55 protein-coding genes and 1 tRNA gene (1 of these 56 running past the window's edge) are annotated in these 56,617 nt (G+C 56.9%); 19 read left to right on the top strand and 37 right to left on the bottom strand.

Annotated elements, in window-relative coordinates:
- The 9 genes from ACI7MX_RS12785 to ACI7MX_RS12825 all read right to left on the bottom strand — a co-directional run.
- Positions 1-1,337: the 5' portion of a DUF4118 domain-containing protein gene (locus ACI7MX_RS12785; protein ID WP_405587843.1), read on the bottom strand. Its footprint begins 1,330 nt before the window's first position; the window shows 1,337 of its 2,667 coding nt (coding positions 1-1,337); the start codon lies at positions 1,335-1,337; its stop codon lies off the left edge, out of view.
- Positions 1,338-1,399: 62 nt separating this feature from the next.
- A complete protein-coding gene (gene kdpC, locus ACI7MX_RS12790; protein WP_405587846.1) occupies positions 1,400-1,957 on the bottom strand; it encodes a potassium-transporting ATPase subunit KdpC in 558 nt (185 codons plus the stop codon).
- 17 nt (positions 1,958-1,974) lie between these two features.
- Positions 1,975-4,020, bottom strand: coding sequence for a potassium-transporting ATPase subunit KdpB (gene kdpB / locus ACI7MX_RS12795; RefSeq protein ID WP_405587966.1), 2,046 nt, complete (start codon positions 4,018-4,020; stop codon positions 1,975-1,977).
- Between the two features lie 37 nt (positions 4,021-4,057).
- Complete coding sequence (kdpA, locus tag ACI7MX_RS12800) at positions 4,058-5,752, bottom strand: potassium-transporting ATPase subunit KdpA (RefSeq protein ID WP_405587849.1); 1,695 nt, start codon at positions 5,750-5,752, stop codon at positions 4,058-4,060.
- 8 nt (positions 5,753-5,760) lie between these two features.
- The gene (gene kdpF, locus ACI7MX_RS12805; protein WP_146383808.1) at positions 5,761-5,850 is read right to left on the bottom strand and encodes a K(+)-transporting ATPase subunit F; all 90 of its coding nucleotides are present in this window, start codon (positions 5,848-5,850) and stop codon (positions 5,761-5,763) included.
- Between the two features lie 156 nt (positions 5,851-6,006).
- Entirely contained in the window at positions 6,007-7,053 is a 1,047-nt protein-coding gene (locus tag ACI7MX_RS12810; RefSeq protein WP_405587854.1) for an RHS repeat-associated core domain-containing protein, read from the bottom strand.
- A 161-nt stretch (positions 7,054-7,214) separates the two neighbouring features.
- Complete coding sequence (locus tag ACI7MX_RS12815; RefSeq protein ID WP_405587857.1) at positions 7,215-8,219, bottom strand: RHS repeat-associated core domain-containing protein; 1,005 nt, start codon at positions 8,217-8,219, stop codon at positions 7,215-7,217.
- Between the two features lie 106 nt (positions 8,220-8,325).
- Positions 8,326-9,558: a hypothetical protein gene (locus tag ACI7MX_RS12820; RefSeq protein ID WP_405587859.1), complete on the bottom strand. Its 1,233-nt coding sequence runs from the start codon at positions 9,556-9,558 to the stop codon at positions 8,326-8,328.
- Between the two features lie 29 nt (positions 9,559-9,587).
- Complete coding sequence (locus ACI7MX_RS12825) at positions 9,588-10,037, bottom strand: YcgN family cysteine cluster protein (protein WP_314482169.1); 450 nt, start codon at positions 10,035-10,037, stop codon at positions 9,588-9,590.
- A 153-nt stretch (positions 10,038-10,190) separates the two neighbouring features.
- Between ACI7MX_RS12825 and ACI7MX_RS12830 the strand changes: the two genes are divergently transcribed.
- Positions 10,191-10,784 carry a nitroreductase family protein gene (locus ACI7MX_RS12830; protein WP_314482165.1) on the top strand — a complete coding sequence of 198 codons (594 nt, stop codon included), beginning with the start codon at positions 10,191-10,193 and terminating at the stop codon, positions 10,782-10,784.
- A 147-nt stretch (positions 10,785-10,931) separates the two neighbouring features.
- On the opposite strand, the gene ACI7MX_RS12835 is transcribed toward ACI7MX_RS12830, so the two are convergent.
- The 3 genes from ACI7MX_RS12835 to rnd form a co-directional block, all read right to left on the bottom strand.
- Positions 10,932-11,864, bottom strand: coding sequence for a D-2-hydroxyacid dehydrogenase (locus ACI7MX_RS12835; protein ID WP_314482161.1), 933 nt, complete (start codon positions 11,862-11,864; stop codon positions 10,932-10,934).
- Positions 11,865-11,990: 126 nt separating this feature from the next.
- Positions 11,991-12,284, bottom strand: a complete 294-nt coding sequence (locus ACI7MX_RS12840) for a YcgL domain-containing protein (protein ID WP_122784453.1) — start codon at positions 12,282-12,284, stop codon at positions 11,991-11,993.
- Entirely contained in the window at positions 12,281-13,414 is a 1,134-nt protein-coding gene (rnd, locus tag ACI7MX_RS12845; protein WP_314482154.1) for a ribonuclease D, read from the bottom strand. Before rnd ends, ACI7MX_RS12840 begins: the two co-directional genes overlap by 4 nt.
- 290 nt (positions 13,415-13,704) lie before the next feature.
- Here rnd and ampC point away from each other — a divergent pair, with 290 nt between their 5' ends.
- A complete protein-coding gene (gene ampC / locus ACI7MX_RS12850; RefSeq protein WP_405587864.1) occupies positions 13,705-14,859 on the top strand; it encodes a class C beta-lactamase in 1,155 nt (384 codons plus the stop codon).
- A 263-nt stretch (positions 14,860-15,122) separates the two neighbouring features.
- Here the strand turns inward: ampC and ACI7MX_RS12855 are convergent, their stop codons facing one another.
- The 5 genes from ACI7MX_RS12855 to ACI7MX_RS12875 form a co-directional block, all read right to left on the bottom strand.
- Positions 15,123-15,770, bottom strand: a complete 648-nt coding sequence (locus tag ACI7MX_RS12855) for a class I SAM-dependent methyltransferase (RefSeq protein WP_314482151.1) — start codon at positions 15,768-15,770, stop codon at positions 15,123-15,125.
- Positions 15,771-15,933: 163 nt separating this feature from the next.
- The gene (locus ACI7MX_RS12860; protein ID WP_405587868.1) at positions 15,934-17,313 is read right to left on the bottom strand and encodes a glutamine synthetase family protein; all 1,380 of its coding nucleotides are present in this window, start codon (positions 17,311-17,313) and stop codon (positions 15,934-15,936) included.
- A gap of 410 nt (positions 17,314-17,723) precedes the next feature.
- Positions 17,724-18,032, bottom strand: coding sequence for a hypothetical protein (locus ACI7MX_RS12865; protein ID WP_405587871.1), 309 nt, complete (start codon positions 18,030-18,032; stop codon positions 17,724-17,726).
- Positions 18,033-18,034: 2 nt separating this feature from the next.
- Positions 18,035-18,751 carry a DUF4225 domain-containing protein gene (locus tag ACI7MX_RS12870; RefSeq protein WP_405587874.1) on the bottom strand — a complete coding sequence of 239 codons (717 nt, stop codon included), beginning with the start codon at positions 18,749-18,751 and terminating at the stop codon, positions 18,035-18,037.
- On the bottom strand, positions 18,748-19,233 hold the full coding sequence (locus ACI7MX_RS12875; protein ID WP_314482140.1) for an Hcp family type VI secretion system effector: 486 nt from the start codon (positions 19,231-19,233) through the stop codon (positions 18,748-18,750). Before ACI7MX_RS12875 ends, ACI7MX_RS12870 begins: the two co-directional genes overlap by 4 nt.
- 284 nt (positions 19,234-19,517) lie before the next feature.
- Between ACI7MX_RS12875 and poxB the strand changes: the two genes are divergently transcribed.
- The 3 genes from poxB to map all read left to right on the top strand — a co-directional run bounded on the left by poxB (position 19,518) and on the right by map (position 22,383).
- Positions 19,518-21,239, top strand: coding sequence for a ubiquinone-dependent pyruvate dehydrogenase (poxB, locus tag ACI7MX_RS12880; RefSeq protein WP_314482138.1), 1,722 nt, complete (start codon positions 19,518-19,520; stop codon positions 21,237-21,239).
- Between the two features lie 113 nt (positions 21,240-21,352).
- Positions 21,353-21,595 carry a ParD-like family protein gene (locus ACI7MX_RS12885; protein WP_314482136.1) on the top strand — a complete coding sequence of 81 codons (243 nt, stop codon included), beginning with the start codon at positions 21,353-21,355 and terminating at the stop codon, positions 21,593-21,595.
- Complete coding sequence (gene map / locus ACI7MX_RS12890; protein ID WP_314482133.1) at positions 21,592-22,383, top strand: type I methionyl aminopeptidase; 792 nt, start codon at positions 21,592-21,594, stop codon at positions 22,381-22,383. Before ACI7MX_RS12885 ends, map begins: the two co-directional genes overlap by 4 nt.
- Before the next feature lie 53 nt (positions 22,384-22,436).
- On the opposite strand, the gene ACI7MX_RS12895 is transcribed toward map, so the two are convergent.
- The 3 genes from ACI7MX_RS12895 to ACI7MX_RS12905 all read right to left on the bottom strand — a co-directional run bounded on the left by ACI7MX_RS12895 (position 22,437) and on the right by ACI7MX_RS12905 (position 26,144).
- Entirely contained in the window at positions 22,437-23,615 is a 1,179-nt protein-coding gene (locus tag ACI7MX_RS12895; RefSeq protein WP_405587879.1) for a cystathionine gamma-synthase, read from the bottom strand.
- A complete protein-coding gene (locus ACI7MX_RS12900; RefSeq protein WP_405587882.1) occupies positions 23,612-24,988 on the bottom strand; it encodes a pyridoxal-phosphate dependent enzyme in 1,377 nt (458 codons plus the stop codon). The genes ACI7MX_RS12895 and ACI7MX_RS12900 overlap by 4 nt, the downstream gene beginning before the upstream one ends.
- A 259-nt stretch (positions 24,989-25,247) precedes the next feature.
- Entirely contained in the window at positions 25,248-26,144 is an 897-nt protein-coding gene (locus ACI7MX_RS12905; protein ID WP_314482128.1) for a LysR family transcriptional regulator, read from the bottom strand.
- 118 nt (positions 26,145-26,262) lie between these two features.
- On the opposite strand from ACI7MX_RS12905, the gene ACI7MX_RS12910 reads away from it, so the two are divergent.
- Positions 26,263-27,690 (top strand): mechanosensitive ion channel domain-containing protein, encoded by a 1,428-nt coding sequence (locus ACI7MX_RS12910; RefSeq protein ID WP_405587886.1) that lies wholly within the window; start codon positions 26,263-26,265, stop codon positions 27,688-27,690.
- Positions 27,691-28,036: 346 nt separating this feature from the next.
- On the opposite strand, the gene ycaC is transcribed toward ACI7MX_RS12910, so the two are convergent.
- From ycaC to ACI7MX_RS12930, 4 genes are all read right to left on the bottom strand, one after another.
- The gene (ycaC, locus tag ACI7MX_RS12915) at positions 28,037-28,663 is read right to left on the bottom strand and encodes an isochorismate family cysteine hydrolase YcaC (protein ID WP_314482124.1); all 627 of its coding nucleotides are present in this window, start codon (positions 28,661-28,663) and stop codon (positions 28,037-28,039) included.
- Positions 28,664-28,700: 37 nt separating this feature from the next.
- The gene (locus tag ACI7MX_RS12920) at positions 28,701-30,539 is read right to left on the bottom strand and encodes an amidohydrolase (RefSeq protein WP_405587889.1); all 1,839 of its coding nucleotides are present in this window, start codon (positions 30,537-30,539) and stop codon (positions 28,701-28,703) included.
- Positions 30,536-31,123, bottom strand: a complete 588-nt coding sequence (locus ACI7MX_RS12925) for an antibiotic biosynthesis monooxygenase (protein WP_405587892.1) — start codon at positions 31,121-31,123, stop codon at positions 30,536-30,538. The genes ACI7MX_RS12920 and ACI7MX_RS12925 overlap by 4 nt, the downstream gene beginning before the upstream one ends.
- A 195-nt stretch (positions 31,124-31,318) precedes the next feature.
- Positions 31,319-32,143, bottom strand: coding sequence for an alpha/beta fold hydrolase (locus ACI7MX_RS12930; protein WP_405587895.1), 825 nt, complete (start codon positions 32,141-32,143; stop codon positions 31,319-31,321).
- A gap of 324 nt (positions 32,144-32,467) precedes the next feature.
- Here ACI7MX_RS12930 and ACI7MX_RS12935 point away from each other — a divergent pair, with 324 nt between their 5' ends.
- The gene (locus ACI7MX_RS12935; protein WP_405587898.1) at positions 32,468-33,190 is read left to right on the top strand and encodes a pirin family protein; all 723 of its coding nucleotides are present in this window, start codon (positions 32,468-32,470) and stop codon (positions 33,188-33,190) included.
- Positions 33,191-33,365: 175 nt separating this feature from the next.
- Here ACI7MX_RS12935 and ACI7MX_RS12940 read toward each other — a convergent pair whose 3' ends face one another.
- Together ACI7MX_RS12940 and ACI7MX_RS12945 are read right to left on the bottom strand one after the other, a co-directional pair.
- Positions 33,366-34,187, bottom strand: coding sequence for an alpha/beta fold hydrolase (locus ACI7MX_RS12940; protein ID WP_405587901.1), 822 nt, complete (start codon positions 34,185-34,187; stop codon positions 33,366-33,368).
- A 230-nt stretch (positions 34,188-34,417) separates the two neighbouring features.
- Positions 34,418-35,311 (bottom strand): LysR family transcriptional regulator, encoded by an 894-nt coding sequence (locus ACI7MX_RS12945; protein WP_405587904.1) that lies wholly within the window; start codon positions 35,309-35,311, stop codon positions 34,418-34,420.
- Positions 35,312-35,439: 128 nt separating this feature from the next.
- On the opposite strand from ACI7MX_RS12945, the gene ACI7MX_RS12950 reads away from it, so the two are divergent.
- From ACI7MX_RS12950 to ACI7MX_RS12960, 3 genes are read left to right on the top strand one after another with little or no spacing between them, the layout of a single operon-like run.
- Complete coding sequence (locus ACI7MX_RS12950) at positions 35,440-36,615, top strand: MFS transporter (protein WP_405587907.1); 1,176 nt, start codon at positions 35,440-35,442, stop codon at positions 36,613-36,615.
- Positions 36,616-36,651: 36 nt separating this feature from the next.
- Positions 36,652-37,155 (top strand): cyclophilin-like fold protein, encoded by a 504-nt coding sequence (locus ACI7MX_RS12955; protein ID WP_405587910.1) that lies wholly within the window; start codon positions 36,652-36,654, stop codon positions 37,153-37,155.
- 25 nt (positions 37,156-37,180) lie between these two features.
- Entirely contained in the window at positions 37,181-38,209 is a 1,029-nt protein-coding gene (locus ACI7MX_RS12960) for an alpha/beta hydrolase (RefSeq protein ID WP_405587913.1), read from the top strand.
- Positions 38,210-38,714: 505 nt separating this feature from the next.
- Here the strand turns inward: ACI7MX_RS12960 and ACI7MX_RS12965 are convergent.
- The 5 genes from ACI7MX_RS12965 to dapA form a co-directional block, all read right to left on the bottom strand.
- Positions 38,715-38,804: transfer RNA gene (locus tag ACI7MX_RS12965), tRNA-Ser, on the bottom strand.
- Between the two features lie 92 nt (positions 38,805-38,896).
- A complete protein-coding gene (gene purC / locus ACI7MX_RS12970) occupies positions 38,897-39,610 on the bottom strand; it encodes a phosphoribosylaminoimidazolesuccinocarboxamide synthase (RefSeq protein WP_122781968.1) in 714 nt (237 codons plus the stop codon).
- Between the two features lie 28 nt (positions 39,611-39,638).
- The gene (locus ACI7MX_RS12975; protein WP_314482014.1) at positions 39,639-40,397 is read right to left on the bottom strand and encodes an MBL fold metallo-hydrolase; all 759 of its coding nucleotides are present in this window, start codon (positions 40,395-40,397) and stop codon (positions 39,639-39,641) included.
- 6 nt (positions 40,398-40,403) lie between these two features.
- Positions 40,404-41,519 carry an outer membrane protein assembly factor BamC gene (gene bamC, locus ACI7MX_RS12980; RefSeq protein ID WP_405587917.1) on the bottom strand — a complete coding sequence of 372 codons (1,116 nt, stop codon included), beginning with the start codon at positions 41,517-41,519 and terminating at the stop codon, positions 40,404-40,406.
- A 17-nt stretch (positions 41,520-41,536) separates the two neighbouring features.
- Positions 41,537-42,415, bottom strand: coding sequence for a 4-hydroxy-tetrahydrodipicolinate synthase (gene dapA, locus ACI7MX_RS12985; protein ID WP_405587920.1), 879 nt, complete (start codon positions 42,413-42,415; stop codon positions 41,537-41,539).
- Positions 42,416-42,733: 318 nt separating this feature from the next.
- Here dapA and ACI7MX_RS12990 point away from each other — a divergent pair, with 318 nt between their 5' ends.
- Positions 42,734-43,294: a glycine cleavage system protein R gene (locus ACI7MX_RS12990; RefSeq protein WP_016780071.1), complete on the top strand. Its 561-nt coding sequence runs from the start codon at positions 42,734-42,736 to the stop codon at positions 43,292-43,294.
- Between the two features lie 12 nt (positions 43,295-43,306).
- On the top strand, positions 43,307-43,780 hold the full coding sequence (locus ACI7MX_RS12995) for a peroxiredoxin (protein WP_405587923.1): 474 nt from the start codon (positions 43,307-43,309) through the stop codon (positions 43,778-43,780).
- Positions 43,781-43,969: 189 nt separating this feature from the next.
- Here ACI7MX_RS12995 and queF read toward each other — a convergent pair whose 3' ends face one another.
- Together queF and ACI7MX_RS13005 are read right to left on the bottom strand one after the other, a co-directional pair.
- Positions 43,970-44,800 carry an NADPH-dependent 7-cyano-7-deazaguanine reductase QueF gene (gene queF / locus ACI7MX_RS13000; protein ID WP_405587927.1) on the bottom strand — a complete coding sequence of 277 codons (831 nt, stop codon included), beginning with the start codon at positions 44,798-44,800 and terminating at the stop codon, positions 43,970-43,972.
- An 82-nt stretch (positions 44,801-44,882) separates the two neighbouring features.
- Positions 44,883-45,404: a plastocyanin/azurin family copper-binding protein gene (locus ACI7MX_RS13005; RefSeq protein WP_405587929.1), complete on the bottom strand. Its 522-nt coding sequence runs from the start codon at positions 45,402-45,404 to the stop codon at positions 44,883-44,885.
- Positions 45,405-45,551: 147 nt separating this feature from the next.
- On the opposite strand from ACI7MX_RS13005, the gene ACI7MX_RS13010 reads away from it, so the two are divergent.
- Both ACI7MX_RS13010 and ACI7MX_RS13015 read left to right on the top strand, forming a co-directional pair.
- Positions 45,552-46,232 (top strand): heavy metal response regulator transcription factor, encoded by a 681-nt coding sequence (locus ACI7MX_RS13010; RefSeq protein WP_314482002.1) that lies wholly within the window; start codon positions 45,552-45,554, stop codon positions 46,230-46,232.
- On the top strand, positions 46,232-47,596 hold the full coding sequence (locus ACI7MX_RS13015) for a heavy metal sensor histidine kinase (RefSeq protein WP_405587933.1): 1,365 nt from the start codon (positions 46,232-46,234) through the stop codon (positions 47,594-47,596). The genes ACI7MX_RS13010 and ACI7MX_RS13015 overlap by 1 nt, the downstream gene beginning before the upstream one ends.
- A gap of 106 nt (positions 47,597-47,702) precedes the next feature.
- On the opposite strand, the gene ACI7MX_RS13020 is transcribed toward ACI7MX_RS13015, so the two are convergent.
- The 3 genes from ACI7MX_RS13020 to ACI7MX_RS13030 form a co-directional block, all read right to left on the bottom strand.
- Positions 47,703-48,947, bottom strand: a complete 1,245-nt coding sequence (locus ACI7MX_RS13020; protein WP_405587936.1) for a lipoprotein-releasing ABC transporter permease subunit — start codon at positions 48,945-48,947, stop codon at positions 47,703-47,705.
- A gap of 61 nt (positions 48,948-49,008) precedes the next feature.
- Positions 49,009-49,692, bottom strand: a complete 684-nt coding sequence (gene lolD / locus ACI7MX_RS13025) for a lipoprotein-releasing ABC transporter ATP-binding protein LolD (RefSeq protein WP_194286158.1) — start codon at positions 49,690-49,692, stop codon at positions 49,009-49,011.
- Positions 49,693-49,699: 7 nt separating this feature from the next.
- Positions 49,700-50,950: a lipoprotein-releasing ABC transporter permease subunit gene (locus tag ACI7MX_RS13030; RefSeq protein WP_405587940.1), complete on the bottom strand. Its 1,251-nt coding sequence runs from the start codon at positions 50,948-50,950 to the stop codon at positions 49,700-49,702.
- Positions 50,951-51,044: 94 nt separating this feature from the next.
- On the opposite strand from ACI7MX_RS13030, the gene ACI7MX_RS13035 reads away from it, so the two are divergent.
- Both ACI7MX_RS13035 and ACI7MX_RS13040 read left to right on the top strand, forming a co-directional pair.
- Positions 51,045-51,629, top strand: a complete 585-nt coding sequence (locus ACI7MX_RS13035; protein WP_405587943.1) for a PilZ domain-containing protein — start codon at positions 51,045-51,047, stop codon at positions 51,627-51,629.
- Between the two features lie 36 nt (positions 51,630-51,665).
- Complete coding sequence (locus ACI7MX_RS13040; RefSeq protein WP_405587946.1) at positions 51,666-52,388, top strand: glycerophosphodiester phosphodiesterase; 723 nt, start codon at positions 51,666-51,668, stop codon at positions 52,386-52,388.
- A 42-nt stretch (positions 52,389-52,430) separates the two neighbouring features.
- On the opposite strand, the gene sthA is transcribed toward ACI7MX_RS13040, so the two are convergent.
- Positions 52,431-53,825 carry a Si-specific NAD(P)(+) transhydrogenase gene (gene sthA, locus ACI7MX_RS13045; RefSeq protein ID WP_405587949.1) on the bottom strand — a complete coding sequence of 465 codons (1,395 nt, stop codon included), beginning with the start codon at positions 53,823-53,825 and terminating at the stop codon, positions 52,431-52,433.
- 275 nt (positions 53,826-54,100) lie between these two features.
- Here sthA and ACI7MX_RS13050 point away from each other — a divergent pair, with 275 nt between their 5' ends.
- The 3 genes from ACI7MX_RS13050 to ACI7MX_RS13060 all read left to right on the top strand — a co-directional run.
- Positions 54,101-54,664, top strand: a complete 564-nt coding sequence (locus tag ACI7MX_RS13050; protein WP_314491094.1) for a chalcone isomerase family protein — start codon at positions 54,101-54,103, stop codon at positions 54,662-54,664.
- A gap of 154 nt (positions 54,665-54,818) precedes the next feature.
- Positions 54,819-56,105 carry an MFS transporter gene (locus ACI7MX_RS13055; protein ID WP_314491097.1) on the top strand — a complete coding sequence of 429 codons (1,287 nt, stop codon included), beginning with the start codon at positions 54,819-54,821 and terminating at the stop codon, positions 56,103-56,105.
- Positions 56,106-56,295: 190 nt separating this feature from the next.
- On the top strand, positions 56,296-56,617 hold a 322-nt coding region (locus ACI7MX_RS13060; RefSeq protein ID WP_405634579.1), incomplete at its 3' end, for a hypothetical protein.

A 56,617-nucleotide genomic window follows, 5' to 3' on the forward strand; every position in this document is an offset into this window, starting at 1 on the left:
GCCAGAAATGACAGCGCTGCGCAGACCAGCGCAGGCCCCAGGCTGCTGCGTACCGCCACCAGTAACACAGCCGCGAGAAACACCAACGAGATATTGGGCAGCGCCAATACGCTGGACACGCCCCAGGCCAGCGCGCTGGCCAATCCTGTGGCGAATACAGCCAAGGTGTAATCAAACCAACCCGCCGAATGACTGGCACGGCGGGCGACTGGGGCGCTCGATTGCTCATGGTCGAGCACGTTGATTTCCAACCCATGGGCGTCGCGCAACAATCGCGCCGCCAGCCCTCCTCCCAGCAGGCGACGGTGCCAGCGCAAACGCGACTGGCCAACCAACAACAAACTGGCGCGCCGTTCACGGGCGTGCTGAATCAAGGTTTTGGCCACTTCGTCGGCGCGTAGCAACACCACTTCGCCGCCCAGACGCTCAGCCAATAGCTGAGCACTTTGCAGGCGCAACCGCGAGTGTTCGTCGCGGGGGCGACCGCTATCAACGTGCACCAGACTCCAAGGCAGGTGCCGACGTTCAGCAACACGACTGGCGTGGCGTACCAGGCGCTCGGCCTGCTCGTCACCGTCAATGCCGACCACTAACCGGCCACGCAACGCCGGCGCACTCTGACCGAGCTGGCGATAGCCTTTGTCCAGCTCATCGTCGACGTACACGGCGGCTGTCTGCATGGCCAGTTCGCGCAGGGCATTGAGATTGGTCTGGGAAAAAAAGGCATCAATAGCGGCCCGCGCCTGCTCCGGCACATACACCTTGCCTTCGCGCAAACGTTCAAGCAGCTCACGCGGTGGCAGGTCGATCAACAGCAACTCGTAAGCTTCTTGAACAATCCAGTCCGGTACGGTTTCGCGCACCTGTACGCCGGTGATGCCCCGCACCTGATCGTTCAGGCTTTCTAGGTGCTGAACATTGACCGTGGTGTAGACGTCGATACCCGCCGCCAACAACTCCTGAACATCTTGCCAGCGCTTGGCGTGCCGACTGCCCGGGGCATTGCTGTGGGCCAGTTCGTCCACCAGCACTAACTGCACATTGGCGCTGAGCAAACCATCGAGGTCCATCTCTTCGAGCTGAACCCCTCGGTATTCCGAGCGCAACAAAGGCTGCTGAAGCAAGCCGTTGAGCAGCGCCTCGGTTTCGGCCCGACCGTGGGTTTCGACTACCCCTGCGAGCAGCTTTACCCCTTGGCGCAACTGCGTGTGCGCGGCTTGCAGCATGGCGTAGGTTTTACCCACTCCGGGGGCCGCGCCCAGAAACACCTTGAGTCGGCCACGGCCCGCGCGGGGTAAATCGGCTAACAGTGCATCGGCGCGCGAGGCGTTCGACATGAGATTTAACCCGTTATTAGAAAAGCGTTACGCCGCTGATACCCTGCGAGATGTGCGTTGCCCTATTCACCCGCATTCATCAGTGCCAGCGCCCGATTAAGCAGCAATACGTTGACCACTGGCGGGCCTATCAGCGGCTGTTCGATATGTTGTTTCACCAGTTGTTCGACGGTCTGTTCTGGCAAACCGCGTGATGCCGCAACGCGTGCCAGTTGATAGCGAATTGCCGCGGGTGGCAAGTGCGGGTCTAGCCCGCTGCCCGAGGTGGTCAACAGCGCCAATGGCACCGGCCCCTGATCCGCAACCGTCTGCTGCGCGGCACTGGCCTTGATCCGCAGAGCCAGCGCCGGATTGCTTGGCGCCAAGTTACTGGCCGCACTCGCGACGGTGGCAAAGGCTCCCGCAGAGGGCCGAGGATGAAACCAGGTATCGCCACTGAAATCTTGCGCAATCAGGGCCGAACCTTGCACTTGGCCATCGCGGCCATGGATCAGGCTGCCATTGGCCTGCTCGGGGAAAGCCAACTGGGCAATTCCAGTCACAGCCAGCGGGTAAATCACCCCGGTAATGGCGGTCATCAACAGCATCAGGCTCAGGGCCGGGCGTAATAATGAGGTCATGATTTTTTCTCCAAAACCTAAACCAGATGCAGCGCAGTGAGCAGCATGTCGATCAGTTTGATGCCAATGAAAGGCACCACTAATCCGCCCACGCCATAGATCAGCAGGTTGCGTCGCAGCAGTTGCGCCGCATTGGCCGCCTGCACACGCACGCCCCGCAGTGCCAACGGGATCAGCACGACAATGATCAGCGCGTTAAACACAATGGCCGACAGGATCGCGCTCTGCGGACTGTGCAGGTGCATCACGTTAAGCACCCCCAGTTGCGGGTAGATCGAGGCGAACAGGGCCGGCAAAATCGCGAAATATTTGGCCACGTCATTGGCGATGGAGAACGTGGTCAGCGCGCCGCGTGTCACCAACAGCTCCTTACCGATTTGCACCACGTCCAGCAGTTTGGTCGGGTCGCTGTCGAGGTCGACCATGTTGGCGGCTTCGCGTGCCGCCTGCGTGCCATCGTTCATCGCCATGCCCACGTCCGCCTGAGCCAGGGCCGGTGCGTCGTTGGCGCCATCGCCACACATGGCCACCAGCCGCCCGTCATTTTGCTCGTGGCGGATACGCGCCAGCTTTTTCTCTGGAGTAGCCTCTGCCAATACGTCATCCACCCCCGCCTCGGCCGCAATGGCTGCTGCAGTCAGCGGGTTGTCGCCCGTTACCATCACCGTGCGAATGCCCAACGCGCGCAGTTCGGCAAAGCGCTCGCGTATTCCTGGCTTGACGACGTCCTTGAGGTGGATCGCCCCCAGCAACTTGCCTTGGGCACACACCAGCAAAGGCGTGCCGCCGCTTTGAGCGATTTTGTCTATTTCGCGCGACAGGGCGGGCAGTACTTCGTGGCGGGCCAGGCCAACGAATGCCAACACCGAGTCCACCGCTCCCTTGCGGTAGATCCGACCCTGACAGTCGATACCCGACAAGCGTGTTTCAGCGGTGAAAGGCACCGCACTGAAATCCGCAGTGCCAGGCTCCGGCAAGGTGTGCAGGCCGCGAACAAACTCGACGATAGACTTGCCTTCGGCAGTTTCGTCCGCCAACGACGCCAGTAAAGCCCCTTCTGCCAACTCTTTGGCAGTCACGCCGGGAGAGGCATACAGCGCCGTACAACGGCGGTTACCGAAGGTGATGGTGCCGGTTTTATCGAGCATCAGCACATGCACATCGCCTGCTGCCTCGACCGCACGGCCGGACTTGGCAATCACATTCAGTCGTACCAATCGGTCCATGCCCGCAATGCCGATGGCCGACAGCAAACCGCCAATGGTGGTCGGAATCAGTGTCACCAGCAGTGCCACTAGAAACACCAGCGGCAAGCTGCCACCGGCAAAGTAGGCAAAGGGCTGCAAGGTCACGACAACGATCAAAAAGATCAGGGTCAGACCGATCAGCAGAATATCCAGCGCCACTTCGTTCGGGGTTTTCTGCCGTTTGGCGCCTTCGACCAGTGCAATCATGCGATCCAGAGTCGACTCGCCCGGGTTGGCACTGATCCGCACCAGCAACCAGTCCGACACCAGCCGGGTGTTGCCGGTGACCGCCGAGCGGTCGCCCCCCGACTCTCGAATCACCGGCGCAGACTCACCCGTGATCGCAGCTTCGTTGACGGCCGCAATGCCTTCTATCACTTCACCATCGCCGGGGATCATTTCGCCCGCTTCGACGCGCACCACATCGCCTTTGCGCAGGCGCGTGGCGGGGACCACTTCAAAACTGCCCCCACTGGTCCTGCGCCTTGCGCTCAAGCCAACGCTGCCGGCTTTGAGACTATCAGCGCGGGCCTTGCCTCGGCCTTCCGCCAAGGCTTCGGCGAAGTTGGCGAACAGCACGGTAAACCACAGCCAAACGGCGATTTGCACCGCCACCGCGGTGGGCACTGCCGGGTCGGGCAACAGGCACAGGATCGTGGTGAAAATGGCGGTCAATTCCACCACCAACATTACCGGCGACCGCTTGAGCTGGCGCGGGTCGAGTTTGACGAACGCTTGCCCTAAAGCCGGTCGCCACAGGTCGGCAAACGCCGTCTTTGCTGACTGATGAGGATGGGTTTCAGGGACGGATAACATCTTTGAATCAGGCGCAGGCATATTCATCATCGTGTCCTTAGAAACCCGGAGTCAGTTGTTCAGCGATGGGGCCAAGGGCCAGAGTCGGCAAGAACGTCAGGCCGCCCACCAACAAAATGGTCATCGTTAACAGCGCCACAAACAGCGGGCCATGGGTCGGAAAACTGTTCTGGTCAATAGGGGCTGTTTTCTTCAGCGCCAGACTGCCTGCCAACGCCAGCACGGGGAGGATGTAGCCGAAGCGTCCGATCAACATGCCCAAACCCAGCATCAGGTTGTAAAAGGGCGTATTGGCATTGAGCCCGGCAAAGGCTGAACCGTTGTTGGCACTGGCCGAGGTAAAGGCGTAGAGAATCTGACTAAAGCCATGGGGGCCGGGGTTACTGACCGAAGCCACAGCGCTGGGCAAAACAGCCGCCACGGCGCCCAAGACCAATACACCCACCGGCATCACCAGCAACGTGATCACCAGCCACTGGACTTCCTTGGCCTGAAGCTTTTTGCCAAGGTATTGCGGGGTTCGGCCAATCATCAAACCGGCCAGAAAGACGGCGATAAGCACGTTCAGCAACATCCCGTAAAGCCCCGCACCCACCCCGCCGAAGATCACCTCGCCAACCATCATGTTGACCAGTGCAACCATCCCGCTCAGGGGGGTAAGGCTGTCGTGCATGCCGTTCACCGAACCATTGGAAGCCGCGGTGGTGGTTTCAGCCCATAACACCGTCCCGGTGGTGCCAAAGCGTACTTCCTTACCCTCCAGCGGTGCGCTTTGCTCCACCAGCGGGCTATTGAGTGCGGGGTTGGGTTGATATTCGGCATATAACGCGGTACCGCCACCGATCAGAAACAGCGCCAACATACAGGCGATAATGGCCCGGCTCTGACGCAGATCCTTGACGTAATGGCCGAAGGTAAACACCAGCGCAACCGGAATCAAAATGATTGACGCCAACTCGAACAGGTTGCTCCACGCGGTCGGGTTTTCAAACGGGTGGGCCGAGTTGACGCCAAAGAAACCGCCGCCATTGGTACCCAATTGCTTGATGGCAATTTGACTGGCCGCCGGCCCCAGCGGGATCACTTGATCGGCGCCCTGCATCGTCACGGCATTGACGTAATGGCTGAAGGTTTGCGGTACGCCCTGCCACACCAGAAACAGTGCCAGCAACAGACACAGCGGCAGCAGGCCATACAACGTAGCGCGAGTCATGTCAGCCCAGAAGTTGCCTAACGTGCTAGCCGAGCGACGGCTGATACCACGACACAGAGCGACCAGTACCGCCAGACCTGTGGCGGCACTCACAAAATTCTGCACAGTCAGGCCGGCCATCTGGCTGAGGTAGCTCAGCGAGGCTTCGCCGCTGTAACTTTGCCAGTTCGTGTTGGTGACAAAACTCACCGCCGTGTTGAAGGCCTGAGTCCATTCCTGCCCTGGCAATTGCTGAGGGTTGAGCGGCAGGTATTGCTGAAACACCAGCACCGAGAACAACAGCAAAAAACCCGCGAGATTGAACATCAGCAATGCCAGGGCATACTGACGCCAGCTTTGCTCACGGCTTGGGTCAACGCCCGCTACGCGATAACAGAGTTTCTCGACAGGCCCCACGACCGGCGTGAGCCATGTCCGTTGACCTTCCATAACCTTGTAGTAAAAACGGCCCAACGAGGGTGCGGGCAACAGCACCAGCGCAAAGAAGGCCAGCACCAACGCATAGTCATAACTGTGCATACCCGCTCCTAGTTCCGATCTGCGCGCAACAGCGCAACCAGCAGATAAACGAACAGCCCGAGGGCCAGCAGCAGTGACACTCCATCCAGTACACCCATGACAACTCTCCCCAGAACGGCATGCGCCGCGTGTAGGAAGATTGTGAGGAGTCAGGGTGTAAAGGATCGAGATCGAGGGGAATGCCGGGGCATAAAGAAAGTGTAAAAATGCTGACGCCCTTTGAGAAGGCTGCGCACCTTCAGTCAAGGCAGGTTTCATATATAGGAATCATCACTGTCATAGCTGGTATCACTGTGAACATCTTCACCATAGGTGGCCTTTTTATGCGCAACCTTTTCTTTGCGGATAGCTTTGATCAGGCGCTGTATGTGTTTGTCATTATTATCTCTGAGACCTTTCTTATATTGATTCAAAAGGTAACTTCGACCCGGCTCGGTATCACTGACTGCCATACCTGTGGCATCGCTCATCAAACGTGGATGGCGTAATACCTGAGAGGGTAAATGGCCATTCGAATTGCCCAGAGAGATGTTTCTCAGCCCGACAATATAGTCTGGCGTCGAGGCGGCTGAGGCAGCTAAAGGCTTCAAATAAGCGAGCGGCTGGACATTGTTCAGCACACGTTGATGCATCCACTTGGACGTTGATGCCAACGAAGTCATATCAGCCCCATTCAAATGGGCGATGATTTTATGAAAGGGCACATCAGGCAAGTTGGATATCTTTAACTTCAAGGGCGCTTTAAATCGTGTGACGGCTTTAAGCACTGTCGCCATTATGCGAAGCGACATATGACCATCCCGATCCTGTCTGTTGACCGGATCGCCCAAGCAATAGGAATAGGCATTGACACCGCCTTCGGCAAAAGGACTCAAGCTGTCCGGGCTGTTAAAGCGCATCAACACGGGGTTGTAGGCTCTGTACCCATTGCCTAAAAGATAATGCCCGGTAACCGGATCGGGCCGCTCACCATTAAACTTCAACAGGCTGCTAAAACCGTGCAGAGCAGAGCAATATCCATAGGGTGTAAAACGTTGATGAGAACGCCCGGTACTCGGGACACCTGAAACAGTGCGTTGCCTGTCAGTGATATACAACTGAGCCTGAGCGTCATCCTGCTGAGCCAGCAAGAGATCCTCGTGCTGAAAAAGTCGAGTGCTCTGATACCCTTGCAAACACGTGGTTAAATGTTTTTTTCGGTAAAACAGATGGCAATCCGATAAGGCAGTTTGTTGTGACCCGACCCAGCGATCAAACGGGTCGTATCGGTATTTGCATTTCAGTGCGGGTTTATCAGACATAAGAGGAACCTCCACTATTGGTCTCTCCAGTTTGGTACGGTTACAACAACACTACAGCTCATAGAACAAACGGGAGAGTGCAGATCGCCCTCAATGCACCTGACGTTAGTGTAAAAGCGGCGTATCACAGGCATACGCCCGAAGCTGAACCAGCAGGGCCATCAAAGTCCGCGTATGGCATTACCTGTCTTTAGCGCTTTGGCATCGTGGGCGCCCCCCATGACCCCGCCTATTGAATTGAAGGTGACACCGACGACCCTTTCAGGGCCAAAAGTGTTGGTCATCCAATGATGGGCCGCTTTGAAGTGGGCAGTCGAATTGTGAATTTCGCCTCGCTCGACTGACTTCACCAGAGAGCCGTAGTGCGCTCCCGCAGCTTTATCAAGAGGGATGCCATGAGTGGCCAGATTGTGATTCACCGTATTCAAGGCGCGCGAAAATGTCTGAGTTAAAGGCTTTTCTGAAGTTGCACTGTGAATTAGCTGACGTCCTGCCGAAGTGAAATCCGGAAGACTTTTACTCCCGACAAGCGCTTGAGACGCCAGAGTCACGGTCTCTTTCGCTTTGATGATTGCCTTTGGCACTTGGGCTGGATTGGCAGCAGTAAATAAGGCCAACACAGAAGCTAGCTGCACAGGCAAGCGAACATGCCCGCTGGGGTCTTGCCAATTGAGTGGGTCACCTGAGCAATAGGCGTAAGCATTAACCCCTCCCTTGTCGAACGGACTCAACGTGTCCGGGCTGCAAAAGCGCATCAAGACAGGGTGATAGACACGTGAGCCATTGCCCAACACGTAGCATCCGGTTAACTCATCTCGCCACTCGCCGTTAAAGCCCAGCAGAGTGCTCCCGACGCTTGAATCATGAAGATAACCGTACGGGGTATAACCTTGGGGGATGTATAAGTGGGTGCTCCAATCACTCATGACTGAGCCTTGCACGTCAGTGGCCAGTAACAACGTCGTGCGATCTGAGCACTGCTGGGCCAATAACAGGTGTTCGCTGCGCATAACAGTGGTTTGACCACGGTCATGCATTTCAGTGGTGATGCGATCGAGCTGATAAAAGCGCCGGGTAGACCCTCGACTTACCGAGGTAGAGCCGACCCAGCGATCCAGTGGATCAAATCGGTATTCATACAGCGCTGTATTTTTTGAGGCAGGCATAGAGGAAGCTCCGGGATAGAGCCTTCAGTCTGACCAAAGCTATGCCGCCATCCTAGTTGACAGAGTTGACGGGAGGCTTCGTCTGTTGCCGCCCGCTCTCACAGGATTAATGCAAAAGAGGCGTATCCAGTACTTCAGAATCTGCACCCAACACACTTTCGCTCAACTGCACAAAGGCCTCTGTGTTGACCTTGTCCATGCGCATCAGCGCTTGGCTGACGTCATCGAGCGAGCGTTTGTTGTGGGTTTGCAAACGAATTTCGCGGTCCAGGGCCTGCATTAATGTGACCGCCCGCGCCACCATTGCCGGGCTAACCTGCTGGCCGCGAAGTCGGGTCACACCCTTCCCGGCTGTATTGAGCCTGTGTTGCAACGCCTGATAACGCTCATCGCTCATGCCACCGGCACGGCGCATCAGCACTATGGCGTAATACTCGCTCAACCCTTCGCCAATCCATCCATGCCCCGGCTCATCGTTGATGGCGCTGAACACCTGAACCACTTCACGCAATAATGGGCTGCTGCCGCTCTCACTGACCAATGGCAGGCCGCTGTACAGATAGATTGAGTTGCGTGCCGCCGAACTGCCTTTCCACATCGGGCTCGCGGCCCCCACAATCAACAACTTGGCGGGATTGCGCGGGAACACGGCTTGAACGTGGGGCCAGACGAACGTCAATAAGGTCAACACATCCATGCGGTGCATGCCTTGACCTTTCGGGGCGGCGACAGTGACGTCGGTTTCACCCAACGTGGTGCGACGACTGCCCAGCGTGCCAGCCAGCATCCAGCCCGTGGGTCGATCGAATAATCGCGACACGTCATCAATGCGAAAGCGGTTTTTGCCGATGCGTGGCCACGCAGTTTCGACACTCTTCCAGCCGTCTGGCAACTCAAACTCCAGACGCGACACCAACTCAGTGCCGTCTTGCTGATCCAGCGCAGCCGGCGGTACCAGTTGTTCGCCCCGAAACAACGCCCACTGGGGCGTCATCAGCGTATCGAAGCTGCCGTTTTTACGTAACTGATTCAAGCGCACACGGTAAGAGAGGCTGGCTTTGCCCGGCGTCGGATGCCAGACGCCTCGGCTGTGGCCAGCGTCTGGACTCAGTTGCCATTGGCCGTCCGCCTTGAAGTCGCTGTAGCTGCCCGTTGCGCCCAAATCGAAATCCAGACTGCGCACCGCAGCGCCATCCGCCAGCGTCAAACGCACCAGTGCCTGATTGCTTTGCGGCAACAGGCGCACGTGGTAGTCCAGATCTACTTTTTGGGCGGCCCACAGCAGACTGCTGACCATCACCAGTGCCAAGCCCAGAGGTAATTGGTAACGCAGCGGCATACACACTCCTTCGGCTACCGCTTCGGCACTTAACCGGCGCGGAAAATCAGATGATCTTCCCAGTCGTCTTCCGCCACGCTGCCTTCGGCGAGCATGCGCCCTGATTGGGAAATACGCTCGTGATGCACAGCATCAGGGTCGCCGCACACCAAGTGATGCCACAACGGTAGATCTTTGCGCTCGCTGACCAATCGGTAACCACAGGTCGGCGGTAGCCACTTGAACGATTCGGCCTTGCCCGGCGACAACTGAATGCAATCGGGGACCGTGTCCCGACGCTTGGGGTAATCGGTGCACTGGCAGGTTTTCAGGTCGAGCAGTTTGCAGGCAATGCGCGTGTAGTAGACGCTGTTGTCTTCCTCGTCTTCGAGTTTTTGCAAGCAGCACAGGCCGCAGCCGTCGCACAGCGACTCCCATTCCTCTTGATCGAGTTGATCGAGGGTCTTGCGGATCCAGAACGGTTCAACTTTTGCGGCCATGGCTCAAACATCAACATCAGGGAGTGGAAAGGCCGCCAGTCTAGTGCCCATGGCTTCGCGGGCCAAGTGCTAGTGACTGACGGTGTAACAGGACTTGTCACAATGGGGGCCTAACAGTAGCTTTGTACCCTCACTTACACTCGGGAAACTCGAATGCCAGCGTCCAACCGCATTGCCGAACACCAGATTGATGAGCAATTTACTCAACGCTGGTCGCCTCGTGCCTTTACCGACGAATCCCTTGATAAAGCCACCCTGCTGAGCTTTTTCGAGGCCGCCCGCTGGGCACCTTCTGCCTACAACGCCCAGCCTTGGCGATTTTTGTATGCGTTGCGTGGCACACCCGAGTTCGAGCGTTACCTGAGCTTGCTGGTGGAGTTCAATCAGGGGTGGGCCAAACACGCTGCCGCGCTGGTGGTCATTGTTTCGAAAACCACCTTTGCAGCACCGGGTACGACCGAAGAGAAACCGGCGCCGACCCATGCCTTTGACACAGGCGCCGCCTGGGGTCATCTGGCGCTGCAAGCGCACCTCAGCGGCTGGCACACCCACGGCATGAGTGGCCTGGATTACGAGCGTGCCCGCCGGGAGCTGAAAATCCCTGAAGGTTATGCGGTTCAGGCCATGGTTGCCATTGGCAAACGAGGTGACAAGGCAACCCTGGTGGATTACCTGCAAGCCAAAGAAGTGCCAAGCCAGCGCGTACCGCTGAGCACATTGGTCGCTGAGGGTGATTTCAGCGTGTAAGACCCGTAGCAGATGCCGCAGGCAGCGTTCGATTGCACAACGATCGCAACGACTGAGCCTGCGGTTCACCGTGTGAACCGTTGTTTGTGAATTTACGACGGCTACGCCGCCGATCGCAGCCTCCGGCAGCTCCTACAAGTTTTAATCTCAATAACCGCGCTCAAAATCCACTTCGCCGTAGGTGGTTTCACCGGCTTGAAACGCCCGCAAATTGTCGACAAACAATTGCACCATCATCTGCGGTGATGTCGGCGCCGAGCTGTGCCCGGTCAACAGCAAACCCCAAGCGGTCCAAAAGGGGTGCTTGGCCGGTAACGGTTCCTGACGGCACACATCAATGATTGCACCGGCCAGATGGCCTTGACGTAATGCTTCAACCAGATCGGCGTCCACCACCGCTACACCCCGTCCAACGTTCATAAACACGCCGTTGGGGTTGAACAACGCAAAGAGTTCGGCATCGTACAAGTCATGGGTGTCAGGCGTGTTGGGCAACAGATTGATGACGTAGTCCATCTGCCCGACCAGTCGCGGCAACTCACTTAGGGTCGTCACCTCTTTGAACGGCGCCTGTTCACGAGTGCTGCTGGCGACGGCATACAACTCAACCCCGAACGGAAGCAGGAACTGCGCCACGGTCTGACCGATGTCTCCGGCACCGACAATCAGCACTTTGCGTCCGACCAGACTTTGCCCCGTTCGGCTGTCCCACTTGCGCTCGACTTGACTGACCAGCCGCGCCATCACTTCGCGTTCGTGACCCAACATGTAGGTCAACACGTACTCGGCCATGACCTGCCCGAAAATACCCACCGCCCGACTCAGGCGATAGTCACGCCCCAGTCCGGGTGCCAGCAAGGGCGTGATCCCGGCCCAAGTCGATTGCAGCCATTGTGGCGTATGCCCTTGGCGCAACAGGGTCGCCAATAAATCGGGTTGCCCCAGCCACACCGGGCAATCAGCGGCCATTTGAGCCAGCTGTGCAGAATCGCCACTGGTCTGTATGTCCAGCTGCGGTGCAGCGTGTTGGAGGAGCTTGGCGTAAAGCGGGTAATCGTGTTCGGCAATCAGGACGCGCATGCTTCTAACCTTCTTAAAACACTGTCAGCGCCCTTCGCCCAGGTTTGCCCCGTCGCGCTCGGCCACCGTCAATCAAATTCAGTCCATGTGAGACAGGCGCCCGGGCCCGGGCACCTGAGGCAGTCCTTACATGGGGTCGTTGCGACGCAAAAGCTCTTCGGGCAAGTGCTCAATGTATTCGTCTTCGGCGGGCGGCATTTGCAGGTGATAGCCCTGGGTTTCCAAGTTATCCAACACCTTGGTGATGTCTTCACGCGACAGTTTGCGTTCCGGCGTCAACACCAGATCAAACGCGTGGACCGGTTTGCCGAACGCCAGCATCAGGGTTTCGGGTACGCGTTCAAGGGCATCGGCCTTGAGCACGTACAAATACATTTCGTTGCGTTTGGTACTGCGATAGATCGAGCAAATACGTTTCAAGAAGGTTCTCCAGCGCAGGACAGGCAATCAAGCAACGCCTGCCCCATCAGCTCACGGCGCCATCCACGCAGTGAGTCCGGCAATTGATAAGGCCCATTGGGAAAGCCACTTTTGACCAGCGCTTCCAGGGTTTTTTTGCGCAGCATCAGCTCTGGCGCAATATTGAGACGCTCGGCCAATTCCTGGCCAACGGCGCGCAAGCGTTTGATCAGCAGTGCAGCCTCAACCGGCAATGGCTCAGGGACAGCGGGTGGCCATTGTTCGGGCGGTAGACTGCCAGCACGCTTGATCAGGTCCAGTAAAAATTCACCATCCTGACGCACGGTACGCGGGTGCATGTCTTCAATACGCGCCAGCGACACCAGATTATCGGGTTGGGTTTTGGCTAAAGGCCACAATGCATGTTCACGCACCACTCTATTTCGTGGCAGGTCGCGGGCACGGGCTTCTTTTTCGCGCCAGGCACAGAGCTCACGCAGCACCGCCAACTGATCCCGTGACAGTTTCCAGGCCAGCTTCGCCTCCCGGTAAACCTCATAAGGGTCTACTTCGCGGCGCAGATTGGCAACCAGCTCTGCACCGTCCTCAAGCACCCAGGCGTACTTTTCATCCGACAGACGCGGACGCAACAGTACATAGACTTCGGCCAGATGCAGGGCATCTTCAGCGGCATAGCTGATCTGAGTGTCCGACAATGGACGTTGCAGCCAGTCAGAACGGGTTTCGCCCTTGGGCAGGTCGAGATCAAGGACCTCTTTGACCAAACGCGAATAACCCATGGAAAAACCGAGGTTGAGGTAAGCCGCTGCCAACTGGGTGTCGAATAACGGCACAGGCAAACTGCCCGTAAGGCGCAACAACACTTCGAGGTCTTCGCTGCAAGCGTGCAGCACTTTGACCACGGACGTGTTCTCCAACAGGTCAGCCAGAGGCTGCCAATTGTCGATGGTCAGGGGGTCGATCAGATAAGCCCGCTCACCGTCACCGATCTGGATAAGACCGGCAATCGGATAAAAGGTATCGACCCGCATAAATTCGGTGTCGAGGGCTACAAATGGCAAATGTTGCCATTTGGCACAATGCTGGCCGAGGCTATCGTTGTCGCGAATCCAGTGAATATCGATGGCCACACGGCTCTCCCTTGAAGAATGGCGCGCAGTATATATCGCCGCCAGACCTTATCGGGTAATGACAGGCAATCTAAACGACGAAAATACCTACAGAAATAAAAGTAACGGACTTCGTGCTTTTTATATTTTTATAGGTAACTTTCTCAAGCCTGTGTCATCGCGAGTCGGAGCGAGTGGCAAGGGTAAAACGGAAATTCATACCTCACGCGCTGACTTGTAACAGGACAATGCCAATCAATTCGCCTGGGTGGGACCAGCGCGGCTGACCGACAAACAAGAGGATGAACTGAATGTTTTCACTTAAAAAAATGTCTCTTTGCGCCATCTCACTGGTTGGCCTCACGGTATTCACCAGTGCAGTCATGGCTAAGCCCGCAACGTTGGACAGCGTCGTACAACACGCCGCCGGCGAGATCATGAAGGCTCACGACATCAGCGGTCTTGCCATTGCGGTGAGCCATAACGGCACGCAGCAATTTTACAGTTTCGGTGTGGCCTCCAAAGCGACTCAAGCACCCGTTACGCCCGACACAGTGTTTGAAGTCGGCTCAATCAGCAAGCTCTTCACGGCCACCTTGGCCACCTATGCACAGGCCAACGGCCAGCTTTCCCTGACTGATCCCGTCGATAAATACCTGCCAGCACTGCAAGGCAGTGCCTTCGGCAAAGTCCCCCTCCTGCATTTGGCAACCCACACCGCGGGCGGATTCCCGTTGCAAGTTCCCGAGAGCGTGCAAAACGAGCAGCAATTGATGGCTTATCTGAAAGCCTGGAAGCCCATCTACCCATCCGGTACACAGCGTAGCTATGCCAACCCCAGCATTGGCGTGCTGGGCATGATTGCGGCCAAAAGCATGAACCAGCCTTTTGAATCGGCTATGCAGAAAACCCTGTTTCCGGCATTGGGCCTCAGCAGTAGTTACCTGCAAGTACCCGCCGACAAAATGTCGCTTTACGCCCAGGGCTACAACGCCGACAACCAGCCGGTAAGGGTCAATCCCGGCGTACTGGCCAATGAAGCGTATGGCGTGAAAACCAGCGTGCGCGACTTGATTCATTTTGCCGAGCTGAACACCGCGCTGGGCAAACCCCAGACCCAGATCCAGCGTGCCATTGAGCAGACCCATACCGGCTACTTCCAGGTCGGGCCAATGACTCAGGATTTGATCTGGGAGCAGTATCCTTACCCGGTCACACTGAAAAACCTGCTGAGGGGCAACTCAAACAAAATGGCCTACGAGAACAATGACGTCCTGGCCTTGAACCCGCCCATGGCGCCACGAAAGGCTGTATGGATGAATAAAACCGGTTCAACCTCTGGCTTTGGTGGCTATATCGCGTTGATCCCCATCAAAAAACAGGCCGTGGTAATCCTGGCCAACAAAAACTACCCCAACCGTGAACGCATCGAACTGGCGTACAAAATATTCAACGCCTTGAACTAGGGTCTGTTCCCGTTTCATTGCTAGCCGCGTCGCTGAGTCAAATTTAGCCAGGCAAGGCGCAGAGCGAAGGGAATGGTTGTTCCCTTCCCAAGCTCTGTAACGCAGCCTGGCTAAATTTGACACAGGGCCCGAAGGGACGATAGCCCACGTGGGGCAGGGCTGCGTTGCTCGAAGCTTAATGGGAATAACCAAACCACGCCTCTCGCGCCTTTCCCTAAACCCCGTGGGCTTTCGTCGCGGCTGCAATGAAACGGGAACAGACCCTAGGCTTTTTTAACTAAAACATAAATGCTGCCCAGCCTACGGCCGGGCAACATATCGTAATGCTTGAGGATGCTGAAGCCTGCCTGGGCAAATTGCACTTCCACATCCTCCTTGCGTACCACAATCCGTGTGAAGTTGTTGAGCAGGTGCGACGAACTTCTCATGCACAGCGACACGATGAGGCTATCGCGGCTCACGCGGTGTAATTCGCGCAGGATGGCAAGACGGTGCTCAGCGTTGTGCACGTGGTGAAACAGCTGCATGCAAAAAATGCTGTCTACCGCGTTAGCGGGCATATCGATAGAAAACACAGCGCTTTTGAACAATTTGATTCGAGCCAGCAAACTCGCGGGGTGATGCGTTTGTGCATGATCGAGCATGCTCTGGGAAGAGTCGGCCGCGAGAATCACCCGATTGCCGTGTTCGGCCAGAACGGGCCAGAAGCGCCCTGCGCCGCAAGCGATATCCAATACCAGCCCCGGCTCACCGGCGACCTTGAGCGCGCGACGTACCAATTGATTTTCGCGCCATGCAGTCCACCGTCGGGTTAACCCTTGCGGGCGCACTTCAAGGCAGACCTGTGCATGTTCGCGATCATAGCGTTCGGCGAATTCAAGCTCAAAGGTGGACGGTGGCTGAGTGGACATGCCCGCTGACTCGTAGGTTTATTAATGTTCTGCGAGTAGGTTAACTGGGGTCCAGTGAAAAAAATGTCAGGGTGTCTGGCTGCAAGCTAGAAGCTAGAAGCTGCAAGCCGATCCGCTCTTACTTACCGCTTGTAGCTTGTAGCTTGCCGCTAGCCCCAACCCCCTACGCTTGATGCAAATACCAACGCCAATCCTGTTCCCCCACTTGCCCCATAAACTGCCGATACTCGGCATTTTTGACCGCCAGATATACCTTCAAGAATTCAGGCCCAAAGGCTTCTTTCGCCCAATGCGAGGCTTCCAATGCCCGCAAGGTGGTCAACCAATCGGTCGGCAGCCTTTCGCTGGCCTGCGCATAGCCATTGCCTTCTACCGGCGCACCTGGATCTCGCTCTTCACGGATACCCCGATGGATGCCCGCCAAAATCGCAGCCGCCGCCAGATAGGGGTTAGCGTCAGCGCCACAAATTCGGTGTTCGATATGCCGCGAAAACGCCGGACCTCCCGGAACCCGCAAGCTCACGGTACGGTTATCGACCCCCCAGGTGGCGGCCAACGGCGCATAGCTGTTGCTCTGAAAACGGCGGTACGAGTTGGCATTCGGACAGAACATGAGCAATGAATCGAGCAAGGTGCTGAGCATCCCGCCCACGGCGTGGCGCAATAATGGCGTGCCGTCAGGCGCTTCACTGGCGAACAGGTTATTGCCGTCTTTATCGGCCAGACTCACGTGCATATGCATGCCTGTGCCCGCCAAGTCATCAAAGGGCTTGGCCATAAAGCAGGCAAGCATCCCGTGTTTATGTGCCACGCCTTTGACCAGGCGCTTGTAACGCACGGCTTCATCCATCGCTTGCAGGGCGTCGTTGCGGTGTTCCAAGGTGATTTCCACCTGCCCCGGCGCGTATTCAGAAATGGCCGTGCGGGCTGGAATCCCTTGCAGCTTGCAGGCGCTGTACAGATCCGCCAAAAACGGTTCGATTTGCTCCAGCTCTCGCAGTCCATACACCTGAGTGGCGCGCGGACGTTGACCATCTACATCACGTGCCGGTTGCGGGCGACCATTGCTGTCGCGCTGGCGATCCAGCAGATAAAACTCCAACTCGGCCGCCATTACCGGGTAATAGCCGTCGGCCTTTAATCCCTCGATAACCTTGGACAACAGATGCCGAGGATCGGCCACGGTGGCCGGCATGCCTTCTTGCGGGTGCATGCTGACTTGCACCGCCGCCGTCGGTATCAAGCGCCAAGGCATGCGCTGCAAGCTGCCACTGACGGGATAAGCGCGACAGTCAATATCGCCCACGTCCCAGACCAACCCGGTGTTTTCAACATCATCACCATTGATGTTCAGGCCCAGGATCGTACTCGGCAGGGGGCGCCCGCTTTTATAGATTTCCAGCAATTCATCGCGGTGCAACAACTTGCCCCGCGGCACACCGTTGTTGTCGAGGATAAACAGCTCGAACATTTCGATATCAGGGTTATCAGACAGAAAATTCTGGGCTTCTTGCAGTGTCGCAAATGCAGTCGTTGTACTCATGGCAATACTCGTAAATTCATATCTGAAGGGCGTAAAGGCACGCCGAGACTGCAACCCAGAGAGGCCGCAGACGTTCAAGATTTAACGGAATGTACGGGTATCCGGCGGGCGGGCATGTCGACAGTGAAACAAAGCCCAGAAGGCCAGTTTCGAAGGAAGGAGACAGAGATGATGGGCGGGTAGAAGAAACCCCAGGCGGCTCTCAACAGGGAGCGCAAGGCACTGCGGCGCTTCATGACTGGAATAATCAGCCTTTTTGACAACCATGCTCACAACCACACCGCATTGGGGACGCCCAGCCTCACACGATTTATGGCGTTTATCAAATACTGAGTTTCAGACCTTTAGGTTCGTCCTGAGTAAACATAACGGTCGATCCTCTTTTTATTCCCTTCACCTGCGCAGCCGAATCAAAGCTTTTTGCGCGAAAACCACATGTGTTTTTTCTTAGCACCAGGGAGAGAGAACACATAGGCCATGGCTACAAAGAAAGAGAACCACTGCGCTCCATAACTTGTATTTTTATCGATGACGGGTAAATACCCCGTTTTAGCATGAAGGACATGAACGCCTATAAAAAAAATATTAAGCATCGCAACCCCGTAAAACTTGAGTGCGCTATTATCGTTTCCCGACCACGCAAAACTTGCCCAAAAAGAAGGCAGATAACATACCAAACTAACAAAAACTAAGGCCACATAGAATAAATAGCTACTCATCTCTACCCCCCCCAATACTCATACAATGTCTGCAATGTATTTACATCAGAGGTCTTTCCAATCGCGGCACCACCTACGGTATTACGCTGAAAGCCATAAAGATAATCAGCGCGAACATGCCTGAACAACCTCCAGGATTCTGGCTTCAATACCAACCTTCCCGCACCATAAACAGACCCTGCCAAGTCCACGACGCCATATGCAATATTGCCTTCGCGCTCTGTCCCGCCCACTGCTTTGGCTACGGAGTGATAGACTTTTCGGATGGGGCCTTGAGTATCGGAGCGTCCCGATAAAAGATTACGACCGTTTTCATAAATATTATTCCCGCCCTGAAGCATCAGTGGCGCCCCTATGCCTAAACACATGCTTCCTGCCGAGAAATAACAAATGCCGCCCCCCATGGCGACTTGCATACCGCCAGCCGCAACGCCCACCCCTAATAACGTTTGGTCCAGTAAGGTGTGCTTCACCAGTGCGCTGCGTTGTTTATTAATGGCGTCAAGTCCCTGCTCGGTGCTTTTCTTGCCGTTATAAACGTCCTGAACAATACCCCGTGTGTACTCCGTTATGTCTCGATTGAATTGCAAGCGAATAGAAAGATTCTTTATTCGCTGTATCCCAACCGTACAGGCCTGTTTCGTCAAAAGATTCACCGCCTGATCTAACGCCCTCACTTCATCATCTGCCAATGAATGCTGCGATTTATCAGATCTCATTTGTCCTCATCCCAACTGCTGTAACCGCTGGTGCCGGCTATATGATGCATCCAGCAAATTTCGCGATAACTCAGGCCCATGACCTCTTGAATGTCGGCATCATTTTCCAGCGTGGCATGGGGCATGACCAGCGTGAGCTCCGTCAAAATGCACCCCGATATATCAATGGTAAAAAAACGCTCCTGAACGCCCATCGGTGAGGTTCGGTAAAAGTTGATCTTGCACTCCAGTATCTCTCTATTGGTCAGGGCTTTCGCCAGTAACGGTGTCGACTTGTCTATGTTTTTTACGATCGCAATGGGTTGATGAGTCGCTCGGTCAAGATTGCTCAGATTCAACAGGGTGTGATTGAAGGAGAGCACCATGACTTCATCGCGATGCCCGGCTTGGCATTTATTGCCAATGGACTCAGGCGTTGAACAGCCTGCCGAGATCAGGCCTTGGCTGTTACCTGAAATACGCATGTAACCGTGATTAGCCATTTGCTGTTTCCCTCTGGTTAAAGAACGCAAGCTAGCGGAGTACTCACCACTTTTATGTAGGAATTCTCTGTTTTTAAAATAATTCTCGTCCCTGTTTTTCTTACGAGGTGTTCAGCCCTGTCACATTTACCCGGCGCATGCTCAGGGGATGGTGGGTCAGACATGAACACATCTTCATCGAACGTTTTAAAAACCGGTGTGGTCGCATGCAGTGTCTATCCTGCTTGGCAACGGTTTTTAACCTGACTCAAGCCACCCGATTTCTTACTTCAAGGAGCCTCCCCATGAGCAGAACGGTTGCCGATTTCATCACCGAAACCTTGCAGCAAGCAGGGGTAAAGCGTGTGTTTGGCGTCGTGGGCGATTCATTGAATGCCTTCACCGATTCGCTGCGCCGTCAGCAGCAGATTGAATGGATTCATATGCGCAACGAGGAGTCAGCGGCCTTTGCCGCCGGTGCCGAAGCGCATTTGACGGGCGAGCTGGCGGTCTGCGCCGGCAGTTGCGGGCCGGGTAACCTGCATTTGATTAACGGTCTGTTTGACGCGCACCGCAGCGGTGTGCCCGTGCTGGCGTTGGCCGCACACATCCCCAGCAGTGAAATCGGCATCGATTATTTTCAGGCCACGCACCCCGAAAGCCTGTTCAAGGAGTGCAGCCATTACGTCGAGCTGGTATCCCATGCCGAGCAGTTACCGCAAATTCTTGAACGTGCCATGCGCGTGGCCATCGCTAAACGTGGCGTGGCGGTGGTGGTGATTCCCGGCGACGTTGCGCTGCAAGCCACCGAGGCCAAAGTGCCTAACTGGATTACCCCTACCCAGCCGCTGATTTGTCCGACTCTGAGTGATATCGACCAATTAGCGTCATTTCTCAATAACGGCAAAAAGGTCACCTTGCTTTGCGGCGCAGGTTGCGCGGGTGCCCACACCGAAATACTGGCGCTGGCCGAGCGCCTTAACGCGCCGATCGTGCATGCCTTGCGCGGTAAGGAGCATGTCGAGTACGACAATCCCTACGACGTCGGCATGACCGGGCTGATCGGTTTCGCCTCGGGTTATAAGGCAATGATGAGCTGTGACACGTTATTGATGCTCGGCACTAATTTTCCCTATCGCCAGTTTTACCCGGAGCACGGGTATATCGCACAAATCGACCTGCGCCCCGAAGCGCTGGGCAACCGTTGCCCGCTGGAATTGGGCCTGATCGGCGATGTGAAGCTGACGTTGCAGGCGGTATTGCCCAAGGTCGACCAAAACCCTGATCGCGAGCATCTGGACAAAGCACTCGACGACTACAAAGTCGCCCGCAAAGACCTCGACGCGCTGGCCGAGAGCGGGCCTGAGAGTTCGATCATTCACCCGCAATACCTCAATCGCCTGGTCAATGAACTGGCCGCGGAAGATGCGATTTTCACCTGTGATGTCGGCACTCCTACCGCTTGGGCTGCCCGCTATTTGAAAATGAATGGCAAGCGGCGACTCGTCGGCTCGTTCAACCACGGCTCAATGGCCAATGCGATGTTGCAGGCGATTGGTGCTCAGGCGGCTTTCCCGTTCCGGCAGGTGATTTCCATGTCGGGGGATGGTGGTTTCACCATGATGATGGGCGATTTTCTGACCCTCAGTCAGGTGGGCTTGCCCGTCAAGGTGATCGTGCTCAATAACGGCACGCTGGGGTTTGTCGAGATGGAAATGAAAGCCGCGGGCTTTCCTGATGTGGGCTGTGATCTGAAGAACCCCAATTTTGCAGCCATGGCTGAGGCGATGGGGGTCAAGGGTATTCGGGTCGAACATCCCGCAGAGCTCGAAGGGGCCTTGCGTGAAGCGTTTAGCCATGACGGTCCGGTGTTGGTGGATGTGGTCAGCGCCCGTCAGGAACTGGTCATGCCGCCCACTAAAACCTTCGAACAAGCCAAAGGCTTCAGTCTGTTTATGCTTAAAACCGTAATGGATGGCCGGGCGCGCGAGTTGATTGATTTGGCCAAAGTCAATTTGTGGCGCTAAGCAACACAAGGTCCAGTACGGGGCACATTACCCTGCTTGACCAGCTGAGGGTTGCGGCAGTGCCCAACCCTCGCCTAATATACGTTCCATATACATTTCATATGGACTGACTGATGGGTATCGTCAAAATCTCCGAGCAAATGCATGAAAACCTGCGTGTCGCCAGTAACGCGCTGAGCCGTTCCATCAATGCGCAAGCCGAACACTGGATGCGCATCGGTATGCTCACCGAGCTGCACCCCAACCTGGATCACCACCAGATCTGCCGCTTGCTGGTCCGTGCCGAGCAGGCGGGCGGCCTTGACCTGAATGCAGCTTTGCAAGACACACCTGTGACCACTGGAGCGCACGCATGAAGGCCAACGTCGTTATCAACAGCCCGGCACAGATTGCCCAGTCAAAAGTGGCGGGGAAACTGGCCGCCGAGGTGTTGGCCATGATCGGCGAGCACGTCAAGGCAGGTGTGACCACCAACCAGCTGGACAAAATTTGCCACGACTACATCGTCAATGTGCAAAAGGCCATTCCCGGTAACGTGGGCTATCACGGCTTCCCGAAAACCGTCTGCACCTCGGTCAATGAGGTGGTGTGCCACGGCATTCCTTCAGACATACCGCTCAAGGACGGCGACATCGTCAATATCGACATCGCAGTGGTCAAGGACGGCTGGTACGGCGATACCAGCCGCATGTATTTCGTCGGCGAGCCAAGCGCGCAGGCGCGGCATTTGGTGAAAACCACCTACGAGGCCATGTGTGCCGGTATTCGAGTGGTGCGCCCCGGCGCCACACTGGGCGATATTGGCCATGCCATCCAGACTTTGGCCGAGCAAGAAGGCTTCAGTGTGGTGCGCGAGTACTGCGGACACGGCATTGGCAAGGTCTACCACGACGAGCCTCAAGTCCTGCATTACGGCTACCCAGGCCAGGGCATGAAACTCAAGACCGGGATGATTTTCACCATTGAGCCGATGCTCAATGCAGGCAAACGCCATGTCAAAACCCTGGCCGATCAATGGACGGTGGTCACCAAGGATTTATCCTTGTCGGCCCAGTGGGAACATATGGTCGCCGTGACCGATGATGGCTTTGAAGTGTTGAGCCCGTGGCCGGACTCGATGGCCGACTTCCCCGCCATCGTCTAACCGAATCAAGACCTGCGCCTGCTGTTTAGGTAGGCGCAGGTCTTGGGTTGACCCTAGATTCTGGACAACGCTTGCGCCAGATCCGCGCGCAAATCCTCGACATCTTCTACCCCGACAGAAAGCCTCACCAGCCCATCACCGATCCCCAGTTGCGCACGGGTGTGAGCCGGAATGCTGGCATGGGTCATGATCGCCGGATGCTCGATCAGGCTTTCGACGCCGCCCAGACTTTCGGCCAAGGCAAAGATATGCACGCTTTCAAGAAAGCGCTTGGCACCCGCCAGATCAGTGTTCAGGTCCACGCTGATCATTCCGCCAAAACCGCGCATTTGCCTGCACGCCACTGCGTGTTGCGGATGGGAAGGCAGGCCCGGGTAATGAACGCGTGAGACCTGCGGCTGATCTTGCAGCCATTGCGCCAGCGCCAGTGCGTTGCTGCAATGTCGCTCCATGCGCAAGGCCAGGGTTTTCACCCCGCGCAAGGTCAGAAAGGCATCAAATGGCCCGGCAATGGCGCCAACGGAGTTTTGCAGGAAGCCCAAACGCTCGGCCAGCTCCGGGTTGGGCCCGACAATGGCAATGCCACCGATAACATCGGAATGACCATTCAAATACTTGGTGGTCGAGTGCACGACAACGTCCACACCTAGCTCCAGCGGGCGCTGCACCCAGGGGCTTGCAAAGGTGTTGTCGGCCACGCACAAAATGCCGCGCGCTCGGCAAATGCCTGCAACAGCGGCCAGATCCGTGAGCGTCAACAAGGGATTGCTCGGTGTCTCGACCCAGACCATCCGCGTGTCATCGCACAACGAGGCTTCGAAGGTCGCAAGGTCTGTCATGTCGACAAAACTGAAGCGATGCCCGGCGCTGCGCTGGCGAACCTTGTCGAACAGACGAAACGTGCCCCCATACAGATCATTGCCGCAGACGACATGTGAACCGGCGTCCAGCAACTCAAGCACCGTTGAAATGGCCGCCAGACCGGAAGCGAAGGCGAACGCCTGAGTGCCCCCTTCAAGGTCGGCCACACACCGCTCCAGCGCAAAGCGCGTCGGGTTATGCGAGCGGCCATAATCCAGCCCCTTGTGCACGCCGGGACTTTGCTGCAAGTACGTGGAATTGGCATAAATAGGCGGCATCAGCGCCCCGGTAGAAGGGTCCGGCACCTGCCCTGCGTGAATCACACGAGTAGCAAAGGCATGCAGCGCACGGGGTTCATCATCAAGGCTCATAGTAAGGATCTGCGCAAGTGGTTGAGAAGGTCGACGCGGGTAATCAGGCCGTGAAAGCTTGAGGCGTCAGCAATGATTGCTACCCGCCCACGGTCGAGTTCGGCCCGAAGCTCTGCCAGGCTGGCCCCCGGCGGCAGGATTTGCAGTGTGTCGGTCATGGCGCTGGCCACCGTCAGGCTAAAGTGCGAAGGGTCTTCATGCAGCCCCAGCAAAATATCGGATTCGTCGATCACCCCGACCAGCCGCTGACCGTCCACAAGCACCGGCAATTGCGATACATCGGCCAGACGCATGCGCTGGAAGGCCGTGAGCAAGGTGTCGTCCGGGCCCACGCTGATCACCCGCCCATCTTCAAACCGGCGGGCAATCAGGTCTCGCAGATCCTCGTAGTGGGTGTAGGGGAGCAACCCCTGATCGTTCATCCATTGGTCGTTGTAGACCTTGGACAGGTAACGGGTGCCGGTGTCACAGACAAAACTGACGACCCGCTTGGGCTCGGTTTGCTCGCGGCAAAAACGCAGCGCTGCGGCCAGCAATGTGCCGGTCGAGGAGCCGCCGGCAATACCTTCGGCGCGCAGCAACTGACGAGCGTGATCAAAACTTTCTTCGTCGCTGATCGAGTAGGCATGGCGCACGCTGCTCAAATCGGCAATCGAGGGAATGAAATCCTCGCCGATGCCTTCAACGGCCCATGATCCCGCCTTGCCAATCGTCCCGCTGCGGCTGTATTCGGCCATTACCGAACCCACCGGATCGGCCAGCACCATCGCCAGGTCGGGCTGTACGCGCTTGAAAAAACGGGTCAGGCCGGTCAAGGTGCCTGCCGATCCGACACCGACGACAATCGCATCAAGGTCATGTTGCGTTTGCGCCCAGATCTCAGGCGCAGTACTGCACTCGTGGGCCAGCGGGTTGGCCGGGTTATTGAACTGGTCAGCGAAAAAGGCATCGGGGATTTCACTGGCCAACCTCGCGGCCACATCCTGGTAATACTCGGGATGGCCCTTGCCCACATCGGAACGGGTGATGTGCACTTCGGCCCCCATGGCCTTGAGGTGCAAGACCTTTTCAGTGGACATTTTGTCTGGCACCACCAGCACCACCCGATAGCCCTTGGCCCGCCCCACCAACGCCAACCCAAGGCCGGTGTTGCCAGCCGTCGCCTCGACAATGGTGCCGCCGGGCTGCAAGCGCCCATCGCGCTCGGCCGCGTCGATCATGGCCAAACCGATGCGATCCTTGATTGACCCTCCAGGGTTCTGTGATTCGAGTTTGAGAAACAGTGTGCACAGGCCAGTATCGAATCGGCTGACGCGCACCATGGGCGTATTGCCGATCAATTCGAGAACGGCGGGACGGGCGTTGTGTTGCATGTCGTCTCCTCGTGTGGTTTACGGCGAACATCCATGCAGTAACCATAGCCGCCTTTCTCTTGCTGCAACGTGGGACTGCAACCGCCCATGCCGTGTAGCCGCTGACGAGGAACGAGGCTTCGATCGGCAGCGAAGCTGTCGTGGGCCTGACACGCTGGTGTGTCAGGTACATTGAGCGCTCAGGTTATAGGGACGCTACGCGCCCAATCGCAGCCTCGTTCCTCGTCAGCGGCTACACAACCTATTTGCGCACCTCTGCCTATAAAGATTCTTGGGTCTGATCCAGTCGTTCACGCAGAAATTCAATCAAGGCCTGAACGGCCAGAGAGCGCTGGCGGTGCTGCGGATACACTGCCGAGAGGGCCAGTGGCGCGCTGCGAAAATCGTCCAGCACCCGCACCAGCCGCCCATCCTCAAGGGCAGCGCCGACAATAAACGTCGGCAGATAGGTCAAACCCAAGCCCGCGATGGCCGCGTCCCTCAACAATTCACCATTATTGACCCGCATGCGCCCGCTGACGTGAAGGGTCAATGGCTTGCCGGCCTCTTCAAACCGCCAGGGTACTTGGCGGCCATGACCATAAGGCAGGCAGTCATGGCTGTGCACGTCTGCAGGTACACGCGGTGTTCCGCGCTGCGCCAGATAAGCCGGGCTGGCGCAGTACACACGGTCGATAGTGGCGATGCGCCGGGCAATCAGTGTCGAGTCTTCAAGCACGCCAATGCGCAATGCCAGGTCGTACCCTTCACTGAGCAAGTCTACTGGCCGGTCGGTCAGGTCCACTTCCACGGCGACGTCGCTGTAGCGTTGTAGAAACAACGGCAGCAGACAGCCTAAATGGGCCATCGCAAAGGATAACGGTGCACTCAGGCGCAAGGTGCCGCGCGGTTCACTGGTTTGCCCGGCAATCCCTTGCTCCATCTGCTCCACGTCATTGAGCAGGCGCATGGCCGAGTCGTAATACGTCTGCCCTAAAGGCGTGACGTCCAGCCGTCGGGTAGAGCGATTGAGCAACCGCACCCCCAGTCGCTCCTCCAATTGCATCACACGGCGGCTGACAAATTGTTTGGAGAGGTCCAATTGGTCGGCGGCGGCCGTGAAACTGCCCGAGTCAACGACCTGACAAAAAATACGCATATCTTCAAACGGGTTCATTGTCCCAACCTGGTAGACAGTTAAACCCTTTATAGCCGCTTTTTCCTTCTGCAACACCTGACTAGTCTGTGTTCACCGTCTCCCATCACCCCACCTCGCTAGCCTCTGGAGTGTGCCCATGCCCTTTCTCCTCGCTCATCCGCTGTCCGTGGGTGCCCTGTTGCTGATGCTCGACACCCTGCTCTGGCACGTTCAGCCATTCAAGCAACGGCTGCTGCGGGTGGGTTTGCGACTGGGGCTGTTTATGCTGTTCAGCGCAGTGGTTATCAACGCTGGGGTCAGTCCGTTGCAGGCCCCATTGTTTACTGATGACCCCGTGATGCAAGTGGGCGCCACGGCATTGAGCATTCTGTGGTGGCTGTATGCAGCGCGGGTGCTCACTGAAATGATCGGCCTGGCGCTGATGCGGCGCATTGGTCACAGCGGTCGCTTGTTGCAGGATGTGATCGGTGCACTGGTGTTTCTGGCGGCCATCGTAGCCGCTGCGGCCTACGTGTTGGAACTCCCGATAAAGGGTTTGCTGGCCACCTCCGGCGTGGTGGCCATCGTTATCGGCCTGGCCTTGCAGAGCACCTTGAGCGACGTGTTCTCCGGCATCGTGCTCAACACCACCAAACCGTATCAAGTCGACGACTGGGTCATGATCGACGGGGTTGAAGGCAAGGTACTGGACATCGACTGGCGCGCCACTCACCTGCTGACCAGCGCCGGCAGCACGGCCGTGGTGCCGAACTCGGTGGCGGCCAAGGCCAAAATCGTCAACCTGAGCCGACCGGTCAACCTTCACGGGGTGTCGATCAGCCTGCAGGTGCCCAACCATATTCGTCCGCGCCGGGTACTGGATGCGCTGGAGCGTACGCTACAGGGCAGCAGCCGTTTGTTGCTGAACCCGGCGCCTAAAGCGTTGCTCAAGGACGCTGGGGAGAACCTGTCCGAATACGTCATCAGCGGGTTTATCGCTGATTTGGCGCTCAAAGGTGAGGTGCGTAATCAACTCTACGACCTCGCCCATCGCCATCTGGAGGCCGCCGGCATTTCGCGTCAGCCAGACGGCGTGATTGAACCTGCGAGTCGCGCCCGCACGTTGCTGGACGAGGTGAAAATTTTTCGCTCGCTCAGTGAAGACGAGCGCGACCAGATTGCGCGCTCCATGGTGGCCCAAACCTACGCCGCCGGGCAGGTGGTGCTGAGCGTGGACGAAGTGCCGGACAGCCTGATGATCATCGCCACGGGCGTTATCAGTGTCAGCGTGGCCGGGGCTTCGGGACCCGTTGAAGCCGGGCGTATGGGGCCGGGAGAAATCATGGGCGAAGAGAGCGTGCTCGCCGACGCACCGTCACAGGCGACCTTCACCCCATTGACCTCCACCCTCATTTACCGGATCGACAAGTCCCTGACCCGTGAATGCATCGCGCAACGGGCAGACGTGGGGCGCGCCTTGAACACCTTGAAGGCCGTGCGCGAGCAAAGCAGCCGCTCGGCCTTGATGGCCGCCCCGGCGCCGATCAAAAAAGGCGGGTTTTTAAGCTGGTTGCAGACACGCTGAAGCGTGCGAAAACCCGCATCGACTGGCATGAGACCGGGCCCTTCGAAGAGGGAGAAAGCCCCGTGAATTTGAGCAGAGCGCAAAGACCCGCTGCTTAAGACTGAAACTTTCACGGGCTGTTATACCGGCGACATTCTGGATTTAGGTTGATGTGTGCGACCTTCTCAACAGGCCGTAGCAACTGCCAAAGGAACGAGGCTGCGTGACGAAGTCGTCGCAAAACCGGTACGCACTGTATGACGCACACACCGCGTACTTGGGTTTTACAATCGCTTGGCTATGGAGCTCAGCCTGGCGCCTTCGGCATCCGCTAAGTAAAGGGGGCACGACGCCCCCCTCAGCCCACTTACTTGGCCGTGAGTACGGTGTAGCTGTTGATCAGGTTGCGGTAGTTGGGAATACGCTGGGACAGCAAGTTGGCCAAGCCTTCCATGTCGTTGCGCCAGTCCCCTTGCAGCTCGCACGCCACCGAGAACCAGTTCATCAATTGCGCGCCCGCCGCCGTCATGCGTGCCCATGCCGCTTGCTGAACGGCCGTGTTAAAGGTGCCCGAGGCATCGGTCACGACAAACACGTCATACCCTTCGGCCAGCGCCGACAGGGTCGGGAATGTCACGCACACGTCGGTCACAACGCCCGCAATGATCAGTTGTTTGCGGCCCGTGGCCTTGATCGCATTAACGAAATCTTCGTTGTCCCAAGCATTGATCTGACCGGGCCGTGGGATGTAGGGCGCGTCCGGGAACTGTTCTTTGAGCTCGGGCACCATTGGGCCGTTGGGGCCGCTTTCAAAACTGGTGGTGAGGATGGTCGGCAGTTTGAAAAACTTGGCCACGTCACCCAGCGCCAGCACGTTGTTTTTGAATTCATTGGGCGAAAAATCCTGCACCAGCGAAATCAAACCGGTCTGGTGATCGACCAGCAACACCACGGCGTCATCTTTATTGAGGCGTTTGTACGGAACATTGCTCATATAAAACTCCTTGAGGGATGGGTGTTAAAGCACTGCATCAAAATGCGAAGCACGAGCAACCAAAGGCGCCCCAAAAACCGGCGAAGTCGCTGACCGGCGCGTTGGATAAACGAGCTGTTTCGTGACGGTGGGCATGCACGCCGCAAGGCCCGCTGCACTGGTGGGCCTGCGCCTGCAGGGGTGAATGGGGACGCCAATGTCCGGGAACCTTGACCACCGGCGACCAATCCGGCAACACCGGCACGCGGGCCGGGCCGAGTGTTTCAAAATCGTCAGCGGCATACACCACCTTACCGCCGACCAAGGTGAGTACGGATTCGATCCACTTGATGGCTTCTTCGTCGACACTGAAAAAGTCCGCGCTCAAGGCGGCGAGATCCGCCAATTGACCGACTTTGATCTGGCCTTTCTTGCCCTGCTCGGACGAAAACCAGGCGCTGCCGTGGGTAAACAGTTCGAGTGCCGTGAGCCGGGACAGGCCCTCGGCGTGCAGTTCCAGACCGCCTACGGTGCGGCCGCTGACCATCCAGTACAGTGAGGTCCATGGGTTATAGCTGGACACCCGCGTCGCATCGGTGCCCGCGCCCACCGGCACGCCCTCGGCCAGCATCCGCTTGATAGGCGGCGTAGCTTCAGCTGCTTTGGCGCCGTAACGTTCGACGAAATATTCACCCTGAAACGCCATGCGGTCTTGAATGGCAATCCCGCCGCCAAGCGCCCTCACCCGCTCGATGTTTTGCGGGGTAATGGTTTCGGCGTGATCGAAGAACCACGGCAGGCCATTGAACGGAATATCGCGGTTGACCTTCTCGAACACGTCGAGCATGCGGTTGATGGATTCGTTGTAGGTGGCATGCAAGCGGAACGGCCAGCGCTGCTCGACCAAATGGCGCACCACCGGCTCCAGCTCGTCTTCCATGCTCTGCGGCAAATCCGGGCGCGGTTCAAGGAAGTCTTCAAAGTCTGCGGCCGAGAACACCAGCATCTCCCCGGCCCCGTTATGCCGCAGGTAATCATCGCCCTGGTGCAGGGTCACGCTGCTCGTCCAGTTCTTGAAGTCGCTCAACTCTTCTTTAGGCTTTTGCGTGAACAAGTTGTAGGCGATGCGAATTGTCAGTTGCTGATCCTTGGCCAACTGCTCGATGACTTGATAATCATCGGGGTAGTTCTGAAAGCCGCCCCCCGCATCAATCGCACTGGTGAGACCGAGACGGTTGAGTTCGCGCATAAATTGGCGGGTCGAGTTGACCTGATACTCCAGCGGCAGCTTTGGCCCCTTGGCCAGCGTTGAATACAGAATCATCGCGTTGGGCCGCGCCACCAGCATGCCGGTCGGGTTGCCATTGGCATCGCGCACAATCTCGCCGCCCGGCGGGTTCGGCGTGTCGCGGGTGTAACCCGCCACCCGCAGCGCGGCCCGGTTGAGCAAAGCACGGTCATACAGGTGCAGGACAAACACGGGGGTATCCGGTGCAGCCTGATTGAGTTCTTCAAGCGTCGGCAGGCGTTTTTCGGCGAACTGGAATTCATTCCAGCCACCGACAACACGCACCCATTGCGGGGTCGGGGTGCGATCCGCCTGTTCTTTTAATAGACGAAGGGCATCGGCCAGCGACGGCACACCCTCCCAGCGCAGCTCAAGGTTGTAGTTCAAGCCGCCACGGATCAGGTGCAAGTGCGAGTCATTGAGGCCGGGAATGACGCAGCGGCCTTTGAGGTCGATGACCTGTGTGCCTGCACCGCGCAAGCCCATGACCTGCGCATCGGTGCCCACCGCTACAAAACGGCCATCGCTGATGGCCACGGCACTGGCACGCGGGTTTTCGCGGTCAACGGTATGAAATTGACCATTGAACAAAATCAGATCGGCACTCATCGCGTTTCCTTGGGCTCAGTGGATGACGTCAGCCAAGGCGCGAACACACGCGTCGCCATGGGCATAAACAGATAAACCACCGACAACACGATGGTCAGCGTAATCACAAAGGTGGCGACTACGTAGTTGGACAGCACCGGGCTAAAGGCCAGTAAGGGCTTCCAGATCATCGGCACCAGCAAGGTGTGCGGGAATATCACCAACAGCGTCAGCGCCGCTTGCTTGTAGCGAGGGGGTGGCGAACGGGTTTCGTTCGGCGGCGTAAACCAGAACTCGTTGGCCGGATTCACTTCGGTCTGGTCGCCGTCCGCCAGCATGGGCAGGACTTCATTGACCAACTCACGGCGCTGGGGCGAGTCGAGCCAGCGTTGCATGGCGTCGGTGGAACAGAAACGCAGGATGCAGGTGTAGGTATCGAGGCCGGACTGCTTGCCGGGCACCACATCCACACCCAAGTGGCCTTCCCATTGCCCGGCGATGCGCACGATGTTGCGCAACCAGGTTTTGTAAGCGGCCTCAAAACCGGCCTTGACCCGATGTTTTATCACCAGGGTCACGACCTCCATCTCGTTGGTGTCAGCCATTGCGCAAGGTTCCATCACTCTGAACACGCTCTGTAGCCGCTGTCGAGGTACGAGGCTGCGATCGGCGACGAAGTCGTCGTAAAACCCGATAACGCGGCGCTAAAAATTGACCGCCTTCACCGGTTTTGCGAGCGCTTCGCACTGGATCGCAGCCTCGTACCTCGTCAGCGACTCCGTTTTAGCGAAAACTGTGACTCAAGCCTTGAGAAACGCCAGCAGATCGGCGTTCAGTTGGTCCTTGTGGGTGTCGGTCAACCCGTGTGGCGCGCCGGGGTAAATTTTCAGCGTCGACCCCTTGATCAACGCGGCCGACGCAATCCCGGCCGCTTCGATGGGCACCACTTGGTCAGCATCGCCGTGTACAACGAGCGTCGGGATGTCGAATTTTTTCAAGTCTTCGGTGAAGTCTGTCTCAGAAAAGGCCTTGATGCAGTCGTAAGCATTTTTGTGGCCGCTGGTCATGCCCTGCATCCAGAACCAGTCGATCATCCCCTGCGAAGCTTTGGCACCCGGCTTGTTGAAACCAAAGAACGGACCGCTGGCCAAGTCCAGATACAACTGCGAGCGGTCGGCGAGTGAGGCCTGACGCATTTCGTCAAATACTTCAATCGGCAAGCCTTTGGGGTTGGCTTCAGTCTTAAGCATCAAAGGCGGCACAGACGAAATCAGCCCCGCTTTGGCCACCCGGGCCGTGCCATGACGGCCAATGTAGCGCGCGACTTCACCGCCCCCCGTGGAGAAACCGAACAACACCACCCGTTGCAAATCGAGTCGCGCGATCAACTGGGCCAGATCTTCGGCGTAGGTGTCCATGTCGTTGCCTGTCCATGGCTGACTGGAGCGGCCATGCCCGCGGCGGTCGTGGGCAATCACCCGATAGCCTTTGGACGCCAGAAACATCATCTGCGATTCCCAACTATCCGCATTGAGCGGCCAACCGTGGCTGAAAACGATGGGCTGCCCAGAACCCCAATCTTTGTAGTAAATCTCGGTGCCGTCGCGGGTAGTGAAAGTGCTCATGACGTGTTCATCCTTGTGCCGGGAAGGCAGCTGTCAGTCTTCTGGTAATAGAGGGCGAGCGATGGGTGTGATGAACGCCGCTCTGTTGATAAAACCAAACACGCCGTTTATTGCGTCAGCAGGCAGCACTGAAAACAGGATGCGGCACACAAGTGTAGTCAAGAAACTGAATGGGCAAGATCGCAATAAACATGGGTTCCACCCCTCAAGACTGTCCACTCAAAGAGGACAGTCTTTCCATTTACACCGTCTTATTACGCGGCCTGATAACCCTTAAGCTTCTCCTCACTCGGACTCATCCACGTCCCCTCAGGAGATTTCATCATGCTGACTCTTCGCAAAGCTTCGGATCGCGGCGCCGCCGACCATGGTTGGTTGAAATCCTTCCACACGTTCTCATTCGCCAACTATCGCGATCTGAATCAACAGGGTTTCTCTGACCTGCTGGTCATCAATGATGATCGCGTCGCGCCGGGCAAAGGCTTCGGTCAACACCCGCACCGCGACATGGAAATTTTTTCTTACGTGCTCGAAGGCGCGTTGGAGCATAAAGACACGCTGGGCACCGGCTCGGTGATCCGTCCGGGTGACGTGCAGTTGATGAGCGCAGGCAGCGGCGTGGCACACAGCGAGTACAACCACTCGGCTACTCAGCCTGTGCACTTTCTGCAAATCTGGATCGTGCCAGAGGTCAGCGGTGCCACACCGCGTTATCAACAGGAGCACTTCAGCGCAGAAAAGAAACGCGGACGCCTGCAACTGATCATCTCACCGACGGGTGAGGAGGGATCGCTGCTCGTGCGTCAGGATGCGCGCGTCTACGCCGCCCTGATCGACGGCGATGAAACTGCCACGCTGAAACTCGCGGCCAATCGCTACGCCTATGTGCATGTGGCCAGCGGCAGCGTTCAGCTTAACGGCCTGCAACTTCAGGCAGGTGATGGCGTGCGGGTACGTGAAGAGCAACTGCTGACGTTGAGTAACGGCATCAACGCCGAAGTGCTGGTGTTCGATTTGCGCGCACAAGAACTGCCGCAAATGCCGTGATGGCTTGTCTGTCGAGTGACATACAGAAGCGATGCACACTTAAAACCCCTGAAAGGTTTATCCCTTTCAGGGTGGAGTGGTTTTCATCAAAGCCCCGTGATTAGGCCAGGTTGTACACGCATTTAAGGGGGGGGGACTGTACCTGGATCGTAGGCATTTCGAGCCTGTACGCCCGTTAAATCGATGAATGTCTCTCAGCCAAAAACTTCAATAACGCCTGCGTCACAAACCCCGGATTCTCCAGATTAGAGATGTGCCCTGCTTCCGGCACCAGCACACAGGGGCAACCAATCAATTCGGCCATTTCCCGAGCTTCCGACGGGGGCCGTGGCGCGTCCTGATCGCCACACATCACCAGCGTGGTTTGAGGATTCAATTCGTCCAGGCGTGCCAATTGGTCATCCCGTCCAAATGTCATTCGCCCCATCGGCACGATGCTTTCACGCAGACGTTCGGCAGGTAACGCCGCCAATGACGCGCGAAAATCCTGATACAGCGCCGACTGTGGATCGATACCCGGACGGAAGAAAATCGGCACTACGATGTCCAGCATAGGCGGAGCGATATCACCGGCGTCTTCGATCTGTTTTAACAATGAGAAATAGTATTGACGAGTCGGCTCGGGTTCAACGCCGAGGTAAGTGTCCATCAGCACCAAACCGTTAAGCCTCTGCGGCTCCGACAGCGCCAAACGCACGCCCCACATACCACCCACCGACAACCCAACCAGAGACACCTGATCGATCTGCAGATGATCAAGCAATGCTAAAGCTTGACGCGCCAGATCATCCAACGAGGTGGTGCCGTCAGGAAGTTTTCCGGATTGGCCATGCCCCCAGAGGTCCAGGGCAAGCACTCGATACTGTCGCGAAAGCGCAGTTATCTGCGGTGACCACATGGCCTGATCCCATAGATAGCTACCCGCCAGCAGTACGGTCGGGCCAGTACCTTGATCAATGTAGTGAAGAGGTTGTCCGTCAACCGTTACGAAAGGCATCGACTGTCTCCTGTGCAAAAAAGGGAGCAGATAGACTGTGGCGTGATCGATCGACAGTCAATTTTAGGTAGTTGTAATGTGTGTCAGTACTTAAGAGCGTTGCACTTGAACAGGAAGCTCAACGACCTAGCCATAAGAGGGGTTTGTAGACGGAGTTTTCGGGTGAGCGCACGGGCCCGTAGCGAGATAAAACGGAGTAGCCACCCACAGGCCCCAGAAGTCCGTCTCCTCTACTCAGCTTTGCGCAATGCATTGGCAACCAGTGTAAAGGCGGGTGATGGTTGTCGACGGCTGGGGTAATACAAATAGTAGCCAGAGAACGGTGGGCACCAATCTTCCAGTACCCGCTCCAGCCTGCCTTCGCGTAGGTGCGGTTCAAACTCCTCTTCTGGCAGGTAGGCAATGCCAAGCCCGGCCAAGGCCGCATCCACGATATGGGTCGACGTGTTGAAAATGAGCTGGCCGTCTACACGCACGTTTACTTGCTTGCCTTGCTGCTCAAAGTCCCAAACATAGAGCCCGCCAGATGTCTGCATACGCTGGTTGATACAGCTATGGTTCATCAGGTCGCGCGGGTTTTCGGGAATGCCACGGCTGGCAAAGTACCCTGGCACGGAGACAGCAGCCATCCGCAATGGCGGGCCTATCGGGACTGCGATCATGTCTTTGTCGATGGTGTCACCTAGGCGCACACCTGCATCAAAACGATCCGCCACGATGTTCCTGAATCCGTAATTCACGTCGAACTCAACGTTGATGTCCGGGTATTCGTGGAGCAGCGCAGTGAGCTTGGGTAGTAACGTGGTGCGCAGAACATGATCGCCGCAGGTGATACGTACGGTGCCCGCAGGCTTGTCGCGCATTTGCGTCAGGTTATCCAGCTCTGCCTCGATTTCATCGAAGCGATTACCGATCGCTTGCAGCAGTCGCTCGCCCGCGACAGTCGCAGAAACGCTTCGGGTGGTGCGCGTCAGCAACCTGATTTGCAGGCGCGCTTCCAGACCACTGATGGCTTGGCTCAGTGCCGACTGGGTAACGCCCTGCACCCCGGCGGCACGGGTGAAGCTGCCTTCGCGCGCCACTGTCACGAATGAAAGCAGATCGTTGAGGTTTCCTCTGACCATGGAATGCAGCACCTTTTACAGCTATTAATTAGTTGCACTTATAGCCTTGTTAAGCATTCATTAGCTAGTCGCGTGAGTATTCGTTCGTCACCATTACGGGCATGAATACGATTAACCGTGAGGCCCCAATGGCCACTGTTTCAACCAACAACGAGACTCCCGCCTACTGGAGCGGTGTCTTTGCAATGACGCTGTGTGTTTTCGCCCTGATCGCTTCTGAGTTCATGCCTGTCAGCCTGTTGACGCCGATGGCCGTTGATCTTCAGGTTAGCGAAGGGATGGCCGGGCAAGGCATTGCGATTTCCGGAGCATTTGCCGTGCTGACCAGTCTGTCGATCTCGTGGCTTGCCAGAACCCTCGATCGCAAGCTGCTGCTGTTGGCACTGGCCGGGTTGATGGCTGTCTCGGGCTTGATCGTCGGGCTGGCCCCCGACTATCAAACTTACATGGTCGGCCGTGCGCTCATCGGTGTGGTCATTGGCGGTTTCTGGGCGATGTCCGCGGCGACGGCCATGCGCTTGGTACCCGCCCCGCAGGTGTCGAAGGCGTTGGCCATCTTCAATGGTGGTAACGCGCTGGCTACCGTAGTTGCCGCACCGCTGGGCAGTTATCTGGGCTCCATTATTGGCTGGCGCGGGGCTTTTTTCTGTGTGGTGCCCGTCGCGGCGATTGCTCTCGTCTGGATGCTCATCAGCCTGCCGCCCATGCCGGTGGAACCGCGCAAACCAGGCGCCGGAAATGTGTTCAAACTGTTCAAGAATCGATCAGTGGTGCTGGGCATGGTCGGTTGCGGGGCCTTCTTCATGGGGCAGTTTGCGCTATTTACCTACCTGCGGCCTTTCCTTGAAACGGTAACGCGCGTCGATGTATCCACGTTGTCGTTGATCTTACTGGTGATCGGTGCGGCAGGCTTTATCGGCACCCTAATCATCGGCCGCGTTCTGAGGCGCAGCCTGTTCCAGACATTGATAGTCATTCCGGTCTTGATGGCCTTGATCGCTCTGACACTGATCCCTTTTGGCCACTCGATCATCGTTGTTGCTGCACTACTGGGCTTATGGGGGCTGTTGGCGACTGCGGCCCCAGTGGGCTGGTGGAGCTGGATCGCACAGGCCATGCCTAATAATGCCGAGGCTGGCGGCGGCCTGATGGTGGCCGTGATTCAACTGTCCATTGCTCTGGGCTCAACCGTGGGTGGAATGCTGTTCGATAGTCACGGCTATCAGAGCACTTTTATCGCTAGCGCAGTCGTGCTCCTGCTGGGCGCAGTGATAACTATGCTGACGTCACATTCGACACCCTAACGAACTGCTTAACCGGCAACGATCCGGGAGATGGGTATGGCACTCAGCATTCACCGCACCTCAAACATCAACCTGCATCAGGTCCGGGGCAAGCGTCCATTTCGTTGGCCAAGCTTGTTGTATTCCGCTCTCGTACTTGGCAGCTACATCATGATGAATGATGCCCCGTCGGCGTCTTCGAATACGGAGAAATCTCGCATGTGGATGACCGTCGGCGAACAACGCTTCGCCATTACCTTGACCGACAACGCAGCCGCTCGTGCGTTTGTCACGCTCCTGCCACTGACGCTAGAGATGAGCGATCTCAACAGCAATGAGAAATACGCCAGCCTTCCTGGAGCCCTGCCCTTCAAGGCGAGCAAACCGGGAACGATCCACGCGGGTGATCTGATGCTATATGGCACGGACACCCTAGTTGTTTTCTATTCGACCTTTAAATCGACATACGCATACACACGCCTTGGACGTGTGGACGACACCGCGAACCTGGCACAAGTGCTAGGCCGACATGCCGTGAAAGTGACGTTCTCCCAATACTGACTACTCTGCATCGATAGGAATTCCAATGAAAAAGCTTATTGTTTTATTAACGCTTTTTGTCAGTTCACTCTCAGCAATAGGAGCCGATATGTCCAACGGCGCAGATAACTTCTATACCAGCGACAAAGTGACCGTGCAGAAGGTCAATTTCAAAAACCAGTACCAAATGAACGTGTCAGGCAATCTGTTCATCCCTAAAAACCTCGACGCCAACACCAAAAGCCCTGCGATTGTTGTTGGCCATCCGATGGGCGCGGTCAAGGAGCAAAGCGCTAATCTGTATGCCACTAAACTGGCAGAAAAAGGCTTTGTGACACTGTCACTGGATCTTTCATTCTGGGGCGAAAGCGAGGGGCTGCCACGCAATGCAGTATCGCCGGACATTTATGCCGAGGACTTCAGCGCAGCGGTGGATTTTCTCGGCACCCGGCCTTTTATCGATAAAGAGCGCATAGGCGCACTCGGCATCTGCGGGAGCGGCAGCTTTGTTATCAGCGCAGCCAAGATTGACCCACGTATGAAAGCCATCGCAACGGTCAGCATGTACGACATGGGCGCAGCCAATCGTAATGGCTTGAAGCATGGACAGACGCTTGAGCAACGCAAAGAGATCATCACGCAGGCCGCACAGCAGCGGTATGTAGAGTTCACGGGCGGTGAAACCCTCTACACGAGCGGCACGGTGCACCAACTGGACGAGAATACTCACCCGATCCAGCGAGAGTTCTATGATTTCTATCGCACGCCACGAGGCGAATACACGCCCGCTAGCTCGTCCAAAGCGCTGACCACCCACCCGACGTTGACCAGCAACATCAAGTTCATGAACTTCTACCCGTTCAATGACATTGAGACGATCTCACCTCGTCCGATGCTGTTTATTACCGGAGCCGATGCCCACTCCAGAGAGTTTAGCGAAGAAGCCTACAAGCTTGCGGGTCAACCCAAGGAGCTCCTCATCATTCCTGGCGCTGGCCATGTTGACCTTTATGATCGCGTAGACCTCATTCCTTTTGACAAGCTAGCGAGCTTTTTTCAGAGTAATTTGAAGTGATGGTAGTGAGATTGAATTAACAATTTCGGCTGAAACGGTGTTTGTTTAACGTCCACTTCTGGCCGATTTCTGCCGGTCAAGGCCCACCCCACGGGCTAGTCAGATCCCAGGCAAACAATGGGTCAAGTCGAATGCAAATAGGTAGTCAATTCCATGCAATTACGCATGGAGTAAAAAAACGATTCGGGCAAGACATTTTGAATAAAACTGGCGCAAATTTTAACGCATCAACCTAGGCATTGGCTCTGCCCGCTGAGCCATGAGCTGTGCGTACGTGAATGCTTCAGCAGACAGAATCACTTTAGCGGAGTCATCCGCAGCAACTGCAGTGCGCGATATTGCAATCGAAAAGACCCACTGCGTACTTAAAACTACCGCCTGATGTCTCATCACCAAATCCTTAAGAGAGAACGGAAGGTGTCGACTACTGTCCTAAATGAAACCCCGGAAACGAAAAAGCCCCTGAAATGTTTAACCATTTCAGGGGCTTAGTCTTGTTCAATAATGGCGGAGAGATAGGGATTCGAACCCTAGGTACCGGTGAAGGTACAACGGATTTCGAATCCGTCCCATTCGGCCACTCTGGCATCTCTCCAACGGCGCGAATAATAACAGCGGTTTTCGAATCTGGCAAAGCCTTATTTCAAAAAAACCGCGTGCTATCAGTTGCTTGCGCGCCTTTAAGGCTTAAAGCGGGACGCCGAGGCGCTGTGCAACTTCTTCGTACGCTTCGATCACGTCACCCAAGCCCTGACGGAAACGGTCTTTGTCCATTTTCTTGCCAGTGGCTTTGTCCCACAGGCGGCAGCCGTCCGGGCTGAATTCGTCGCCTAACACGATGCTGCCATCGTGGAATACGCCGAATTCGAGCTTGAAGTCCACCAGCAGCAAGCCAGCGTCGTCGAACAGTTTGTTCAATACGTCGTTGACCTTCAGGGACAGCTCTTTCATGCGCACCAGTTGTTCAGCCGTGCCCCAACCAAATGCCACAACGTGGGATTCGTTGATGAACGGGTCGCCTTTGGCGTCGTCTTTCAGAAACAGCTCAAAGGTGTAAGGGTTGAGCTTCATGCCCTCTTCCACACCCAGGCGCTTGACCAGGCTACCGGCAGCGTAGTTACGCACAACGCACTCGACCGGAATCATGTCGAGTTTTTTCACCAGGCATTCGTTGTCGCCCAACAGTTTGTCGAATTGAGTCGGCACGCCGGCCTCTTCGAGTTTCTGCATGATGAAGGCGTTGAACTTGTTGTTCACCATACCTTTACGGTCGAGCTGTTCGATGCGCTTGCCGTCGAACGCCGAAGTGTCGTTACGAAACAACAGGATCAAGCGGTTTGCGTCGTCGGTGGTGTAAACCGATTTCGCTTTACCGCGATAGAGTTCTTCACGTTTTTCCATGATGGGCTCCGCATGCTAAGTAGGTGGGCTAGGCGATTGTGCGCCAGTCGAGCCCTGAATCTTGATCGGCCAGTTGCAGCCAGTCCGGGTCGCACCCAAGGGTGTCGACGAAACATTGCCGGGCCAGCTGCGGCAGGTTGTTCTTGCTGCTCAGGTGGGCCAACACCAGATGTTGCAGGTCTTGCCAGCCCAACTCGGCCACCAGGTTTGCAGCCTGGTGGTTGTTCAAATGTCCTTCCTGGCCGCCAACACGCTGCTTGAGAAACGCAGGGTAATGGCCACGGGCAAGCAGGTCGCGGCAGTGGTTGGACTCGATCATCAGCGCGTTGAGGTTGCTGTAACTGGCCAATACGCCAGCGCAGTACGAACCCAGATCGGTCAGCAAGCCAAAACGCCGCTGACCGTCACTGAAAACGTATTGCGTAGGCTCTTGGGCATCATGGGCAACCCGAGTCACGCTGATTTCCAGCGCGCCGATCTGCAAAGTCTCGCCACCCGCCACGTAACCAGCAGGCTCAATCGGTTTGCGCATCCCGCGCTGTGTGCCACGGCTCATGTACACCGGCAAATTGTAACGCCGAGACAGCAAACCCACGCCATGCACATGATCGGCATGTTCGTGGGTCACCAGAATCGCGCTCAGTTGGTGTGGGCTGACGCCCAACCGAACCAGGCGGCGCTCGGTTTCTCGCAAAGAGAAACCGCAATCGACCAGTACATACGTGCTATCGCTGGCTATCAGCGTGCCATTCCCTTGGCTACCACTGCCGAGAACGGCAAAACGCATAGATGATCAGCCCAGGTTGTCTTGGATAACGCCCAACACTTTGCGAGCCACTTCTGGCGGTGCAACTTTGTTGATGTTTTCTTCGACAGTGACCTGCACGGTATCGCCAACCTTGCTCAGACGAACCTGATAACGCTGGGCGCGTGCTTCCACTTCTTCCTTGTCCGGTTTGCTGCCGAAGAGACCGGAGATAAACCCAGGCTTGTCATCCTTCTTCTCGGCTTTTTCGGCGAGGTTGATGTAGTACAGACCCAAGGTGCGGTTGATGTCTTCTACACGCCACTCACCCTGCTCCAGCGCACGACCCACACTTGACCAGGCGCGATCGAGGTCTTCGTTCAGGCTCAATACCAGGTTGCCGTTACCGTCTTCGCTCAGGCTGACGCGAGCCGGGGTGTCGAAATCACGTGCTGCCACCAGCGAAACCGAACTGCCCTTCTCGGCGTTACGGCTCATGCTGATCAGCATTTCGTCGACCAATGCCGCATCCAGACCGGTATTCACCGACCGCTGACCGAAATCAACATTGGCGGTGCTACCCGCTGGGCGATTGGCGCTGACGATGTAAATTTCGCTGGTGTTGCGCTGAACGCCCGGCTCGATGCGAACCCGCAGACGGGTTTCGCTGTCTGCCGACAGGCCACTGCTGGCGATGTGCCGAGCCATTGGCTGCGACAGCTCGTCTGCACGCTGCCAGCTCGTGGTGAACTCGCCGGTTTGCGGACGCTGCTCGTCGATACGGAAACCGTTGTCCTGGAAGAACTGCATGGCCACCGGCCAGACTTCTGACGGCACGTGTTGCGCCATCACCCAACGGTTGTCGCCGCTTTTTTGCAGGGTGTAGTCACTGGCACTGGCAATCGCGCCCAATGGCTGCGGACGCGGCACCTGGAACTCGCCCTTGATGTTGTCATCGGGCACGTTGCTCGGGATCGGCAACAGCGGCACCAGGCGCTTGTCTGTCTGAACACCCGGCGGCAATATCATCGGCGCGGTCTGTTGCGCCTCCAGGTAATCGCTGCCACGGTCACGGAAGTAACCTTCTGGACCCCACAGCCAACCGCAGCCGCTGGTGCTCGAAATAATCACGGCTAGTGCGGAAAGTCCGGCCAATCGCTTCATGCGTAGTGCTTCCTCAATTAAACCAAAACACCGGACTGGCGCAGAGCCTGACGCAGCGGTTCGTGGCAGGGTTCGCTGAGCCAGGTGAGCGGCAGACGGATACCGTCCGGCATCAGGCCCATCTCGTGCAGCGCCCATTTCACGGGGATAGGGTTGGATTCGATAAACAGAGTCTTATTGAGCGGCATCAGCTTTTCGTGAATCGCGCGAGCCGTGGCAGCATCACCCTTCATCGCGGCGGCACACAGGTCACTCATGGCGCGCGGGGCGACGTTGGCGGTCACCGAAATATTGCCCTTGCCGCCGAGCAGGATCAGCTCGACTGCGGTAGCGTCATCACCGGAGTACACCAGAAACTCATCGCTCACGCCGGCCAGAATGGCGGGCACACGCGTCAAATCACCCGTGGCTTCCTTGATGCCAATGATGTTCGGCACGGTAGACAGGCGAATAACGGTGGCGGGCAGCATGTCGCAGGCCGTACGACCCGGCACGTTGTAAAGAATTTGCGGGATGGCGACCGCTTCAGCGATGGCCTTGAAATGCTGATACAAGCCTTCCTGGGTCGGCTTGTTGTAGTACGGCGTGACCAAGAGGCACGCATCGGCGCCAGCATCTTTTGCATTTTTGGTCAGTTCGATCGCTTCACGCGTCGAGTTAGCACCCGTACCCGCGATGACCGGGATACGTCCTGCCACCTGTTTGACGACGAAACGAATCACTTCGATGTGTTCGTTCACATCCAGAGTTGCCGATTCACCTGTAGTGCCAACGGCAACAATGGCGTTGGTGCCCTCTTGCAGGTGAAAGTCCACCAGTTTGCTCAGAGCGTCCCAGTCCAGACGACCTTGTGCATCCATCGGTGTGACCAGTGCCACCATACTGCCCGCAATCATGCAACCGCTCCTGCCGGAAAAAGAGAGCCGTAATGGTACTGGCGCCTTGACCCTTGCACAAGCAACAGCGCGCCCGATGAGCATTCCCCTTCTCGCTGCTTTTCGCTACCCTTCATCCTTTGATTGGTACTGATGTGTGTGCGCGTGTGTTTTTCAGGTCTTTCTGTAAGCGCCCAACGCCCTGCCCTCGGCCTTACGGGACATGTTTGCATACCGTGCAAACGGCCTGCAGGCGGGCTGGTGGAGCGCTTGGAACGCCCAGAGCCCACAGCGCAACCCATCCACCGTACTGACCGCTCATCGTTTTAGGAAGGCTGAATGTCCACCCCCACAGTTCGCGAACAATTCCTTGTCATCAGTGCCCTTGGCGCCAACCCAATGGAGCTGACTAACGTCCTGTGCCGCGCCAGCCATGAAAATCGCTGTGCCGTCGTGACCTCCCGCCTCACTCGTCATGGCGAATGCAGCGCGCTGGTGCTGGAAGTCACCGGCAGCTGGGATGCGCTGGCACGGCTCGAAGCCGGCTTGCCTGCACTGGCCAAAAAGCATGCTTTCAGCGTCAACGTGGTGCGCAGTGCTGCACTCGAAACCCGCCCTCAAGCGTTGCCTTATGTGGCGTATGTCAGCTCGGCTTACCGTTCTGACATCATCAACGAGTTGTGCCAGTTCTTCATGGACCACAATGTCGAGCTCGAAAACCTGACCTGCGACACCTATCAGGCACCGCAAACCGGCGGCACCATGCTCAACGCCACGTTTACCGTGACCCTGCCGGCTGGCGTGCAAATCAGTTGGTTGCGCGACCAGTTCCTGGATTTCGCCGACGCGCTGAATCTGGATGCGCTGATTGAACCGTGGCGTCCACAAAACCCGATGTAAGGAAACATGACCATGACCGTTGCAATTGACCAACCCGTCAGCGATTTCGAGATTGCGGCTACTGGCGAGCAGACCGTCAGGTTGTCGGCTTTGAAGGGTAAACAGGTGGTAATTTACTTTTACCCCAAAGACAGCACGCCCGGTTGCACCACAGAAGGACAGGGTTTTCGCGATCACTATGCCGAGTTTCAGGCGGCTAACACCGAAGTCTTTGGTGTATCGCGTGACAGCCTCAAGTCCCATGAGAACTTCAAGGCCAAGCAAGGTTTTCCGTTTGAGTTGCTGAGCGACAAGGACGAAGCCCTGTGCCAGCTGTTTGACGTGATCAAGCTGAAGAAGCTGTATGGCAAGGAATATATGGGCGTGGATCGCAGCACCTTCCTGATCGACAAGGACGGTGTGCTGCGTCACGAATGGCGCGGCGTGAAAGTGCCGGGGCATGTTGAGGCGGTGCTGGAACAGGCCAAGGCGCTGAATAACGGCTGACTGACCGACCCTCACCCCAACCCTCTCCCAGAGGGAGAGGGGGCTGATTGGCGGTGTTGCGTAAATCTGCTTGTGCCCTTAGGCCCCTCACCCTCCGGGAGAGGGGCTTGATTTGTGGCGTGACGCAAACTTGCTTTTGCCCTTAGTACCCTCTCCCTCCGGGAGAGGGCTAGGGTGAGGGGCTTTTAATTACTGGCGCACCAACCGCACATTCTGAAACTCAGCCGTCTCAGTGCTGCGGTACGGGTTGATGTCCAGCCCGCCGCGTCGCACATAGCGCGCATATACAGTTAACTTCTCGGGCTTGAGCAAACGCTGCACGTCCAAAAAGATTCGCTCCACACACTGCTCATGAAAGTCCGAGTGCTGACGGAAGCTCACCAGATACGCCAGCAAACTGGCATGATCCAGCGCCGCACCGCGGTACTCAACCACCACCGTGCCCCAATCTGGCTGGCGGGTGACCGGGCAGTTTGATTTGAGCAAATGGCTGTACACACTCTCTTCAATGACCCGCGATTCATCGCACTTCAACAACTCTGGACGCGGCTGTTCGTAATCACTGACCGTAATATCCAGATCATCAATGCAGACGCCCGGCAAAATACCCACACCATCAGCCTGAACGTCATCTAGGCTGCGCACGCGTACGCCTACAGGCTTACCTGACGCGGCTGACAAATCAGCGATTAACGTCGCTTCAAGGGTGTGTTTATCGGCAAAAAAGGTCTGATTGAGCGAGTTCAGGTACAACTTGAAGGATTTGGACTCGACGATATTCGGAGAGTCTGCAGCAAAGCAGAACTCACCAATGGCCACCACCGGCTTTCCCGACGGCAATAACCACGAAAGCTCAAAGCAATTCCAATAGTCCACCCCAACGTACGGCAGCGTGTCGGCGCTCAGGCCCAGCTCTGCCCATTTCGCCGCACGCGGGATCGGAAACAGCAAGGACGGGGTGTAGGTGCTGATGTATTCACTGGACTTGCCCAGCGGCGAGTGTTCGGCTGCGGGATGCATGGTAAAAAACCTGGCTAGAAAAACCCGACGATTCTACCGGGTTTAGGCCAGGCTTTCAGCGCCCGCAGACGATCAGCCACGTTTAAGGCGAAACTTTTACCGTCCCAACCATGCCCGCCTGATAGTGACCCGGCACATTGCAGGCAAACTCCAGGTTATCGGTCTTGGTAAAAGTCCAAGTCAACTCAGCCGTTTTGCCGGGTGCCACCAACACGCTGTTGGGATCATCGTGTTTCATTGCGCCATGGCCCATAGCCGAATGATCCATGCCCGCGTGACTCATTCCGGTCGGCGTGAGCATGCCGTTCTGCTGCATGTCGAGCATCTCTTTTTGATGCTCGGTGTGCATGGCAGCATGGCCCAGATTGAACTCATGCAGCAGTTGGCCTTTGTTGACCAGCACAAAGCGCACCGTCTCCCCGGCCTTGACGTCCAAAGATTTGGGACTGAACGCGATGTCGCTCATGTCCACCTCCACCGTGCGCGTAGCGCTGGCGGCAGGTGCTGGATGACCAAAATCCAATTGGCTTGCAGGCGACGCCATCACCGGCAAACTTAACGCCAACCAGCACCCAGCCAGAGACAAACCGCTACGAATACGCATACTCACTCCCAGAACGCAAAATACTTAGCACCACTTTATCGACCGCTACTGGCATTCAACTGACCGTAAGATTACAAGTTTGTCAGATTGGACCTACATTCTCCGGCCCCATGTATAAGGCTGAGGATATTTTTGGATGAGCCACCCATGAAGCTGCTGATTGTCGAAGACCAGGCCAAAACCGGCCAATACTTGCGCCAGGGATTGAGCGAAGCCGGGTTTAGCACCGAACTGGCGACGGACGGCATCACAGGCCAGCACCTGGCCTTGACCGGCGATTACGACCTGCTGATTCTCGACGTCATGTTGCCCGGGCGTGATGGCTGGCAAATCCTGCACGCTGTGCGCAGTGCCGGGCTGGACATGCCCGTGCTGTTCCTGACTGCCCGCGATGCCGTCGAAGACCGCGTACACGGCCTGGAACTGGGCGCTGACGACTACTTGGTCAAGCCCTTTGCATTCTCAGAGCTACTGGCTAGGGTGCGCAGCTTGCTGCGCCGTGGCAGCAGCTCAACGCAAGAAACCAGCCTGCAGCTGGCCGACCTGCGCCTCGATCTGATCCGGCGCCGTGTCGAGCGTAACGGCCAGCGCATCGACCTGACCGCCAAAGAGTTTGCCTTGCTCGAACTGCTGCTGCGCCGTCAGGGCGAAGTCCTGCCCAAATCCCTGATTGCATCGCAGGTCTGGGACATGAACTTCGACAGCGACACCAACGTCATCGAAGTGGCGATTCGCCGTTTGCGTTTGAAAATCGACGACAACCACGAACACAAACTGATCCATACCGTACGCGGCATGGGTTACGTGCTAGAAGAGCGCACCCATTGATGCCCCGCCTGTCACTGAGCAGTCGATTGGCATTGCTGTTTGCCGCCTGCACCGCAGTGGTGTCGCTGTTGGCCGGCGTGCTGTTCGGCCGCGCCAGCGAGGCGCATTTCGCCGAGCTCGACCAACAATTGATGGAGAGCCGTCTCGCTGTCCTGCGCAGCACATTGCAAAACGCCGACTCCCTTGAGCGCTTCAAGCAGCGCCTGCCTGACCTGCTGGAGAACCTTCGCCAGCAGCCTGACCTGACGATGCGAGTGCGCAGTCCTGACGGTCAAGTGTGGTTTGACAGCTCGCAGAGCTTGCCGGATGAACTGCCCTCTCACCCCGGATTGGCAAGCCTGCAAATAAACGGCACGAATTACAGAGTACTCAACCCAATTCCTGACACTGCTGGTGAACCGCGTCTGACCTTGCTGCTGGACATCACCCACCACCAACACTTCCTGCAACGCATGCAGCACCTGATCTGGCTCACCGTTGGCCTCTCAGCGCTGGCCACGGCGCTTCTCGGGGCGTGGGCGGCCCGTAGCGGCTTGCGACCCTTGCGGCGCATGAGCGCCATTGCAGCCAGCGTTTCGGCTGACTCACTCAATGCCCGCCTGCCGCAACAGGCCATGCCCGCCGAACTGGCCGAACTGGCCGGGGCGTTCAACGCCATGCTGGAGCGTCTGGATGATTCTTTTCAGCGACTGTCGGCGTTCTCCGCTGATATTGCGCATGAGTTGCGAACCCCCCTGTCGAATCTGCTGACCCATACCCAAGTGACCCTCACCCGCCCCAGAAGCATTGACGAGTACCGCGAGGCCCTGCACAGCAACCTTGAAGAGCTGCAATGGATGGCCCAACTGGTCAACGACATGCTGTACCTGGCCAAGGCTGATCATGGCTTGCTGTCACCGCGTCGCGAGCCGCTGCAATTGGCCAGGGAAGTGGATGCCTTGCTGGAGTTTTATGCATTGCTGGCAGAAGACTCGCAGATTGAACTGAGCCGCGAGGGCGACGGGCAAATTGAAGGTGACCGCAGCATGTTGCGTCGCGCCCTTTCCAACCTGCTGGATAACGCACTGCGCTACACGCCGACCGGGGGAGTCATCAGGGTGCTGATAGGTGCGTCGACGACCGGCGTGCGTATTCGTATTGAAAACACCGGCAGCGGGATTCCCGCCGAGTTGCTACCTCGCCTGTTTGACCGGTTTTATCGGGCCGATCCCGCAAGACGTGAAGGCAGCAGCGAACATGCGGGGCTAGGCCTGGCGATTACGCAGTCGATCATTCGCGCCCATGGCGGGCAGATTCGAGCTGAGTCACAGGAGGGGGTGACGCGGTTTGTGATTGAGCTGCCTGAAAAGCAGCCCTCACCCTAGCCCTCTCCCAGAGGGAGAGGGCACTAAAAGCAAAATCCGATCTGCGCAATACCACCCATCAGCCCCCTCTCCCTCAGGGAGAGGCGTGGTGAGGGCGTTTCAGCTATCAGGAATAGCGCAACGCATGCGCTGGCTGAATTTTCGCCGCCCGGTACGCCGGATACAGTGTCGCCATAAAGCTCAGCACAAAGCCCGCACCGCAAATCAGCGCCACATCGGCGCCCTGCAATTCAGATGGCAGGTTGCTGACGAAATACACGTCCGAACTGAAAATGTGTTGCCCGGACACGCGCTCCATCCAGCCCACCAGCTCGCTGACATTGAGTGCTGCAATCACACCCAGCACGCCGCCAATCAACGTACCGACAATGCCAATCACCGTGCCCTGCACCATAAAAATCGCCATGATCTGGCGCGGTGTAGCACCAATGGTGCGCAAGATGGCAATGTCCGCCCCTTTGTCATTCACCACCATGATCAAGGTGGCAATGATATTGAACGCCGCCACGGCAACGATCATGAGCAACAACAGGCCAATCATGGTCTTTTCCATCTTCATGGCACTGAACAGACTGCCTTGGGTGTGAGTCCAGTCATCGGCTTTGTAATCGGCACCCAAGCCAGCCACGATCTGCTGCGAAACCTGAGGCGCCGCGTACAAGTCTTTGACCGCCAGACGCACGCTTTGCACCTGATTCGGCTCCCAGTGCTGAATGGCTGCCGCATCGGCCATATGGACAAGCCCCATGGTGCCGTCCAGCTCTGCCCCGACCTTGAAGATGCCCACCACGTTCAATCGCTGTAGACGCGGAGTAATCCCGCCCGGTGCGGTGCTGGCTTCGGGCACGATCAAGGTGATTTTGTCACCGACCGCCAGACGGAAACGCCGCGCGGTAATGTCGCCCAGCACCACACCAAACTCGCCGGGTTTAAGATCGTCGAGTTTGCCCTGCACAATGTGCTGGGTGACGATCGACACCTTGCCTTCCTGCGCCGGATCGATGCCGCTGATCTGAATCGGCTGCATCGATCCCTTATAGGAAAGCATGCCGTCCATTTCGGTAAACGGCACGGCTGCGGTCACTTGCGGATTCTTCATCGCTGCCTGCGCCACTGGCCGCCAGTCATCAATAGGCTTCACGCCCACCACGGTGGCATGCGGCACCATGCCGAGGATGCGGTTACTCATTTCACGCTGAAAACCGTTCATCACCGACAACACCACGATCATCGCCAGCACGCCCAGGGCGAGGCCGATCATCGACGTCATGGAAATAAACGAAACAAAACGATTGCGGCGCTTGGCGCGGGTATAGCGCGTGCCGATAAAAATCGATAACGGTCTGAACATTCGCGGGCACCGTATAAAAATAAAAGACCCGACGCCAGAAAACGGCGCCAGGCTTGGCCGATCACATCGCGCTCAGGCGACCTTCTTGCAGGTGCAACACGCGGTCCATCTGCCGGGCCAGATTCATGTCGTGAGTCACCACCAGAAACGCCGTGCGCATCGAGGTGCTGAGTTCAAGCATCAAGTCCTGAATGCCTTGGGCGGTGTGCGAATCGAGGTTACCCGTGGGCTCGTCGAGCATCACCAGCCCCGGCTTGTTGACCAGCGCACGGGCAATGGCCACACGCTGGCGCTCGCCACCCGACAGCTCGGCCGGCTTGTGCTCCAGACGATGGCCCAACCCTACACGGGTCAGCAGCGCGGTGGCACGTTCGCGCGCTTCCGGAATCGGCGTTTTACCGATGAGCAGGGGCATGCAGACGTTTTCCAACGCGGTGAATTCGGGCAGCAAGTGGTGAAACTGATACACGAAACCCAGCGAGCGATTGCGCAACAGACCGCGGGCCTTTTCACCCAGCGCCGACAGTTCTTCACCCGCCAGCCACACGCTGCCGCTGGTGGGCGTATCGAGGCCACCGAGCAGATTGAGCAAAGTACTTTTACCCGAGCCCGACGTACCGACAATCGCCACACGCTCACCGGGATGCAGCTCAAGCTGCAAACCCGACAACACCACCACGGACTCCGGGCCTTCCTCGTAGGACTTGCCCAGGTCGCGGCAACTCAACACTGCTTGTTCTTTCATGCCCAACTCACTCATAACGAAGCGCCTGCGCAGGCTGGGTGCGTGCAGCACGCCAGGCCGGGTACAAGGTCGCGAGGAAACTCAGAACCAATGCCGCGCCGCAGACCATCAACACATCCTGCGTTTGCAATTGCGAAGGCAGGTAGTCGATGAAATACACATCAGCATTGAGAAACTTGTGACCGATCAGCCCTTCAAGGGCCGAGATCGCAGCACTGACATTGAGCGCTGCGAGCATGCCCAGCACCGCACCAATAGCCGTCCCAACCACTCCGATCACAGTGCCTTGCACCATAAAGATCGCCATGATCGTGCCCGGCGTCGCCCCCAAGGTGCGCAGAATGGCGATGTCGCCTTTCTTGTCATTGACCACCATGACCAGCGTGGAAATGATGTTGAACGCGGCCACGGCCACAATCAGCAACAACAGCAAGCCAATCATGGCTTTTTCCATGCGAATGGCTTGATAGAGGTTGCCGTGGGTGCGGGTCCAGTCACGGGAGTAGTATTGGCTTTCGCCTAACTGCTGGGCGATGTCCCAGGCCGCACGCGGCGCCTCGAACAGGTCGTTGAACTTCAACCGCAAGCCTTGCACCTGATCAGGCTTCCAACGCTGCAAGCGCGCCAGGTCCTGCAGGTTGGTAACACCCAGATAGCCGTCAATTTCACCCGCGCCGACATGGAAAATGCCCTGCACCGTGAAACGCTTCATACGCGGGAACATCCCGGCAGGCGTCACCGTGACTTCCGGCGCAACAAAGGTCAGTTTGTCGCCAATGGCAACGCCCAGCTTTTTAGCGGCCTTGTCGCCAATCACGATGCCGAAACTGCCGGGGGTCAACGAATCGAGCTGACCTTCAAGCATAAAGTGATCAATGATCGAAACCTTGCGCTCCTGCGCCGGGTCGATGGCATTGAGCAGCACTTTCTGCACATTGCCGTCATGGGTCAGCAGCCCTTGCATCTGGGTGTACGGCGCTACGGCCTCCACCTTGGGGTTTTGCTTAACCTTGGCGGCCAGGCTTTGCCAATCGCTGATCGGTTGATCGCCGACGATGGTCGCGTGGGGCACCATGCCCAACACGCGGGTACGCATTTCATGATCGAAGCCGTTCATCACCGATAACACCACGATCATGACGACCACGCCGAGGGCGAGTCCGATCATTGAAGTCAGAGAAATGAACGACACAAAATGATTGCGACGCTTTGCACGGGTATAACGCGTGCCGATAAATACGAAGAGAGGTCTGAACATGTCGGGGCTTGTTCGAGGGAAAAGAAGACGTCCTTGTGGCGAGGCCTGATAAGCAGCTTTACACTCAGACCACAGCCGCCATCATGGGTTCGCCATGTCGACATTAAATGAAGAAGATCGCCGCGAATACTACCGTATCGAGGATCTGATCGCACTGGAAATAACCCCGCTGTCGGACACCGACGCTGCGAGCGGCGAAGTGTTGCATGATGCGTCACCATTGTTCAATTTGCTCAGCGAACTGCACCTCAGCGAATTCGAATCCCAGCACCTGCTGCGCCAGATCAGCGAACGCGACCGCACCCTTTCCAGCTACCTTAAAACCCTCAATAAACGCGTCGATCTGCTCAGCCAGATCGTGGCACAAACAGTGCTAGGCAAGATCGGCGAGCTGCAACCGGTGAAGCTTTCAGAAGGCGGCATTGAGTTTCGCCAGAAACAGCCATTGCCCGCGGATAGCCATCTCTCACTGAAGCTGGTGCTGATGCCCCAAGCGCTGGGTTTGCTGCTGCGTGCCCGCGTTGTCACGTGTCTTGCCGAAGACGAGAGTTACGTGATCGACACTGAATTCGAAGCCCTCAATGACACCCAGCGCCAGCTGCTGGCACGCTACATTTTGCAAAAACAGGCACAGGCACGCCGCCTCGCCCGCGAACAACACGAATCCGCCGCCGAGTAATCACTCAAGCTGCGCGCACGCTTATAAGGAGTAACTGTGACCCTGATTTATGGCCATCGCGGCGCCAAAGGCGAAGCACCGGAAAACACCCTCGCCAGCTTTGAGCAATGCCTCAAGCATGGCGTTCGTCGCTGCGAACTCGACCTGCACTTGTCCAAAGATGGCGAGCTGATGGTGATTCACGACCCCACCCTCAAGCGCACCACTGACCGACGCGGCAAAGTGATCGAGCACACTGCGGCCGACCTGATGACTTATGACGCTCGCAAAGGAGGCCCGGGCTGGATGCAGCCGTGCCCGATTCCGCGTTTGGAAGAGCTGTTCGAAAAATGCAACTTCGAGCATTGGCAGCTTGAAGTCAAAAGCGCATCACGCACGCGCGCAGCCAGTACCGTGTTGGCCATTCGCGAGATGGCTGAGCGTCATGGCCTGATGGACAAAGTGACCGTCACCTCCAGTTCCCGCGAAGTGCTGAAAGCCGCATTGGAACTGACACCGGACTTGTCTCGCGGACTGGTCGCCGAATACGCCTGGCTAGACCCGATCAAGGTCGCAAACAGTTATGGCTGTGACTTGCTGGCATTGAACTGGACACTCTGCACCCCGGAACGTCTGGCCAAAGCCCAGCGTCAGGGTTTGCATGTGTCGGTATGGACAGTCAACGAACCTGCGCTGATGCGCAGGCTCGCTGATTTCGGCGTCGACAGCCTGATTACAGACTTTCCCGGTTTGGCCACTGCCACCCTTGGGAATGGCTGAAATCGGTCTCCCCGGCCGGCTCAGGCCACCGGCCGGAGCCGCTTAAAAAAGCCGATTAAGGCCATCGTAAGCCGCTACCCGATAGGCTTCAGCCATGGTCGGGTAGTTGAACGTGGTGTTCACAAAGTACTTAAGGGTATTAAGCTCGCCCGGCTGGTTCATGATCGCCTGGCCGATGTGCACGATTTCTGAAGCCTGATAACCGAAGCAGTGAACGCCCAGTACTTCAAGGGTTTCACGGTGGAACAGGATTTTCAGCATGCCCTGAGGCTCACCCGCAATCTGCGCCCGCGCCATGCTCTTGAAGAACGCCTTGCCCACTTCATAAGGCACTTTAGCCTGGGTCAACTCCTGCTCGTTCTTGCCGATGGAGCTGATCTCGGGAATGGTATAAATCCCGGTTGGCACGTCATTGACGAAGCGCCAGCTGCCATTGTCGACGATGCTGCCAGCGGCTGAGCGCCCCTGGTCGTGAGCTGCACTGGCCAGGCTCGGCCAACCAATCACATCGCCTGCGGCGAAAATGTTGGGCACGGTGGTGCGGTAGTTTTCATCAACGGTGATCTGACCACGACCGTTGGGTTTAATGCCGATATTCTCCAGCCCCAGCAGGTCAGTGTTGCCGGTACGGCCGTTGCACCAGAGCAAGGCGTCCCCTTTGATCTTCTTGCCGGACTTGAGGTGCAGGATCACGCCGTTTTCGACGCCTTCTACGCGCTCATACTCTTCGTTATGGCGAACGGTGATGTTGTTGTTGCTGAAGTGGTAGCTCAGCGCTTGCGAGATCTCGGAATCGAGGAAGCTCAGCAGTTGCTCGCGGTTATCCACCAGCTCAATCAACACTCCCAGACCACTGAAGATCGATGCGTATTCGCAGCCGATCACGCCTGCCCCGTAAACAATCAGCTTACGCGGCGTGTGACCCAGACTGAGGATGGTGTCGCTATCGTAGATACGCGAGTGAGTGAAATCGATATCTGCCGGGCGATACGGACGCGAGCCGGTGGCGATAATGATTTGCTTGGCCATCAAGGTTTCGACGACGCCGTTGGTGCAGACCACTTCAATGGTTTGCTCATCGGTAAAGCTGCCGGTGCCGAAGAACAGGTCGACACGGTTACGTGCGTAGTAACCCGTGCGCGAAGCCACTTGCTTGGAAATCACCTTCTCGGCGCTTTTCAGCACGTCCGGGAACGAGAACCAACGCGGCTCACCAATGGCCCGAAACATCGGATTGGTGTTGAACTGCATGATTTGGCGAACCGAGTGACGCAAGGCTTTGGACGGGATCGTGCCCAAGTGCGTGCAGTTGCCGCCAACCTGACGCCGGCTATCCACCATCGCCACTTTGCGCCCTGCTTTTGCGGCGTTCATTGCCGCACCTTCTCCTGCCGGGCCAGAGCCCAGTACCACTACGTCGTAGTTGTAGACAGCCATGCGTACTCCTCAGAACAGGCCGTGGCACCGCTTTGGGCACCTACGGCTAAATCATGTCGCGGCCAGCGCCATGAAGGATCAAAACGTGGGGCACAGTCTATAGAAGCCTGAACGCCGCGAACATTAACCCTTGGTCTGGTCGTTGGCTATATTTGCATTCACTACACAATTGACGGCCATCCACCCTTCCCCAAAAGGGAGAGGGACTCAATGCAGCCGACATACCTGTGAAAACTGACATAACCTCAAACAACCCATCGATCAGGATCGCCAGCATGCGTCAGTTGTTGATCGCTCTTTTATTCGCCTACAGCGCTGCGGCAGCGGCCGACGATGCTGCGCTGATAAAAGAGGCCGCGTTCCCGGCGCAATGGCGCGAAGGCTCTGAAGTCATGCCGCGCCAAGGCCAGATCGTTCTAACCTACCTCTGGGCCGACATTTACGCCGCCGCGCTGTACACCGCTTCGGGCATGACTCCCCAACAAGCGTTCGAACAGCAGCGCAACCTACGCCTGGAACTGTTCTATCTACGCGACCTGAAACACAGCGATATCACCAAAGCCTCCACCACCATCCTTGAGCGCCAACACCCGCCAACCGTATTGACTCCCCTCAAACCCGAGTTGAAAAAATTGCAAGACAGCTTCGGCGACATCAAACGGGGTGACCGCTTCGCCTTGAATTTCTCACCACAACGCGGCCTGAACCTTGAGCGTAATGGCAGCGTCATTTTCACCAGCCAGAACCCGGCATTGGCCAAAACCTATATCGGCATCTGGCTTGCGCCCGACGGTTTGCCCGAAAACCTGCGTAAGACGTTGATGAAACTTACCCCCTGACTTGCCCTGTAGTCCCCACAACAGTTGCCTACATAATTTGATACACATATGGTTACAAAACTGTTTTGGGCAAAAGCGAATGCTTGGCCCTTGCAGTGCGGACAAGCAAAAAACATGGATTACGCATAAAACAGATAACAGCGGGTGATTTCTGATGGCCTCCAGTACGGGCACAGGCAAGGCGATTTTTCGCGTTGTCAGCGGTAACTTTCTTGAGATGTTCGACTTTATGGTCTTCGGCTTTTACGCCACGGCCATTGCCAAAACCTTCTTTCCAAGCGATAGCGCATTTGCCTCACTGATGCTTGCCCTGGCGACGTTCGGCGCCGGTTTCCTGATGCGCCCTCTGGGTGCCATTTTTCTCGGTGCTTACATCGACCGTCACGGCCGCCGCAAAGGCCTGATCATTACATTGGCCCTGATGGCTATGGGCACTGTGCTGATTGCCTGTGTGCCGGGCTATTCCACGCTGGGCGTCGCCGCTCCCCTGTTGGTACTGCTGGGCCGCTTACTGCAAGGTTTCTCTGCTGGCGTTGAGTTGGGCGGGGTTTCGGTCTATCTGGCAGAGATAGCCACACCGGGCCGCAAAGGCTTCTTTGTAAGCTGGCAGTCGGCCAGTCAACAAGCGGCGGTGGTGTTTGCCGGCTTGCTGGGCGTGGGCCTGAACCACTGGCTAAGTCCCGCAGAAATGGGTGAATGGGGCTGGCGCATCCCCTTCCTGATTGGCTGCATGATCGTGCCGGTGATCTTTGTCATCCGTAAATCCATGCAAGAAACCCCGGAGTTTGAAGCCCGTAAGCATCACCCCACGCTGCGCGAAATCGTGCGCTCTGTTGGGCAAAACTTTGGCTTGGTACTCGGCGGCATGGCCTTGGTGATCATGACCACCGTGTCGTTCTACCTGATCACGGCTTACACCCCGACTTTCGGCAAGGCAGAACTGAACCTGACGGATTTGCAGGCATTGCTGGTGACCGTGTGCATCGGTTTGTCGAACTTCTTCTGGCTGCCGGTCATGGGTTCGCTGTCCGACAAGATCGGGCGCAAGCCACTGCTGCTGGGCTCGACGATTCTGGCCATTTTGACTGCCTACCCAGCCTTGTCATGGCTAGTGGCCAACCCGAGTTTCAGTCACTTGCTGATGGTCGAGTTGTGGCTGTCATTCCTTTATGGCTCGTACAACGGCGCCATGGTGGTTGCCCTGACTGAAATCATGCCGATTGAAGTGCGCACCACCGGCTTCTCGCTGGCTTACAGCTTGGCGACTGCAACGTTTGGCGGTTTCACCCCGGCGGCGTGTACGTACCTGATCCACGTACTGGACAACAAGGCAGCGCCGGGCTTGTGGTTGACGGGTGCGGCTGTATTGGGGCTGATCGCAACCGTGGTGCTGTTTCGTGGTAATCAACATGAACTGCGGATGGCGCAAGCTACAGGTTAAAAGCAGGTGGAAGGCTGCAAGTTGAGAAGCGCTCTCTTGCAGCTTGAGGCTCGGGCCCCACTCACTGCGCCCAAGCCTCACCTTATAACCTCCGTGAGGGGATGAGCTTTTTTTGAGAGCGGCATGATCTGCAAAATGATTATGTATAGCCGCTAACTCGAAAAATCTTCATTTGCAGTATGGATTTGTCATGCAAGCACGAGAAATAATCGCTAGAAGAGTCTTACGCGCACTGCCTGATACAGAAAAAAAAACCCTGCCCTCGAAAAGCCGCGTAGCAAAATATGCAAAAAATACCCGCAATCGATCGCATCAAGGCCTCCAAGCAGTTGAAATAAAAAATCGTCAACTCAAATCAGAACCGAACAGCACTCTTGCGCAACGCACGACTGCTTCACCTTTACAGTCGGTCTTACAGCATGCTCAATCGCCCCAACCAAAGGCATTAACAGACATCCCCGACGGCTGCGCCCAACGTAATATTCCGGCACCACCACCACCACCACCACCAC

Source organism: Pseudomonas sp. 2024-210, assembly GCF_045062345.1.
In the GTDB taxonomy this organism is placed as follows: domain Bacteria; phylum Pseudomonadota; class Gammaproteobacteria; order Pseudomonadales; family Pseudomonadaceae; genus Aquipseudomonas.

Coding starts and splice junctions, on each gene's coding strand:
- kdpC (WP_405587846.1), bottom strand. CDS start 1,957: ATGACCTCATTATTACGCCCGGCCCTGAGCCTGATGCTGTTGATGACC.
- kdpB (WP_405587966.1), bottom strand. CDS start 4,020: ATGTTATCCGTCCCTGAAACCCATCCTCATCAGTCAGCAAAGACGGCG.
- kdpA (WP_405587849.1), bottom strand. CDS start 5,752: ATGCACAGTTATGACTATGCGTTGGTGCTGGCCTTCTTTGCGCTGGTG.
- kdpF (WP_146383808.1), bottom strand. CDS start 5,850: ATGGGTGTACTGGATGGAGTGTCACTGCTGCTGGCCCTCGGGCTGTTC.
- ACI7MX_RS12810 (WP_405587854.1), bottom strand. CDS start 7,053: ATGTCTGATAAACCCGCACTGAAATGCAAATACCGATACGACCCGTTT.
- ACI7MX_RS12815 (WP_405587857.1), bottom strand. CDS start 8,219: ATGCCTGCCTCAAAAAATACAGCGCTGTATGAATACCGATTTGATCCA.
- ACI7MX_RS12820 (WP_405587859.1), bottom strand. CDS start 9,558: ATGCCGCTGCGTTACCAATTACCTCTGGGCTTGGCACTGGTGATGGTC.
- ACI7MX_RS12825 (WP_314482169.1), bottom strand. CDS start 10,037: ATGGCCGCAAAAGTTGAACCGTTCTGGATCCGCAAGACCCTCGATCAA.
- ACI7MX_RS12830 (WP_314482165.1), top strand. CDS start 10,191: ATGCCAGCGTCCAACCGCATTGCCGAACACCAGATTGATGAGCAATTT.
- ACI7MX_RS12835 (WP_314482161.1), bottom strand. CDS start 11,864: ATGCGCGTCCTGATTGCCGAACACGATTACCCGCTTTACGCCAAGCTC.
- ampC (WP_405587864.1), top strand. CDS start 13,705: ATGTTTTCACTTAAAAAAATGTCTCTTTGCGCCATCTCACTGGTTGGC.
- ACI7MX_RS12855 (WP_314482151.1), bottom strand. CDS start 15,770: ATGTCCACTCAGCCACCGTCCACCTTTGAGCTTGAATTCGCCGAACGC.
- ACI7MX_RS12860 (WP_405587868.1), bottom strand. CDS start 17,313: ATGAGTACAACGACTGCATTTGCGACACTGCAAGAAGCCCAGAATTTT.
- ACI7MX_RS12865 (WP_405587871.1), bottom strand. CDS start 18,032: ATGAGTAGCTATTTATTCTATGTGGCCTTAGTTTTTGTTAGTTTGGTA.
- ACI7MX_RS12870 (WP_405587874.1), bottom strand. CDS start 18,751: ATGAGATCTGATAAATCGCAGCATTCATTGGCAGATGATGAAGTGAGG.
- ACI7MX_RS12875 (WP_314482140.1), bottom strand. CDS start 19,233: ATGGCTAATCACGGTTACATGCGTATTTCAGGTAACAGCCAAGGCCTG.
- poxB (WP_314482138.1), top strand. CDS start 19,518: ATGAGCAGAACGGTTGCCGATTTCATCACCGAAACCTTGCAGCAAGCA.
- ACI7MX_RS12885 (WP_314482136.1), top strand. CDS start 21,353: ATGGGTATCGTCAAAATCTCCGAGCAAATGCATGAAAACCTGCGTGTC.
- map (WP_314482133.1), top strand. CDS start 21,592: ATGAAGGCCAACGTCGTTATCAACAGCCCGGCACAGATTGCCCAGTCA.
- ACI7MX_RS12895 (WP_405587879.1), bottom strand. CDS start 23,615: ATGAGCCTTGATGATGAACCCCGTGCGCTGCATGCCTTTGCTACTCGT.
- ACI7MX_RS12900 (WP_405587882.1), bottom strand. CDS start 24,988: ATGCAACACAACGCCCGTCCCGCCGTTCTCGAATTGATCGGCAATACG.
- ACI7MX_RS12905 (WP_314482128.1), bottom strand. CDS start 26,144: ATGAACCCGTTTGAAGATATGCGTATTTTTTGTCAGGTCGTTGACTCG.
- ACI7MX_RS12910 (WP_405587886.1), top strand. CDS start 26,263: ATGCCCTTTCTCCTCGCTCATCCGCTGTCCGTGGGTGCCCTGTTGCTG.
- ycaC (WP_314482124.1), bottom strand. CDS start 28,663: ATGAGCAATGTTCCGTACAAACGCCTCAATAAAGATGACGCCGTGGTG.
- ACI7MX_RS12920 (WP_405587889.1), bottom strand. CDS start 30,539: ATGAGTGCCGATCTGATTTTGTTCAATGGTCAATTTCATACCGTTGAC.
- ACI7MX_RS12925 (WP_405587892.1), bottom strand. CDS start 31,123: ATGGCTGACACCAACGAGATGGAGGTCGTGACCCTGGTGATAAAACAT.
- ACI7MX_RS12930 (WP_405587895.1), bottom strand. CDS start 32,143: ATGAGCACTTTCACTACCCGCGACGGCACCGAGATTTACTACAAAGAT.
- ACI7MX_RS12935 (WP_405587898.1), top strand. CDS start 32,468: ATGCTGACTCTTCGCAAAGCTTCGGATCGCGGCGCCGCCGACCATGGT.
- ACI7MX_RS12940 (WP_405587901.1), bottom strand. CDS start 34,187: ATGCCTTTCGTAACGGTTGACGGACAACCTCTTCACTACATTGATCAA.
- ACI7MX_RS12945 (WP_405587904.1), bottom strand. CDS start 35,311: ATGGTCAGAGGAAACCTCAACGATCTGCTTTCATTCGTGACAGTGGCG.
- ACI7MX_RS12950 (WP_405587907.1), top strand. CDS start 35,440: ATGGCCACTGTTTCAACCAACAACGAGACTCCCGCCTACTGGAGCGGT.
- ACI7MX_RS12955 (WP_405587910.1), top strand. CDS start 36,652: ATGGCACTCAGCATTCACCGCACCTCAAACATCAACCTGCATCAGGTC.
- ACI7MX_RS12960 (WP_405587913.1), top strand. CDS start 37,181: ATGAAAAAGCTTATTGTTTTATTAACGCTTTTTGTCAGTTCACTCTCA.
- purC (WP_122781968.1), bottom strand. CDS start 39,610: ATGGAAAAACGTGAAGAACTCTATCGCGGTAAAGCGAAATCGGTTTAC.
- ACI7MX_RS12975 (WP_314482014.1), bottom strand. CDS start 40,397: ATGCGTTTTGCCGTTCTCGGCAGTGGTAGCCAAGGGAATGGCACGCTG.
- bamC (WP_405587917.1), bottom strand. CDS start 41,519: ATGAAGCGATTGGCCGGACTTTCCGCACTAGCCGTGATTATTTCGAGC.
- dapA (WP_405587920.1), bottom strand. CDS start 42,415: ATGATTGCGGGCAGTATGGTGGCACTGGTCACACCGATGGATGCACAA.
- ACI7MX_RS12990 (WP_016780071.1), top strand. CDS start 42,734: ATGTCCACCCCCACAGTTCGCGAACAATTCCTTGTCATCAGTGCCCTT.
- ACI7MX_RS12995 (WP_405587923.1), top strand. CDS start 43,307: ATGACCGTTGCAATTGACCAACCCGTCAGCGATTTCGAGATTGCGGCT.
- queF (WP_405587927.1), bottom strand. CDS start 44,800: ATGCATCCCGCAGCCGAACACTCGCCGCTGGGCAAGTCCAGTGAATAC.
- ACI7MX_RS13005 (WP_405587929.1), bottom strand. CDS start 45,404: ATGCGTATTCGTAGCGGTTTGTCTCTGGCTGGGTGCTGGTTGGCGTTA.
- ACI7MX_RS13010 (WP_314482002.1), top strand. CDS start 45,552: ATGAAGCTGCTGATTGTCGAAGACCAGGCCAAAACCGGCCAATACTTG.
- ACI7MX_RS13015 (WP_405587933.1), top strand. CDS start 46,232: ATGCCCCGCCTGTCACTGAGCAGTCGATTGGCATTGCTGTTTGCCGCC.
- ACI7MX_RS13020 (WP_405587936.1), bottom strand. CDS start 48,947: ATGTTCAGACCGTTATCGATTTTTATCGGCACGCGCTATACCCGCGCC.
- lolD (WP_194286158.1), bottom strand. CDS start 49,692: ATGAAAGAACAAGCAGTGTTGAGTTGCCGCGACCTGGGCAAGTCCTAC.
- ACI7MX_RS13030 (WP_405587940.1), bottom strand. CDS start 50,950: ATGTTCAGACCTCTCTTCGTATTTATCGGCACGCGTTATACCCGTGCA.
- ACI7MX_RS13035 (WP_405587943.1), top strand. CDS start 51,045: ATGTCGACATTAAATGAAGAAGATCGCCGCGAATACTACCGTATCGAG.
- sthA (WP_405587949.1), bottom strand. CDS start 53,825: ATGGCTGTCTACAACTACGACGTAGTGGTACTGGGCTCTGGCCCGGCA.
- ACI7MX_RS13050 (WP_314491094.1), top strand. CDS start 54,101: ATGCGTCAGTTGTTGATCGCTCTTTTATTCGCCTACAGCGCTGCGGCA.
- ACI7MX_RS13055 (WP_314491097.1), top strand. CDS start 54,819: ATGGCCTCCAGTACGGGCACAGGCAAGGCGATTTTTCGCGTTGTCAGC.